Genomic DNA, 44872 nt, shown 5'->3' with positions numbered 1-44872 from the left:
TTATTGTTACGTCGACCACCGGGGTCTACGCAGTGTAGATCGTCGGCAGCGTCAGAGGAGTAGAAGAGGGGTGGTGGGAGTCATGGGGTCCTCTCTGACGGAAGCGGGTCTAGCGCGCGGCCGACGGCTCGGCGGAGCGCACGGTGATGCGCGGGTCGATGACGGCCTTGACCTCGCCGAGCGCGTGCATGTTCGCGATCCGCTCGGACGCCTCGGCGAGGCCGCACGGCTCCGAGAACAGCTCGTCCCAGGGGAAGCGGTCGGCGAAGGCCCGGAAGAACTCGATCGAGCGGAAGTAGTCGGAGACGTCGCCGTTGAGCGATCCGACGACCGTGAGCTCCTTGCCCATGATCGCCGAGATGGGGAACGGGTCGCCGACGGGGCCGGTGGATCCGACGACCGCGAACACCCCGCGCTGCGCGGCCATCGCGATGGCCTCGGGGCCGATGGAGGGGGCGCCCGCGAAGTCGAGGATCAGGTCGGCGCCCCGGCCGCCCGTGAGCTCCTGCACCCGAGCGATGGTCGCCTCCGACCCTCCGGCGATGTCGACCGTGTGGGTGGCGCCGAAGCGCTCGGCAAGGGTGAGGCGGGAAGCAGGGGCCCCGACGGTGATGACCTGGGCCGCGCCCGAGATGCTCGCGACCGCGGTCGCGAAGAGGCCGAGCGCACCGGAGCCCTGCACCACGACCCGGGATCCCGGCCGCACGCCGCCCGCGCGGTCGAACGCCCGCAGCACGGTCTTCGCCGCGCAGCCGGCGGCCGAGGCCCACGTGTCCTTGACTTCCTCGGGTAGGCGCAGCTTCTGCGCGCCCGGCGTGACGTAGGCGTACTCGGACAGACCGGCGGTCGCGTAGGGCGGCACGTCGGAGCGCTGCAGGAACCCGTAGCCGCGCTTCGAGCAGGCGACGGGCTGGCGCAGCACCGTGCAGCCGAAGCACTCGCCGCAGACGGATTCCGACCAGCCGATGCGGTCGCCGACCTCGATGGGCGCGCCGAGCGCGTCGACGGTGCCGTCGCCCACGGCGATCACCTCGCCGACCATCTCGTGGCCGAGCACCATCGGCAGCATGCCGGGGAAGGTCATGCGGCCCTCCCAGATCTCGATGTCGGTGCCGCAGAGCGTGGTGCAGGTGATGCGTACGAGGGCGGCGCCGGGTTCGACCGTCCCGGGCAGCGGGAGGTCCTGCAGCTCGAGGGGAGCGCCGTGCTCGACGAGCACGGCGGCGCGGGTGGAGGTGGGGATCGTCATCGAAGGCTCCGTTCCGGTGGGCTCGGCCGGCGTCGTTGCTCTGCTGCCGAGAATGTGGTTTTATTCTACATACGTTGACCAAAACGGGAAGCCCCTCGATCCGAACCGGGCCCCGCCCGTTCTCGAGGGAGAGCAATGACACGAATCGGTGCGAGCGCATCGGCGGAGCACGCCGAGCTGGTGCTGCAGGGCGGACCCGTGCTGGTCATGGACGCCGCGGGCAGCCGTGCGGACGCGGTCGCGGTCGCCCGAGGGCGGATCCTCGCCGTCGGCACCCGCGACGACGTCGCGCCCCTGATCGATGCGACCACCCGGGTGATCGAGCTCGACGGACGCGCAGTGCTGCCCGGCATCAACGACTCCCACCTGCACGCCACCTGGCTCGGGGCGCGCTGGCCGCACACCTTCTTCGGCGGTCACGCCGAAGGTGCGCAGATCGAGGGCGTCCTCACCGGCGATCGGGCGGCGCGCCGCGCCGCGATCCTGCGCGCCGGTGAACTGCTGTCGAGCTTCGGGATCACGAGCCTCACCGAACCGGGGATCGGTCCCGGCGAGGACGACGGCGAGACCGGCTGCTTCGCCGGCGAGGTGCTCGACGTCTACCGCGAACTCGCCGAGGCGGGGGAGCTGCGGCAGCGGGTGACCCTGCTCGGGCTCTACGGGATCCTCGACGGGCCCAGCCGGCTCGACGTCGTCACGGCCGGCATCGCCGAGCTCGTCGACGCGCAGGGCGGCAGCGATCCCGAGTGGCTGCGCATCGCCGGGATCAAGATCTTCGGCGACCTGATCCCGCTCTCGAAGCAGGCGTGGAGCTCGCGCCCCTACGGCGACGGCACGCACGGCGGCCTGCTCGTCGAGGGCGAAACGCTCGAAGCGCAGGCCGAGGCGCTGCGCGAGATGGTGCGTGCCGGGCACCGCGCCGGCCTCCAGGTCGGCGTGCACGCCACCGGCGACCGCACCATCGACGTCGTGCTCGACGCGGTCGAATCGGCCGCGGGCGAACCCGGCTCCGTGCATCCCCGCGAACTCGGGCACTACGTGATCCACGGCGACCTCGCGACCCCCGCGCAGATCGAGCGGATCGCGGAGCTCGGCATGTGGTTCAACTCGCAGCCTGGCATCGCGGTCACCACCGCCGACTGGATGGCCGGGGTGCTCGGTGCAGATGCGGCGCCCTGGCCCTACGCCGAAGCGCTCGCCGCCGGCGTGCTCGTGCTCTCCTCCGACGCCCCGATCCTCGCCCCCGACTGGCGCGAGACCGTCGCCGCCGCCGAGGCCTGGATCCTGCGCGGCGGCGCCCCGGACGACCCCGCCGCGGCGGCGGCACGGCTGCACCGCCTGCTGCGGGCGCACACCGCGGTGCCGGCCCGGCAGGACCGCGCGGACGGTTGGAAGGGGACCGTCGAGGCGGGCAAGGTCGCCGACCTCGTCGTGCTCGCGCAGGACCCGTTCGCGGTCGGCGCGGCCGGTCTGCCCGGCGTCGAGATCGACCTGACGGTGCTCGACGGGAACGTGGTCTTCGAGCGCGAGGTCTGAGCCGGGCTTTCGCTCGTGCTCGTTCGTTCTTGTTTGAGTGTGCTGCCCGTGCTCGTGTGAGGTCCGCCCCGCTCGAGCACGGTGCGGCCTACTCGCCGGCCCCGATGCCCCCGTCGTACTCGAGCGTTCAGGCTGAGATTCCGCGTCAGACTGAGTTTTCAGGTAGAGCACTCAGTCTGACGCGGAATCTCAGTTTCTGGCGGTTTGAACGGGGCACGGACGTGTCGCCCCGGACGCCGGAGGCGCAGCTCAGGTGAGCAGCTGCCCGCCGTCGACCGCGAGACTGACGCCGGTGATGTGCGCGGCGCCGGATCCGGCGAGGAACACGACGGCCGGGGCGATGTCGGCGACCTTCGCGAGGTCGCCGAGCGGGATCCGGCTCGCCCACGCCTGCCGTGCGGGGGATCCCTCGGGCATGCCTATCTCGAGCATGGGGGTGAGCACGGGCCCGGGGGCGACGGCGTTGACGCGGATCCCGTGCGCGGCGAGTTCGATCGCGGCCCAGCGGGTCACCGAGTCGACGGCGGCCTTGCTGGATTCGTAGGCACCCATGCCGGGCGTCGGCTGGCGTCCGCCGATCGACGAGATGTTGACGACGGCCCCGCCGCCGCCGGCCGTGATGCGGTGGTGCGCGAACGCCTGGGTGACGGCGAAGGTGCCGATCACGTTGACCTCGAGGATCGAGCGGTAGGCCTCGGGCGCGAGCTCCGTGACGGCGCCGTGCACCGAGAGGATCCCGGCGTTGTTCACGAGCACGTCGACGGCGGTGCCGGCGGCGGCGAGCGACGCGAACGCCGCGGCGACCGCGGCGGGGTCGGTGATGTCGAGCGTCAGGGGGTCGGCGCCGAGCGCGTCCGCGGCCGATGCGACGGCGTCGGGGTCGCGGTCGGCGAGGATCACGCGCTCGCCCTCGGCGAGGAAGGCACGGGCGATGCCCTGGCCGATCCCGCCGGCGCCGCCGGTGATGAGCACGGTTCGGGGTGTGGTCACGGTGACTCCTTCGTCGGTGCGGGCCGCGGGTCCGGCCCTTCGGGACTCCCGTATGGAGTCCGCGCGATCTTTATTATACGATTGTAGAAAATAAAGGGGAAGGGTCGCGCACGCGAAACTCCGGACCCGAGGCTGCGAGGAGGCGGTTGTGAAGTTCAGCGGTGAGGTTCCGATCCGACGGTTGGGCCCCGGTGGCCCCGAAGCGCCGGTGTTCGCGCTCGGCTCGTGGAACATCTGGGATCGGATGGAGGCCGCGGAGCGGCGGGCGTTGATCTCACGCGCAGTCGAGGTCGGCTCGGCCTTCTTCGATGTCGCCTACTACAACATGGGACCGCATGCCGAGGCTTCGCGCACCGATCTGCTGTTCGGTGGGGCGCTGCACGAGCTCGGCCTCGCCCGCTCCGACTATCGTCTGTGCGGCAAGCTCTGGCTCTGGGAGTACCCGGCGACCGGGTTCGCGGGGCAGATGGACGAATCGCTCGAGCGCATCGCGCGCGGCGGCGCCGAGGTCGGATCCTTCGACACCGTCGTGGTCGGCGACTTCATGAGCGACATCGACATCGCGCAGGTGGTGCGCGATGTGCAGGCCGAGATCGACCGGGGTAGCTTCGCGAGCTGGGGCGTGAACAACTGGCCGGCCGAGTCGCTGCAGCTCGCGCTCGACACCGCGGCCTCGGAGGGGCTCACTCCGCCCTCGTTCGCGCAGCTGAAGTACGGCATCGCCCGTCGCAGCATGGCCGAGGGGGAGTTCTACGGGCGCTGGTTCCGCGAGGGAACGCTCGCGCTGCAGGCATCCGACGCGTTCGAGGGCGGGATCCTGGTCGGCAAGCTGTCGCCGAATCGCAAGATCGGCGCCGATGTCGGCGGGATCCGCGCTCGGATCGTCGCGGCCTACCCGCGCGTCGCCGAGATCGCGCGATCGTTCGGTGCGACGCCAGCGCAGCTCGGCCTGGCGTTCTGTCTCGCGAACCCGGCGACCGCCAACGTGCTCTTCGGGGCTTCGAGCGTGCGGCAGTTCGACGACAATCTCGGCGCGATCTCGCTGCTCGACGCGATCGGTGCGGACGTGATCCGCGAGTCGGTCGCCGAGCTCTGGCTCGACCGCGAGGTGCGCGCCGACGGAGTGTGGGCGCCCGCCTGAGGCGACACGTCCGTCCGGCCGGGATGCGGAATCCGATTCCGCATCCCGGCCGGAATCGGCCGGGCCGGGTCTCAGCCCGCCAGGAACTCGATCGCGGCCGCGCGGAATTCGGCGCTGTCGAGCGCGCCGCGGTGGTCGCCGGGCACGCGGGCGAGCCGTCCGTCGGGCAGTGCCTGAAGCAGCACCTCGACACCCTGGCTCATCGGGTCCTGTTCGCCCGCGACGAGCAGTGTCGGCACCCGCGGTGCGTTCGCCTGCGGGTCGAAGGGCTCGGAGGCGAGGCCCGGGATGAGCGTGGCGAGCGACGCGGTGTCGGCTCCGGGGGCCGAGATCATGGCGGCCATCATGCCGACCAGCGGGTTCTCGGGTGCGACGCCCGCGAGCGCCCGACCGAGCTCGGCCGGGTCCACCGCCGCGAACGGCTCCATCGGGCTCACGCCGCCGAGCGCGAGGCGACGGATGCGGGGCGATGCCGCAGGCAGCTCCCAGGCGAGGCGCCCGCCGAGCGAGTATCCGATGACGTCGACCGGGCCTTCGGGCTCCGTCAGGGCGATGGCCTCCAGGATCGCGGCGATCACGGCCGAGGTTCGGGCCTCTTCGGGTCCGGCGATCGCCGGGCTCGATCCGTGCCCGGGCAGGTCGATCACGATCGACGAGCGGCCGGCTGCGGCGAGGGCTTCGGGCCACCCGGTCGCGACGAAGTCGGAGTCGCCGCTCGCGGCGAAGCCGTGCAACAGGGCGACCGGGGGGAGCGCCTGCGCGGATCCGGTGCCGGGCTCGGCGTGGAAGGAACGGGTGGCGAGGACCATGGGGGACCTTTCGGCGGTGAAGGGTGCGGATGGGTCGTGCGGCGCCCGGTCTCGGGCGCCCCCGGTGAGCTTGTTTTTCACCAAGGGTAGAAAAACAGGATACAAGCGCTGGACATCTTTTGTCTACGCTTGTAGAGTTTCGCGCAGGCCACCGGCCGGACACCGTCGTCCCCAACGATTCGGGGCGGCACGAACTGTGAAGGATGACACCCAATGACCGCCTCACCAGCACGCATCATCGACATCGCGATCGGCTTCATGGGCGCGAAGCAGCTGACCGCCGCCAGCCGGATCGGTCTGTTCGCGGCGCTCGCCGACGGCCCCAAGGATCTCGCCGCCCTCGCGACCGCGACCGGGCACGCCGAGCGCCAGGTCCGCACGCTCGCCGACGCCATGAACGGGCTCGGCCTGCTGAACCGCGTCTCGGGGGAGTACTCGCTCGTCGAGGACTCCGCGAAATACCTCGCCGGCACCGGCGAGATCGACCTCGGCCCCTTCCTCGCCTTCCTGAACGACATCAGCTACCAGCAGTGGCTCGGCTACGACCGCACGGTCGACACGGACGAGGCCGGCACGCTCGATCTCGACGAGGCCGGCTGGACCGACTTCCTCGCGGGCGTCATGACCTACAACGCGCTGCACGCCGAGCAGTTCGGCGAGGCGTTCGACTTCTCGGGCTTCCGCAGCGCCCTCGACTTCGGCGGCCTCGCGGCCGGATTCTCGTTCGCCGCGATGCAGCAGAACCCCGGGCTCACCACTCGCTACGTCTACGCACCGGGCTTCGCCGATTCGATCACCGACGCCGCGACCGAGGCCGGATTCCTCGACCGCATCTCGATCGAGGAGGCGCCGACCGAGACCGCGCAGCCGGGCGGCGAGCACGACCTCGTGCTGCTCACCCACGTGCTGCACCGCTTCGACGAGGCGCAGAACCGCGCGATCCTCGCCGCCTCGCGGGGGGCGGCGGCACCCGGCGCCACGCTCATGCTGCTCGACTTCTTCCTCGATGCCGACGAGACCCAGCGCCCGATCGACGCCCTGCACGCCGGCGAGTACTTCAACATCGACGGCACGGTCGTGTACCCCGTCGAGCAGGTCGAGGCCTGGCTCGCCGAGACCGGATGGAAGACGGATCGCCGCGTCGCACTGCCCGGCAGCCCGCGCGTGCTGGTCGCGACGGCGGTCTGAGCGTGGCGACGGTTCCCGGGCCCGGGCCCGCCTCCGCGATCACCGCGGTCCGGGGACCGATCCCTCCGGGCGACGTCGGTGTCGTGCTCGCCGCCGAGTCGCTCCTCCGCGCGCCGGCACTCGCGCGCGGTAACGCGGGGATCCCCGCGAGCGACGCGGAGTTCCGGCGAGCCCCGGTCACCATCGACGTGCTCGGCCGCCTGCTCATGGGCGCCGAGAACTTCGAGGATCGGACCATCGGGGAGCCCGAGGCGGCCGCCGCGCTGCTCCGATTCCGCTCGGCAGCCGTTCCCGCGGCGCCCGCGGGAACGGAACCGCGGTCGCCGGACGGCGATGCGATCCGTCTGCTCGTCTCGCTCGACGAGCGGGATTCGACCGGCACGGGCGACGCCCTCGCCCGGGTGAGCGCCGCGTCCGGTGTCGAGATCGTGCGCGGAACCGCGGGGCGGTTCACCGACGGCCGAGCGGACGGAGGGCGCACGGCACCCGATGATCCCGAGAGCGTGGGGCTCCGGATCATTGAAGAGCTGGGTGCACCCGTTCACCCTGCCGGAGTCGTCGGGGCGATCCCCGTCCGCGACGCGCACGCGGACGGCGGCGCCGACTGCATCGGTCGCGCCGACGGCACTGCCTGCGGGGGCCGTCGTGCAGCGGATCGGCGCTCCGCCCTGATCCGGGCGGCCGCCGATGCCGCCCGGCGATCCGGCGCGGCACTCGTGCTCGACCTGTCGGGCCCGGGAGCGCCCGGCGCTCCCGTGAGCACGAACCCCGAACCCGACGCGACTCCGGCCCTCGACCGTGCGCTCCACCGTGCGCTCGCCGCGGTCGACTCCGCCGGACTGCCCCGGCACCGGGTGCTGCTGACCGGCGTCGCGACGGCCGTCGCCGGCCGGATCGGCATCGACGGGGCCCGCTTCGACGCCCTGCTGGATCAGGGCACCGCGCTCTGCTTCGACGACCTGGGGCGGATCCCGAACGTGCGCACCGTCGTGTCGGATCACGACATCGCGCTCGCGATCCTGCACGCCGCCGAACAGGGGGCGCAGGAACGGATCCTGCTCAGCTGCGGGATCCGCAACCGGCACCGCCTCACCGCCTTCGGCGGGAACGGACTCGAGTTCACCGTCGAGCAGTTCCTGCCCTACCTCGGCATGCTCGGCGCCGACCCGGCCCTGCAGCACGCGGTCGGCGCCGCGAACGCCGCGAGGATCCTCGCCCGAACCGCCCCGGAGGAGACCCGATGATCCCGAACGCGCACGCGCACGCGAATGCCGCGGCGTCGATCCCGACCCTCGACGGGCTCGAGATCCCGAACCTCGAGGGCCTCGTGCAGACCGTGCTCGGGCCGGTGCGGCCCGAGGAGCTCGGCATGACGCTCATGCACGAGCACCTCTTCCTCGACATCCGCAGGCCCGCGCACAGCCCGAACCCGCGTCCGGGTGAGTGGGACGATGACGCGCAGGAGCCGCTCGGGCTGTCGAACCTCGCGGCGATACGCCGCGGCCGACCGAACACCGACAACGACGTTCTCGGCGACTTCGCGACCGCGCTCGACGAGGTCGGGGACTTCGTCACGCAGGGCGGCGGCACGATGGTGGAGGTCACGACCCCCGGGATCGGGCGGGACGCGCGAGCGCTCGCGCGGCTCAGCCGCGCATCCGGACTGCACCTCGTGATGGGCGGCGGCTGGTACCAGAAGGACCTGCACCCCGCGGGGTTCGCGGAGCTTCCGCAGGAGGCGCTGGTCGCCGCGATCGTGCGCGACATCGTCGTCGGGGCGGACGGCACCGGGATCCGTTCCGGGATCATCGGAGAGGTCGGGGCCGAGGGCGCGCCCGTCGATCCGCAGGAGATGCGCAGCGTGCGCGCCGCAGGCCGGGCCTCGGCGCTCACCGGCGCGCCGATCACCCTGCACATGGGCGGCTTCGGTGAGGAGCGGCTGCGCGTGCTCGACGCGCTCGAAGAGGAGGGCGCCGATCCGCGACGCGTGGTGTTCGGGCACGCCGGCACCATCGGCGACGACCTGGACTTCGCCCGCCGCCTGCTGGCGCGCGGGGTCTCGGTCGAGGCCGATTTCCTCGGGACCACCGGGAGCCCCTGGGGGACGCTGTTCCCCTTCACGGACCGCGGCATCGCCCGCGGTTTCGCGGAGCTCGTCGCCGACGGCTGGGGCGACCGGCTCGTGCTCGGCGGCGACGTCTGCCAGAGAGTGCAGCTGCGCCGCTACGGCGGGCACGGCTACGGCTACGTCGTCGAGCACTTCCTGCCGACGCTCGCGGAGTTCGGGGTCGGACCCGAGGCGCTCGATCGGATCATGATTGACAACCCGGCGAGGCTGCTCGCCTTCGCCGCGCCGCGCTCCGCGGGATAGGCGCGCGGTCGAGGGATCGCAGCGCGCGGCGGAGACGCCGCCCGTCAGTCCGCCCGGCGCAGCCGGGTGATGAAGTCGGTGACCTGCCGTTCGAGCACGTCCACATGCAGGTGGTCGGGGCTTACGACCCGGATCACGGTGGCGCCGATGTTCATCATGATGATCTCGTCGGCGAGCTGATCGTCGGGAGTCGACGTGCGGATATCGCCGTCCTCCCGCCCCTCGGCGAGATAGCGCAGGTATCCCGCCTTCCAGGTGTCGAGGTGCTCGTCGTAGCCGCCTCGCACTTCGGCGCTGAACGCGCAGCGCTCCCAGAACGAGAGCAGCACCCGGGCCGCGGTCGCGTCCTCCTGCTCGACGGGCAGGGTGTACCGCATGAACATCTCGAGGGCTTCGATGCCCCGTTTTCCTGCGACGTAGGCCGTGAGGCGGTCGCCCAGGCTGTTCAGCGAGCGCTCGTACGCGCCGGTGATGATCTGATCCTTGCCCGTGAAGTAGTGCTTCAACGCCCCGTTCGCGAATCCGGCGCGCGACGCGATCTCGCGCATGGTCGCCGCCTCGATCCCGCCCTCGACGATGAGCTGCCAGGTGACGTCGACGATCTCGTCGCGGCGCTGGTCGTGGTCGATGATCTTCGGCATGGGGGCCTTCCGGGCTCGGTTGCGTCACCCAGTGTAGACGGAAGCTGCCGCCGACCGGGGGATTCCCGCGGCGCGGAAAAGTCCCATCCTGCCCCGTCCCTGTGCCTCGTGACCGCTGCCCGCCGCGGCATAGCCTCGCTGCACGGCGGCCGACGGCCGACCGGAACCCGATGAGCGGCGCAGGCCGCCCCGAACGAAGGATCGACACCGTGGCACCGAGCCAGTACGAGCACCTCTTCGTCCGCGATCTCGTGGACTGCCGTGACGACATGACCAACGAGGCCGAGGCCGCGGGGCGCCCGCTCCCGGCGAACCTCAGCCGGCCGTGGGCGATCATGCGCGCCGAGGACGTCCCCGAGGCGAAGGCCTACATCACCATGAGCTGGGTGCACCCGACGCAGGAGGAGACCTTCTGGGTGCACGAGCACCAGCACGAGTACGACGAGGTGCTCGTGTTCACCGGATCCGACCCGGAGGATCCGCACGACCTCGGCGCCGAGGTGTACCTCGATATCGAGGGCGAGCGGCACCTCATCACGACCTCGGGATCGGTCTACATCCCCGCGGGTACCAAGCACTGCCCGCTCGGCTTCAACCGGGTCGACCGTCCCTTCCGCTTCCTCGCGGTCGCGGTGAGCGGTGACGGGCACTACCGGCCCGAATCCGAGCGCTGATCCGGCTTCGGGCCCGCAGTTGTCGTTCCCGGCAGAGGAGTTGTCCCGAGCCGTACAGACTGCCGGGCCCGCCTTGCCAGCGCGCCCAGCGCCCCCCGACCATGAGGGTGCGCACCCGTACCCGCCGCACCGAGCGGAGGCCGGGAGCGCGGTACTCGAAGGCGAGGGCCGCCGCGCAAGCCGGTCGCACCGCCGCAGGTCCCCGAAACCGGGGAGGGCGACTGCAGCGGGACCGACCACCCCACGCATACGCATCAGGAGGACTGGACTCATGACTTTCCGATTCCGCTCACGCGCAGGAGCCCGGGTCGCCGCAGTCGCGGCGGTCGCGCTCTCGCTCTCGCTCGTCGGTTGCGCACCCCCCTCCTCGGGCGGCGGCTCCGGCCAGACCTCGATCCGGGTCGGCATGGTCGGCAGCACCAGCGACGAGGTCAACCCCTACCAGCAGCAGGGCTCGGTCTCGAGCGACGCGCTGTTCAAGCAGGTCTATGAGGGCCTCACGGCCCGCGACCGCACGGGCAAGGTCGTCTACGTGCTCGCCGAGTCCATGGAGCCGAACGCGGCGAAGGACGTCTGGACCATCAAGCTCCGAAAGGGCGTGAAACTGCACAACGGCGAGACCTTCAACGCCGAGGATGCGGCCGAGAGCATCAAGGCGATGATCGACCCGAAGAAGGCCTGGGCGTACGCGACCAACCTCGACTTCGTCGACGCCGCCGGTATCGAGGTCGTCGACGAGACGACGCTCAAGCTGAAGCTCAAGAAGCCGTTCGGCCTGGTCCCCGAGATGTTCTCGATGGCGCGAGTCAACATGCGCAGCGTCCGCGGCGGTGCGACCGTCGACAAGCCCTCCGGCACCGGCCCGTGGACCATCGACTCGTTCACGCCGGGCCAGGAGGCGAAGCTCTCGAAGTTCACGGACTACTGGGGCGAGAAGCCGAAGCTCGACAGCCTCACCCTGTCGTTCTTCACCGAGCAGAACGCCGTCACCAACGCGATCCGCGGCGGTCAGATCGACGTCGCGCAGGGCATCCCGTTCCCCGAGGTGCCCGCGCTCAAGGGGGATCCGAACCTCGGTCTCGTGGTGAGCGACACGGCGAGCTACCCGCTCATCGCGATGAGCATGAAGGACAAGCCGTTCTCCGACGCGAAGGTGCGCGAGGCGATCCGGCTCTCGGTCGACCGCGAGCGGATCGTGAAGAACGCCTTCGGCGGCTACGCGACGGTGGCGAACGACTTCATCGGCAAGAACTCCTCGTGCGAGCCGCCGAAGGTGCCGCAGCGGACGCAGGACCTCGCGAAGGCGAAGCAGCTCGTCGCGGAAGCGGGCGTCGAGGGTGCCCAGGTGGAGCTCGTCACCGACGGCGCGTTCCCCGGCATGATGGAGATGGCGCAGCTCGTGGCCGATGACGCGGCGAAGGTCGGGATCAAGATCTCGGTGCGCAAGCTGGACGTGGCCACGTTCCTCGACCGCTGGCTCGATTGGCCGATGTTCATCAGCTACACGTCCAGCCCCTACGAGATCACGGCGAAGGGGCACTTCCTGCCCGGCGGGTCCGAGAACGGCACGCACATGGACGACCCCGAGTACAACACGCTCGCAGCCGAGCTGTACCAGACCGTCGACCCGGCCGCCCAGTGCACGATCATCCAGCAGCTGCAGACGATCGAGCACGAGCGGGGCGGATACCTGGTCCCGGTCTACGGTCAGAACATCACGGTGCACCGCGCCAACGTGAAGGGACTCGAGAAGGACCTGTACGGGCGCACCTCGTTCCTGCTGACGGGCGTGACGGTCGGCTAGCGCGACTCGTCGGGACCGGCGGAGGGGCGGGAGCGAGGGATCGCTCCCGCCCCTCCGCGTCTGCGCTCCCACAACACGCATCGACCGGGTCCGAGTCATCCTTTCCGCCCCCGGAAAGGATGACTCGGACCCGGTCGATTGGGCGGAGCCCGGTGCTCGGCGGCTACTCCGAGTGGTCCTGCGCGCGGTACCTGGGCGCGAGCGAGAGCGCGCTGAAGCGGAACGGGCGGTCGATGCGGGTGAAGCCGAGGGGGCAGTGCACCGTGCCGGCGGGGATGTAGACGGCCCCGGACGTCGTGATGACGTGCCGCTCGCCCTCGATCTCCATGGTCAGTTCGGCTCCGAGATCGCGCGGATCGTCGGGGTTGCCGCCCGTCCAGATCAGGATCTCGTCGTAGTCGTGCTGGTGCGGGTTGACCCACAGCTGCGGTTCGTCGGACGGATGGATCCAGATGTGCGTCATGTTGGCCTGAGCGCCGGGCACCAGGTCGCTGTTCATCAGCCACAGGCCTTCACCCAGGTTCGGCAGCGGGTACTCCAGCTGCTCCTGGTCGTCCATGACCATCTCGTCCATGCAGTTCGGCATGTCCTTGACGAACAGGTGATCGTACTTCGTCACGATGCGCCTCCTTCGGTGCGGTGAGTGTGCGGTATTCGGTGAATGGGAAAAGAGGGAACAGGGGGATGCGAGCGATCCGGCTGATCAGGGCCGTCGCGGAGCCCGACCGAACGCGGCGAGACCGACGGCGAGCATGAGCGCGGATCCGACGAGCATCGTGAGGCCGAGCACCGCGGCGGTGACGCCCGAGAGCGAGACCAACGGGGCAAGGATCGGGCCCAGGAACAGCGAGGACGTGCCGAGCAGCGCCGCGGCCGATCCCGCGCGATCGCCGTGCGCGGTCAGGCCGATCGCGCTCGCGTTCGGCATCGTGAACCCGGTCGACGCGAGGTAGAGGGCCAGCCCGGCGACGAACGGCGCGAACCCGAGGTCGAGCAGCGCGCTCGCCGCGGCGACGGCGCTGCCGAGGAACGCGAGCACCATGCCGACGAGGTAGAGCCGTTCCGGGCTGGTCGAGGCGAGCAGCACGCGGTTGGTCTGGGAACCGACGACGTTGCAGAGCGACCCTGCGGCGAACAGGATCCCGAACAGCGCCGGGGTGACGCCGAAGCCGTTCTGCAGCACGAAGCTGGACATCGAGAGGTAGGCGAAGAACGCGGCGCCGCTGACGGCGGAGATGACGAGCACGGCCCGGTAGACCGGGTGCGCGAGGAGCACGCGGGCGTCGGCCAGCAGCGCGAGCGGGCCGCTCGTCGTGCTGCGCAGCTCGCGCGGATGCGATTCGGGGAGCCAGCGGAGCGCCGATGCGAGCAGCAGGACGCCGATGCCGGCGAGTACCCAGAAGATCCCGCGCCAGTCGAGGAACCGGCTGAGCTGCCCGCCGAGGATCGGCGCGACGACGGGAGCCACGGCACCGACGAGCGCGAGCCAGGAGAGCATGCGGGCGAGCCGCGCGCCCGCGAAGATGTCGCGCGCGATCGCGAGCGTGACCACCATGCCGGCCGCGCCGCTCACCCCTTGGAGCGCGCGGAACAGCAGCAGCCAGCCGACGGAGGGCGCGACGGCGCAGGCCGCCGAGAACACCGCGAACGCGGCGACGCCGATGAGCAGCGGGAGCCGCCGTCCGAAGCGATCGCTCATGGGGCCGGCGATCAGCTGCCCGAGGCCCAGGCCGAGCATGCACACCGACATGGTGGTCTGGGCGAGCGCGTCGCCGATCCCGAGCGAGCGCGCGAGTTCGGGCAGCGCGGGCATGTAGAGGTCCATCGACAGCGGGCCGAAGGCCTCCAGCAGGCCCAGCAGCAGGATCAGTCCGGCGCTCGGCCGGATCGCGTCAGTCCGCACGCGAGTGCACGAGCCGGCCCTCGAACCAGGTCTCGACCACTCGCGTGTCGGCCAGTTCGAGCGGATCGCGCTCGAAGGGGTTGGCGTCGAGCACGGCGAGATCGGCCGAGAAGCCGGGCGCGATACGACCGATGGTGTCACCGAGCCCGATGGCCTCGGCGCCGCGGGACGTGCAGACGCGGAGCGCTTCGACGACGGTCAGCGCCTGCTCGGGCCACAGGGTGCCCGGCGTCCGGCGGAACGGGTCGGCGCGGGTCACGAGCCCGTGGATCCCGAACCACGGGTTCGGGGTGGGGCTGACGGGCCAGTCGGAGCCCATCGCGAGGCGGGCACCGAGATCGGTGAGGGTGCGGTTTGGCTGGATCCTCCCGGCGAGGGGCTGGGGGAGCACCTCGGAGAGCGCCTGGGGGATCACCCCGGGGAACCACACGAACGGCGACATGTCGGCGGTGACGTCGAGTTCGGCGAGGCGCGGCAGGTCGGCGTCGGAGAGGAACTGGCCGTGGGCGATGTGCACGCGGGTGCGCGTATCGCCGCGCTCGCGCAGCGCCTGCGTCGCGTCGAGCACCGCGCGGGCCGCGGCGTCGCCGGCGCAGTGCACCTTGAGCCCGAGGCCCTGCCCGGCGATGCTCGCCATCAGCTCGGCGAACTCCGCCTGCGGGATCAGCATGGCTCCGGTGAACTCGTGCCCGTGCTCCTCGTCGGGCAGGTAGGGCTCGAGGAACGCCGCCGTGCGGGCCGGCGGCACGCCGTCGAGGAACACCTTCACGAAGTCGGGGCGGTGGTGCGCGCTGCGGAACGGTTCGGCCAGGTCGACGAGCTCCTGTCCGATCGGGGTGAATCCGAAGATCTCGTCGTTGATGGTGATCGAGGTCACGACCCAGGCGTTCAAACGGCCCTCGGCGTCGAGCCCGTGGAGCGCGCGCAGCATGTCGAGCGAGGCGGCCGCGTCCTGGAACGCGGTGATGCCGAAACTGTTGAGGATCTCGACGCCGCGGGCGGACGCGGCCCGGTGCTGCGCCTCGGTGAAGCCGCCGGCCTCCGCCATCGCGTACTCGACCCGGAGGCCCGCACCCTCGAGCAGGACGCCGGTGGGGCGGCCCGTCGACGGGTCGCGCAGCACCCCGGGCTCGTCGGACGTCGAGCGGTCGCCGTCGAGGATCCCCGCCAGGCGCAGCGCCTCGGTCGAGGCCCAGCGGTTGTGCCGGCTGTCCTCGATCAGCACCACCGGGCGTCCGCCGGCCGCGGCATCGAGTCGGGCGAGCGACGCCGACGAGTTGAGCTCGCCCAGCAGGTTGGTTCCCCACGGGCCGCCCACGATCCATCCGCCCTCGGGAGTGATCGCGGCCTGCTCGGCGACGGCGGCCAGCACCTCGTCGAGGCTCGCCCCGATCGGCACGACGAGCTCGAACAGCTCCGCGCGGCCGGCGACGGCATGGTGGTTGTGCACGTCGACGAGCCCGGGCATCACGAACGCCCCGCCCAGATCGCGGTGCACCGTCGCCGGGCCGACGAGGTGGGAGAGATCGGTGCCGACGCCGATGACGGTCCCGTCGGCCACCGCGATCGACACCGGCGAGTCCAGCAGCTCCTCGCCGTCGAAGAGGGTGGCCTGCTCGAACAGGAGGTCAGCTTGCATGTCGGTCCTTTCGTGGAGGATTCTCACCGCGGAGCCCGAGATCCCGGTACTCGGTCGGCGTGCAGCCGACCTCCCGGCGGAAGAATCGTGAGAAGTAGGAGGCCTCGGTGAACCCGAGGCGGTGGGAGATCTGGGCGGCGCTCAGCGCGGTACCGCCGAGCAGCCGTTGCGCCTCGCGGGCCACGGCCGTGCGCAGGATCCGACCCGGCGTCGTCCCCGTGTCGGCGGCCACCTGCTCGGCCAGGTAGCCGGTGGTCACGCCGAGCGCGCGGGCGCAGCTCGACACGGTCTGGCTCGCGTCAGGGGCGCGCAGCACCTCCCGCAGGAATGCGCGGGTGAGGGGCGAGCGAGCGCTCGGAGCATCCACCTGCGGGACCGCCTCGGCGCACTCGTGCAGGAGCGCGGCGAGCAGGTGCCGGGCGCCGCCCGGCGATCCGGCCTCGCGCAGCGCGTCGACGAGTCGGCGCAGGCGGTCGGCCGCGGCCTCCGACGGGGCGAGCGGTGCGGCACCCAGCAGGAGCAGCTCGCGCATCCGATCGGGCAGGGCGCCGACGGAATCGAGCACGTCCTCCGAGAACATCACCGCGGTGCAGCGCAGCCCCGGGTCGGCGCACCACTCGTGGACCTGCCCCGGTGCGAGCAGGTGGACCTCGCCGGCGCGGATCGGCACGGGCGAGAAATCGATGCGGTGGATCCCGCTCCCGGCCTCGACGATCACCAGCTGGGTGAAGGCGTGGCGGTGCGGCGAGCGGAACGCGGCGCGGTCGTCGATGTCCTCGACGACGAGGAACGATCCGCAGGCGGAGCCCTCGCGCGGGGCGATGTCGTGCACCGGGAAGGTCGGCGTCGTCGCGGTCAGCATGCGTCCTCCATCGCTCCATCGGCCCGGCGTGCACCGGCTGTCCGTTTCAGTCTTGCCGCCCGTACGGCGGGTCGGTTTGTCATCCGGAGCATGCAGATTGACGGCGGGAGCAGAAATGGGTGCGGTGCGATTGTGCCGTCCGCCTCGGGTGCCCACGATGGAGACATTCAAGAGAAGTCTCGATCGGTCGAGATGCCCTGTGATGACGCAGGAACGGGGTTCCCGTCGTCATCGCTGCACGCGATGCGGAAGGAACCACCACCATGACCGAGATGATCGCGCTCTCGCGGGAGCGGGGCAGCGGAGCGGTGCGACGCCGACGGCGGCGCACGATGATGCGCTGGGGCGGCAAGCTCCTGCAGGGCGTCATCACGCTGCTGCTGGTCTCGCTGCTCATCTTCTTCGCCACGCAGGCGATGCCGGGCGACGTCGCCAAGGTGATCCTCGGCGTGAACGCGACCCCGGAGCGGCTCGCGACCCTGCGCAAGGAGCTGGGGCTCGACGCGCCGCTGCTGCAGCAGTACCTGACGTGGCTCGGCGGGATCCTGCGCGGAGACTGGGGCGTCTCGCTCACCAACGGCGCGCCCGTCGCCGACACGCTGTCGCTCCGGCTGCGCAACTCGCTGACGCTCGGTGCGCTGGCCCTCGTCATCATGCTGCCGATCTCGCTCGTGATCGGCGTCATCGCGGCGCAGCGCAAGGATCGGGTCTTCGACAAGCTGTTCATGGGCGGATCGATGGTGGTCAACGCGGTTCCGGAGTTCGTGCTCGGCACGGTGCTCATCGCGCTCTTCGGGACGACCGTGTTCCGGATCTTCCCGCCGGTCTCGCTGATTCCGCCCGCCGACATGCCGTGGTGGCATCCGCTCGCGCTCGTGCTCCCCGTGACGACGCTCGTCATCGGCGGCGTCGCCTACCTGTCGCGCCTCGTGCGCGTCTCGTTCATCGACGTGATGAACAGCGAGTTCATCCAGACGGCCCAGCTCAAGGGGCTGAGCACGCGTCGGATCCTCTACCGGCATGCGCTGCCGAACGCGCTGGCGCCGATCATCCCGGCGGCATCGCTCGTCGCGGCGTTCCTCATCGGCGGCACGGTTGTCGTGGAGTACCTGTTCTCGTACCCGGGCATCGGGCTCTCCCTCGTCGAGTCCGTCGGCAACCGCGATCTGCCGATGATCCAAGCGGTCGTGCTGATCATCGCCTCCGCGTACTTCGTCTTCAACTTCATCGCCGACCTGCTCTCGGACGCGGGCCGCGGGCGCCGGAAGGACTAGGTGGTACCCATGACCCAGCAGAACGACCTGAGCCCCGCGACCGAGTCGGCGCCCCGTCCGCGCTCCCGCGTGCTCGCACGGTTCCTCGCCTCGAACCAGGTGCGCTGGGGGATCGGCCTCGTGGTGCTCACGACGCTGCTCGCCTGCTTCGGCGGCCTGCTCGCCCCCTACTCGCCGACCGATCCCATCACGACGCCGTACGCGCCGCCGGGCGGCGGTCTGCTGCTCGGCTCCGACCAGCTCGGCCGCGACGTGCTGTCGCGGGTGCTCGCCGGCGGCGTCTCGCTGGCGTGGATGGCGCCGCTGAGCGCCGTGCTCAGCGTCGCGGTCGGCGCGGCGGTCGGGCTCACGGCCGCCTTCACCGGCGGGTGGACCGAGACGATCCTGATGCGGGCGATGGACGTGCTGCTCGCGTTCCCCGGGATCCTCATGGCGCTCATGTTTGTGTCCGTGTTCGGACCGTCGCCGTGGCTGCTCGTCACGCTCGTCGTGCTCGCGCTGATCCCCGGTGTGGCCCGTGTGATCCGCGGTGCGGCTCGCCCCATCTGCGACCGCGAATTCGTGCTCTGGGCCCGTTCGGTGGGGATCCCCGGCCGGCGCATGATCGTGCGCGAGGTGCTGCCGAACATCACCTCGCCGCTGCTCGTCGAGCTGGGCGTGCGTCTCATGTGGGCGGTCGGCATCCTCGCCTCGATCAGTTTCATCGGCTACGGGATCCAGCCGCCGACCCCCGACTGGGGGCTCATGGTGAGCGAGAACCGCACCGGTCTCGCCACGCAGCCGTGGGCCGTGCTCGCTCCGATCGTCATGATCGTGCTGTTCACGGTCGGCGGCAACCTCATCGCCGAGGGCGGCGCACGCGTCATCGCCCGCACGGAAGGGAAGTAACCATGACCGCAATCACGGTGACCGGTCTCACGGTCGGTCTGACGGGCACGGACACGACGATCATCGAGGACGTCTCGCTCGAGCTCGGATCGAGCGAGGTCATGGGGATCGTCGGGGAGTCCGGATCGGGCAAGAGCACGCTCGCGCTCGCGCTCCTCGGGTACGCGCGGGCCGGCGGCGAGATCCGCGCGGGATCCGTCGACATCGAGGGGACCGACCTGCTGAGCCTCGACGCCGCGGGGTTGCGCGCCGCGCGGCGCGGGCTGGTCAGCTACGTCGCGCAGGATCCCGCGACGGCGCTGAACCCGTCGATGCGGCTGCGCACGCAGCTCCTCGAAGCCATCGACGGTTCGCGCGACCGGGCGATGGATCGGATCCGCGAGGTGCTCGAGGCCGTCGGACTGCCGACGGACGACGCGTTCCTGAAGCGTCGCGCGAGCGAGCTGTCGGGCGGTCAGCAGCAGCGCATCGCGATCGCGATGGCGGTCGTCGCGCAGCCCCGGCTGATCGTCCTCGACGAGCCGACCACGGGCCTCGACGTCTCGACGCAGATGAAGGTGCTCGAGCTCGTCAAGCGGCTGTGCGCCGAATACCGCATCGCCGCGATCTACGTGACGCACGACCTCGCCGTCGTCGCCGAGGTGGCCGACCGCGTGACCGTGATGTACGGCGGCCAGGTCGTCGAGACCGGTTCGACCGCGTCGGTGCTGCAGGCGCCGGCCCACCCCTACACCCGAGCGCTGCTGCAGGCGCTGCCGTCGACGCAGGACCGCCACATGCTCGTGCCGATCCCCGGGCGCGCGCCGAGCATCGGCGACCGCCCGACGGGCTGCGTCTTCGCCGCGCGCTGCGCGTTCGCGACCGACGCGTGCCGCTCGGCGGTGCCGCCGCTGGAACCCGTGGGCGACGGCCTCGTGCGCTGCATCCGGCACGTCGAGATCGGGCAGCGCCCGCCGGCGACCGTCTCGGTCGCGCCCGTCGGCGACTTCGAGGATCGCCCCGACTCGGTGCTCCGCGTCTCGGACCTCCGTGCCTCCTACGGGCACGTCGACGTGCTGCACGGCATCGACCTCGACGTGCGCGCGGGCGAGTGCCTGGCGATCGTGGGCGAGTCGGGATCGGGCAAGAGCACGCTCTCGCGCTGCCTCATCGGCCTGCACACCGAGTGGGAGGGGGAGCTGCTGCTCGACGGCGAATCGCTCGCGCGTTCGGCGGCCAAGCGCACCTCCGCCGCCCGGCGTCGGATGCAGTACATCTTCCAGAACCCGTACGGCTCGCTGAACCCGCGGCTCGACGTCGGCACGAGCCTGGCCGCGCCGCTGCGGCACTTCGAACGCCCGAGCGGGTCCGAGGTGCGCCGGCGGGTCGCGGAGGCCCTGGAACGGGTCGAGATCCCCGCGCGCATGGCCGAGCTGTACCCGTCGGAGCTGTCGGGCGGGCAGCGGCAGCGCGTCGCCATCGCCCGCGCGCTGCTCGCCGACCCGAGCGTGCTCATCTGCGACGAGGTGACGTCGGCGCTCGACGTGTCGGTGCAGGCCTCGGTCGTCGAGCTGCTGCGCGGACTGCTGCAGGACGGCTTGAGCATGATCTTCGTGACGCACAACCTGGCCGTGGTGCGGTCGATCGCCGACTCCGTCGCGGTGCTGAACCGGGGCGAGATCGTCGAGCAGGGGCGCGTCGACCGCGTACTCGATCACCCGAAGGATCTCTACACGCAGGGGCTGCTCGCCGACACGCTCGACCTGTCGGCGGCGTAGACATCGAAACACCACCGTCCGTCCGAGACGCCCCGAAGCTTCGGGGCGTCTCGGACGGACGGTGGTGTTTCGCGAGCTGCGTTCCCCGCTCGATCAGCCGGCGAGCTCTCCGAGCCCGAACAGCCCCCGAAGCTGGTCGTGCGGCAGCCCGTAGCGCACGGTCCCGCCCTTGCCGACCATCGTGTCGGACGCGAGCATCGCGTTGACGATCGCCTCCTCGGTGGCCTCGATGGTCGCGTAGAAGAGCGGGTCGATGCGATCGTTCGCCACCGCCGAGACGGAGTACTCGACCGGTGCGCCGGGGTCGAAGCCCGCCGGGATCCCGGTGTTGCCGGTCGAGAAGCAGAACGCGAGGTCACCGCTGCCGTTCTCGCCCGCGCCGCCCACGCGCGCGATGCCGAGCGCCGAGCGCTGCGCGAGGCGGGCGCACTGGTGGGGCAGCAGCGGCGCATCGGTCGCGACGATCACGATGATCGATCCGCTGCCCTCGGGCAGCGCGCTGCCGGCGGTCGAGCTGCCGTCGGCGTCGCCCGGCAGCTCGATCGACGGACCGACCAGCTTCCCGTCGACGGTCAGGCGCTCGCGGCGGCCGTGGTTCGCCTGCACGAGCACGCCGACCGTGTAGCCGCCGTCGGCCTCTGCGACCACGCGCGACGCCGTGCCGATCCCGCCCTTGAAACCGTGGGCGATCATTCCGGTGCCGCCGCCCACGCTGCCCTCGGGCACGTGGCCGTCGTGCGCGGACTCGATCGCTTCGCGCACGTGCTCGGGGCGCACGTGGAAGCCGTTCAGATCGTTGAGCGCTCCGTCCCACGTCTCGCCGACGACGGGCAGCGACCAGTAGTCCTCGCCCGCGGGGCGGGTGGTGCCCTCGTGCGCGACGAGGGCGTCCCGCACGACGCCGACGCTGTGCGTGTTCGTGAGCCCGATGTAGCTCGTCAGGGTGCCCGATTCGCGGACCCACTCGAGCCCGGTCATCTCGCCGTTGCCGTTGAGCCGGTGCGGTGCGGCGTAGAGCGGCTGCTTCCAGGGGGCGTCGTTCGGAATGATGACGGTGACGCCCGTGCGCACGGGGCCCTGGCCGGGCAGGTGCTCGCCGTCGCCCGAGATGAGGGTGGTGTGGCCGACCCGGACGCCCGCGACGTCGGTGATCGCGTTGCGCGGGCCGCTCGGCAGCGCCCCCATGGTGAGCCCCAGGTCGCGGGCCTTGCGCCCCGAGGGCGTTCCGGCGAAGCCTGCGGAAGCGGGGGCCGAGCCCGTCGCGGCGCTCACGCGGCGTCCTCCGCGGCACCGCGGGCGGCGCGCTCGACGAGCACGGTATCGGTGATCTGCTCGAAGCCGACGATGCGCTCGCCGTCGAGGCGCCAGACGTGCACTGCGCGCGCGTCGAGCGGGCGGCCCGTGCGGCGGTGCGTGCCGACGTAGCGCCCGACGGCGATGACGGTGCCGGCATCGCCGACGAGTTCGTCGACGCGCATGCCGAAGCCGTCCCACTCGGCGTTCAGCACGGCGAGCACGCGATCTCGGATCTCGTCGGGCCCGGTGTAGGTGCCTGCGAGGGGAAAGCCCGCGGCTTCGGTCCAGCGGATGTCGGGCGCGAAGTCGGCGAGCATGCCGGTGAGGTCGCCACGGGCGCCGGCGGCGTAGTGCGCGGCGACGATGTCTCGATGGGTCACTGACGCATCCTTTCGAACGGAGGTGTGCTCCGAGTCTCGGGCAGCCGGGGACGGGACTCAAGGGCCTCGGCGATCCCTACCGAGGCGCGCAACTGTTCTACCGGCAGAGTCAATCGGCGGGCACGGATCCGGCGCTAGCCTCGACTTCGACACGGGATCGAGCGGGAAGGACACGCGCATGACGAGCATCAGCAGGATCGGGGCGGCGGAGGCGGCGCAGGCGATCGAGGCGATGAACCGGCGCGACCGCGCGCTCGATCCGCAGCTGCCCGAGCGCGGTTCCGGGACGGCGGGCGAGCTGCTCGCGGCGGAGCACGACGGAGCGATCCGCGCGCTCGGGCGATCGACGGTCGAGATCCTGTCGCTCGACGACGCGGGCGCGATCTGGGGCGCGGCACGCAGGTCGCAGCTGGAGCTGCGCTGGGACGGCGATGCGGAGGCCGTCGATCGGCTGCTGGCCGCCTGGATCGCCGAGGCGGGGCCGGCGCTCGCGGGCGTCGAGCCCTGGGATTCGTCGCTGTCGCTGCGTGCGCCGAGCCGCGACTCGGAGCTGGCGCGGCCGCTGCTGTCGCACGGCTTCGCGGTGGTGGGGGTCGAGGGGATCCGCATCGGAGCGCGCGGAGCCGATGCGGACGCCGCGCTCGGGCGCCTGCGCGCGGCCGGGGTATCGGTGCGACCGGCGGAGCCCGCGGATCTCGACCTGCTGGCCGAGCTCGACACCGAACTGCTGACGCACGACGCGCAGCACGGGGGCGTGACCCCGAGGCCCGGCGCGACCGCGATCCTGCGCGACGGGATCGCGGAGCGCCTGGCCGCCGACCCGGAGTGGACGTGGATCCTGGAGCAGGACGGCGCGGCCGCGGGCTACCTGAGCATCGAGACCGGCAAGGAGCGGCACCGGGAGCGGCTGGCACCGGGCGGCAGCATCGCGTTCATCCAGGCGATGTACCTGCGGCCCAGCGTGCGCGGCGGCGGGCTGGGCGAGGCCGTGGTGGAGTTCGGGCACGGGCGTCTCGAGGCGGCCGGGTTCGATCGGATCCTGCTCGACTACGCGGCCCTCAACCCGCGGTCGGGCCCGTTCTGGTGCCGCATGGGGTACCGGCCGCTGTGGAACACCTGGCAGCGTCGTCCGGCAGCGCTCGCCGGCGCCTGATCCTCTCCACTTTGTGCAGGAGTCTTGACCCGGCGGGCAGAGGGGCGCGCGGAGCGTTGCCCGCGGCGCCGGCGGTTCCGTAGCGTCGAAGCAGGGCATCGGCGTGGATGCCCGTGAAGGGAGACACCATGGCGAATCAGTACGAGCACCTCTTCGTGCGCGACATGCCGATCATCGTCGGCGAGATGGACAACGAGGGCGAGGCGGCGGGCCTCGAACAGCCGAAGAACCTGGGCGACGGCTTCTGGCTGATGCACAGCAAGCTGGTGCCCGAGAGCCAGATCAACATGACCCACATCTGGGTGCACGAGGTGTCCGAGCCGGTGCACTGGGTGAACCCGCACACGCACGACTACGACGAGATCCTGATCTGGACGGGGTCGAACCCCGACGATCCGCGGGATCTGGGTGCCGAGATCACGATGGAGATCGACGGCGAGAAGCACACGATCACCACCTCGGGATCCGTCTACATCCCGGCCGGAACCGTGCACTGCCCGCTCGATTTCGTGCGGGTCGACCGCCCGTTCCGCTTCAGCGCGCTGTCGCTCGCACCGAAGTACACGAGCAACAAGGACGCCGCGCAGGCCGCGTAGCGCGCGCATTTTCACAGGGGCCCGGGATCGTCGATACCGGGCCCCTTCGCGTCCCCGGTCGGCGACCGGCCGACCGCACGGGCGCGGAGATCTGCGGATCTTCGGACGGTCCTGCCACTGGCGCTCCGAAATGGGGCGGATCTCCGAAACTCTGCACCCGCACCGGGCGTCTCATGCCACCCGACGGGACCGCCAGCGCACGAAGAGGGGCCGCACTCCGGATCGGAGTGCGGCCCCTGCCGGTCGGTTCGGGATCAGCGCGTCGTGAACACCTTGCTCGCGATACGCCAGACACCGTCCACCCGCACCAGGCCGAACTGGTTGCGGAAGTCCGAGCCGAGGTACGCCCGCTCGTCGAGCACCGCCGTCGCGATATCGCCGGTCACCTCGATGCCGTGGATCTCGGCGCGGTACGCGGGATCCGCCGGGGGAGCGGTCGCGACGACCTGCTCCGCGAAGTCCACCGCCGTCATCACGGTGAAGTCCTCACCGAGGTAGCCCCACATGCGGCCGTCCTCGGTGAACGCCTGCTTCACCAGCTCCGCGTCGTTCGCGCTCACGCCCGCGACGTAGCGCTCGACGGCTGCCCTGACCTGATCTTCCATAGCAATCCCCTCGGGGTTCGGAGCGGCGCACGGCCGCTCGGTGTGCGGCCTAGGCCTGGTCGATCTGCTCGAGCAGACCGGCGTTCTCGTCGGAGTCGTACAGCGGGCTCAGCGAGAGCGCGCTGAAGGTGAACGGGCGTGTGACCTTGGTGAAGCCGAGCGGGCAGTGGCGCGTGCCCGCCGGGATGTAGACGGACCCCGAAGTGGTGACGGTGTGGCGCTCGCCCTCGATATCGAAGTACAGCTCCGCGCCGAGCTCCTTCGGATGTTCGGGATCGGTGCCCGTCCAGATGAGGATCTCGTCGTAGTCGTGCTCGTGCTCGTTGACCCAGTGCTGCGGCTCGTCCGTCTCGAAGATCCAGCAGTGGCTCATGTGGATCTTGCTCTGCGGCACCTCGTTCGACCGCATCAGCCCGAGCGCCTCGCCCACGTTCGTGGGGGTGGGCAGGCCCGCGGCGTCGCCCTCGTTCTTGAAATCGGCCGCGATGTTCGGCATGTTCGTGACGAACAGGTCGTCGTGGATGTTCGACATGGTTCCTCCGGAATGGGTCTCGTATGCCGGCGCGTCGGCGGACCTGTCCCGGGTGCTCCGACGCCCCGTGCGTTCCACGCTACGGGGCAGCGATCCCGTATGCGATGGACCCGAAACGGTCAGTCTGGGACTTTTCCCGGCGGAGCCGCACCCGGTCAGCGCTGGGCTCGCACCTCGCGGGGCGTCGAGCCGAAGTGCGCGCGGAACACCCGGCTGAAGTGGGCCGCGTCGATGAATCCCCAGCGGGCGGCGATGGTCGATACGGGTCGGTCGGTCAGCGCCGGATTCGTCAGGTCGCGGCGGCAGCGCTCGAGCCGCTGGGAGCGGATGTACGCCGAAACCGTGGTGCCCTGGCCGCGGAACAGTCCGTGCAGGTGCCGCGTCGAGATGTGGTGCGCGAGCGCGATCTGGCCCGGATTCAGTTCGGGGGAGCCCAGGTGTTCGTCGATGTACTCGCGGATCTTGCGGAGCAGTACGTGGTGCGGATCCTGCTCGAGGCGTTCGGCGCCGAGCGCCATCGTGAGCAGCGTCTCGAGCAGGCCGACCGAGGTGCGGGCGATGCTGATGTTCGCCTCGCGGAACGAGGTCTGCAGCGCCTGGGGCACATGCAGCAGGAACTGCGAGGCGAGCGCCCCGGTGCGCGATCCGTCGGGCAGGCGGGTAGCGGTGAGCTCGCCGACGAGTTCCTGCGGCAGGTTCAGCATGTCCTTCGGGACGCAGATCACGAAGTTCTTCGACTCGTCGTCGAAGCTCAGCGAGAACGGCCTGGCCGTGTCGTAGATGGTGATATCGCCCTCGCGGAGCACGAGCTCGCGCCCGTCCTGCACCAGGATCCCGGAGCCTCCGAGCATGATGCCGACCATGTAGCGGTCGCCGCCCTGCGAGATGAGCTTCGGCGTGCGCTCCACCTCGTGCGCGGTCGCGACGAGTTCGGTGAACGCGAGCCGATCGACCTCGGAGGTGCGCATGCGGCCGCGGAAGGAGCCGCGCTTGCGGCTGCGGATCGCGAGCGGCACGAACGCGGAGGAGGAGGCTTCGCTGAACGAGCTGAAATCGAGCAGCGGCATGCTCTGGGAGGCGTCCAGGGAAGTCGGAACAGGAGGAGTCATCGTCATCGGTTTCTCTTCGTGCGGGGGCGCCAGATGCTGTGGAGGCGGCGCCCTGCCCCCAATCGTAGGTGCAATGCCGCGGGCTCCGGCGCCCGCCGTATTGCGTTCGGGTAACACGAGGGGCTCCGGCCGATGGCGGTGCATCGGGCGGAGCCCCTCGTGAGGTTCAGCCGCTGACGACCTGCGGCTCGGCGACGGCCTTGAGGCCCTCGACGCCGAACTCGCGGCCGTAGCCGGACTGCTTCGCCCCGCCGAACGGGATCTGCGGGTGCAGGCCGCCGTGCGAGTTGATCCACACGGTACCGGCCTGCAGCCGGGCCGCGATCCGCTTCGCCTCATCGCGGTCGTTCGACCACACCGAGGCACCGAGGCCGACCTCGAGCTCGTTCGCGAGGCGCACGGCCTCGTCGAGCTCGGAGTAGCGGATGATGGGCAGCGCCGGGCCGAACTGCTCCTCCAGCACGAGGTCGTTGTGCGGGTCGATGTCGGCGACCAGGGTGGTCGGATAGAAGTACCCGACGGCGTCCCGGTCGGGCTCGCCGCCCAGCACGACGCGGGCGCCCGAGGCCTTCGCGGCCTCGACCAGGCGATCGACGACGTCGAACTGGGCGCGATTCTGCAGCGGTCCGAGCACGTTCTGCTCGTCGACGCCGACGCCCATGGGCACCGCGGCGGCGACCTTCGCCAGCTCCTCGACGACGGCGTCGTAGACCGAGTCGTGGACGTAGAGGCGCTTGAGCGCCGCGCAGGTTTGGCCGGTGTTGATGAACGCGCCCCAGAACAGGTCCTCGGCGATGGCCTTCGGATCGACGTCGGGGAGCACGATGCCCGCGTCGTTGCCGCCCAGCTCGAGGGTGAGGCGGGTCACGTTGCCGGCGGAGGCCTCGATGATGCGCTTGCCCACCGGGGTCGAGCCGGTGAACATGATCTTGCCGATCTTCGGGCTGCGGGTCAGCGCGTCGCCGACCGTGCTGCCGGGGCCGGGCACGATGTTGAGCACGCCGGCCGGCAGCACCTGGTTCATGACGGCCACGAGCGCGAGCACCGAGAGGGTCGTCGTCTCGGCGGGCTTGATGACCACGGTGTTGCCCATGCGCAGCGACGGCGCGATCTGCCAGATCGAGATCATCATGGGCCAGTTCCACGGCGAGATCGCGCCGACGACACCGATCGGGCGGTAGTGCAGCTCGGCGTAGTTCTCGCCGTCGTCGACGATCACCTCGACGGGGAGCGGGGTGTCTGCGGCGGAGCGGGTCCAGACGGCGCAGGCGCCGACCTCGAAGCGGGCGTTCGGACCGTTGAGCGGCTTGCCCTGCTCGCGCGAGAGCAGCTCGGCGAGCGGCTCGGCCGCGGCCTCGATGGCGTCGGCCGCGCGGTTCAGATAGGCGCTCCGCTCGGCGTCGCTGAGCGCCGCCCACGCGGGCTGCGCGGCCTCCGCCGTGTCGATGGCCGCTTCGAGCGCGGCGACGTCCTGCACGGGCGCATCGCCGATGCGCTCGCCGGTCGCCGGGTCGAGCACCTCGCGGGTCTCGCCGCCCTGAGCCGTGACCGCTGCGAGCAGGCTGCTGTAGGTCTCCATTGATCCTCCGCTTCGGGATGATTGTCCAGTCCCGTTCAGCGTACGTGCCGGACGAGCCGGTCCTGTTGTCCGAGACCGCGACGAGATTGTCTGTACGGGAACGGCTGCCGGTTCCCGAAGACCCGGCGCTGCTACCCTCGGGCCTCATGAGCGGAGCAGCGGCGGTCGGTCCCGAAGCGGTCAGCTACGACGGGCTGCCGGCGGCCTCGGGCGGTGCGCACGGGATGCGCATCCTGCGCGTCGATCGGGCGATGGCGTCGGTCGACGGCTTCGTCGGGGCCTGCCTCGAACCCGCGGAGGCCCCGAGATGGACCTTGCAGGTCCTCGGACGCCCGACCGCCTCGGGCGAAGCGTACGAGCGGGCGCTGCGCGAGGCGCTCGGCGGGCCCGCACGGAGCCAGCCTGCGCAGCGCGTCTGGCGGGTGCCCGCCGAGCGCGTCGCCGACGCGGCGGTGCTGCTCGACCCGAAGTCGCCGGCCGGTCTGCGGGTTTCGCTCGTGCAGACCCTGCACGGTCGGCTCACGAGCCCTGCGACGGGTCGCCCGGAGCCCGATCTGGACCCGGCCCGGTTCGGCGAGGATCCGATCGACGGATACGGTCGGCGGCTCGGCGTCTCGGGAGTGCGCGCGTCGTTCGGCGCCACGGGGTCGAAGCTCTCGCTCTGGCTCACCCTGCCGGCCGACGAGCGGTTGGTGCCCGCGGCGAGGCACCTGCAGGAGCACCTGCCGTTCCGGCTCTCGGCGAAGCAGTGGCGCCGATGGGTGCCGCTGCGGTCGGGCGCGGGGTACCGCTCGACCCGGATCTCCGACCCGCTGGCCTGAGCCGGGTTCGGCCGTGTTCCGCGGCGGTCGGCTCAGGGCGCGGCGAGGCCGTCCAGCAGGCGCGAGTAGGCCGCGAACACCCGCTCGGGATCGGCGACGCCCGCGGCGACGCCGATCGCGGCTTCGCGCATCGACCCGACGAGCAGCACGGCGACCGCACCCGCGTCGACGGCCGGGTCGACCTCGCCCGCGGACTGCGCCTGCTCGAGGGCCTCGCGGATCATCGCGGCGCTCGCCGCGGACCCGATGCCGCGCTCGGCTCCGTCCGTGATGAGCGCCGGGCCCGAGACGTTGTAGAAGCGACCGAGTCGGGGATCGCCTGCGAGGTCGAACATCGCCCGGGCGTGCGCTGCGAGGCGCCCGCGCCAGTCGGCGGCCTGCGAGACCGCCTCCTGCGTGCGGGCGACGAGGTCGGTGCCGAGGCGCGCGTAGGCGGCGCGCAGCAGTTCGTCGCGGCCGCCCGAGAAGTGGGCGTAGATCGTGCCGCGTGAGATCCCGGACTCCTGCGATACCCGATCGATCGTGAGCGCGTCGACGCCATCGTCGGCGATGACCGCGAGCACGGCGTCGACGAGTTCGACGCGGGTTCGCTGCTGTCGTCGCTCGCGCAGGGTGAGGGGCGCGGAGCGCGTCGGGGCCTCGGTCGTCATTCCCGCAGTCTACGGCCGGAACGCCCTATTGTGAACTCGTCATCTAGTTTCTATACTCATCGTATAATTTTCACGTCCGGCGCCGTCGCCGGGCTCGGAGGAGGGAATCACATGGTCGTCGTCGACCCCGCAGCAGCGGCCGAACTCGCCCGCGAGGCGCTCCCGAGCTACGGCTTCGCCCCCGACGCCGAGCTGCGTCTGCTCAAGCACCGCGAGAACGTCGTCTTCGCGACGACGCAGGGCGACCGCGACTACGTCGTGCGCGTGCACCGCAGCGGCTACCGCAGCGATGCCGAGCTCAACTGCGAGCTCGACTTCGTCGACGCGCTCCGCAGCGAGGGCGTCGCGGTGCCGACCTTCCTCAAGACGGCCGACGGGCGGGCATTCTGCATCGTCGGCGCCGAGCACCCGGCCGGCGTGCACCAGGTCGATGTGCAGGATCTGCTCGTGAACACCGGCAACTTCGGCGACGAGCGCACGGCCGTCGACGGCACCGCCGACCTGCCCGCCGCCGACTTCTTCGCGCTCGGGCGCCTCGCGGCAGAGCTGCACGCCGCCACCGAGCGCTCGGGCTACCAGCCGTCGGTGCCCCGTGGCGACTGGGACCTCGACGGGCTCGTCGGGGCCGAGCCGGCCTGGGGCGATCCGCTGCGCATGGCCGAGCTCGTCGGCGAGGACCGCGCAGCCGTCGAGACCGCGATCGCCCGGATCCGCGCCGATCTCGAGCGCTACGGCCGTCCGGAGGATCGGTTCGGCCCGATCCACGCCGATCTCACTCCCGAGAACGTGCTGCGCACGCCCGGGGGGCTCGTGCTCATCGACTTCGACGACTTCGCGGCGGGCTGGCACCTGTTCGACCTCGCCACCGCGATCTACTTCTTCACCCCGCACCCGCGGGGCGCCGAGTACCGCGAGGCGCTGTTCGCCGGATACGAGTCGGTGCGTCCGCTCCGACCCGCCGACCACGAGGTGTTCCCGGCGATCCTGTTGGCGCGCGGCCTCACCTACCTGGGCTGGGCCGCGGACCGCCGCGGCGAGTCCACCGCCGAGTGGCATGCGACCACCGTGCTCCCGCACGTGGTCCGCCTGTCCCGCGACCTCGTCGCCTGACCGCCGACCGCCCGACTCCGCCCAGCATCCCCGACCCTGGAGACCAGCGCATGACCAGCAACGCCGACCTCATTGCCCGCCGCAACCGCACGATCGGCCCGTACTCGCCCCTGTTCTACGCCGAGCCGCTGCAGTTCGTCTCGGCGAAGGGCGTGTGGTTCACCGAGGCGAACGGCGATCGCTACCTCGACGGCTACAACAACGTGCCGCACGTGGGCCACGCCAACGACCGGGTCGTGCGGGCGCTCGCCGAGCAGGCCGCGACGCTCAACGTGCACACCCGCTACCTCAACGAGCGCGTCGTCGACTACTCGGAGCGCCTGCTCTCGACGTTCCGGCCCGGGCTCGATCGAGTGTTCTACGGCAACTCCGGTTCGGAGGCCAACGAGCTCGCCCTGCGGATCGCCCGGCAGCTGACCGGGAACACCGGCGTCATCGTATCGGACTACAGCTATCACGGCACCACGATCACGCTCGCCCAGATGACCACTGGCCTCACGACCCGCGAGCCGCTCGGCGCGCACGTGCGCACGCTGCGGATCCCCGATCTCGACTCCGACCCGCGCCCCGAGGCCCAGGTGCTCGCCGAGACCCTCGCGTCGCTCGACGCCTCGATCGCGTCGCTGCAGGAGGCCGGTTTCGGTGTGTCCGCCTCGCTGTTCGACCCGCTGTTCTCGACCGAGGGCATGCCGCGCGTTCCCGCGGGGCTCGTCGCCGGCATCGTCGACCGGGTGCGCGCGGCCGGCGGCATGGTGATCGCCGACGAGGTGCAGAGCGGCTTCGGTCGCACGGGCTCGCACATGTGGGGCCACGACTACGCGGGCATGGATCCCGATCTCGTGACGATGGGCAAACCCATGGGCAACGGGCATCCGATGTCGGCCGTGGTGACGAGCGAGGACGTGCTCGACCGCTTCGGCTCGCGCAACGAATTCTTCAACACCTTCGCGGGCAACCCGGTCTCGGCAGCCGTCGGCGAGGCCGTGCTGCTCGAGATGGAGGCCGAGGGGTTGATGGGTCGTGCGCAGGATCTCGGTGCCCGGGCGCTCACCCGCTTCGGTGAGCTCGCCGAACGGCACGGCGATTTCGTGCGCGCCGCGAAGGGAACCGGTCTGTTCCTCGGCCTCGACTTCGCGGTCGACGGCATCCCGGCCCCGCACCTGGCGAAGCAGGTCGTCGAGGCGATGAAGGCGCGCAAGGTGCTCATCTCGCGCATCGGCCGGAACGAGAGCGTGCTCAAGGTGCGTCCGCCGCTCGCGTTCGGCGCGGCGGAACTGCCGATCCTGCTCGACGCCCTCGAAGCGTCGCTCGCCGAGGTCCGGGTCTGACCCGATCCCGGCCATTCCGAGAAATCCGAAGTGTTATCCTCGCCGGAGAGGTGATTCGCATGCAGCTCACAACGGTGTCGGCTCAGACCGGCTCGACTCCCCACGTCGACCGGGCCGACGACCTCCCCGCATTCCGTTCCATGATCTCGACGTCCTTCGTGCCGCTCGAGGTCAGCGCCGAACGCTCCGAGGGCTTCTCGGCGCGCATCAGCTCGGCCGATGCCGACGGGGTCGCGTTCACCGAGGTCGCGGCCGCGCCGCACCTCGTCGAGCGGACCCAGGCGACGATCGACAACGGGGGCAGCGGCCACTACAAGATGAGCCTGTTGCTCTCGGGATCGAGCATCCTGATCCAGGACGGCAAGGAACTCGTCATGCACCCGGGCGACCTGTCGATCTACGACACCTCGCGGCCCTATTCGCTGATGTTCACCGAGACGTTCCGCAATCTCATCGTCATGTTCCCCAAGAACCGGCTCGAGCTTCCCGGATCCTTCGCGCAGCAGCTCACCGCCGAGTCCCTCGGGGCGCAGCACCCCGCGCTCTCATCGGTCCTCGCCGCGTTCCTCACGCAGTTCCCGGCGCAGCTCACCGAGCTCGGCCCGCGCGTGCAGGCGAAGCTCGCGCACACGAGCCTCGACCTCATCAGCACGCTGCTGTCGACGATCCTCGACGCGGATCCCGTGCAGCGCGATCCGCACCAGGTGCTGATGCAGAAGATCACCGACTACATCGACGCGAACCTCGGGTCCTCCGAGCTGTCACCCGGCAGCATCGCGGCGGCGCACTACATCTCGACCCGGCATCTGCACACGCTGTTCCGGCCGATGGGCGTCACCGTGTCGACCTGGATCCGCGAGCGCCGGCTCGAGCGCTGCCGCATGGACCTGCTCGATCCGCTGCTCGCCGAGCGGCCGGTGTCCGCGCTCGCGTCGCGCTGGGGCTTCGTCGACGCCGCGCACTTCAGCCGCGTGTTCAAGGCCGCCTACGGCGTCTCGCCGACGGAGGCCCGGCGGGCCTGATCCCGTCGCTCAGCCCATGGCGCCGGTCAGCGCCATGGTGGTCAGCGTGGTCGCGGTCACGAGCAGCGAGAGGATCGCCCCGAGCCCGAGCGGCTTGAGGCCCGCACGCCGGATCGCGCCCAGATCGGTCGAGAGGCCGATCCCGGCGAGGGCGGTCGCGACGAGGAACACGCTCGTGCTCGTCAGCGCCTGCGTCGCGGCGGGCGGGATCAGGCCGACCGACACCGCCAGGGTGACGATCAGGAAGCCGACGAGGAACCAGGGCACCAGCCCCACGATGCGGCGGAGTCCGAGGCGCTCGCCGTCGCCCGAGCGTCGCGCCTCCATGCCGGCGAGCCCGACGCTGATCGGGATGATCATGAGGGTGCGCACGAGCTTCACGACGACCGCGAAGCCGAGCGCCTCGGCGCTGAACACGCTCGCGGCGGCCACGACCGAGCTCGTGTCGTTGACCGCGGTGCCCGCGAGCAGGCCGAAGGTGTGCGGATCGAGGTCCAGCAGGTGGCCGATCATCGGGAACACCGCCACGGCGACGATGTTGAACAGGAACACGGTCGAGATGGCGTAGGAGATCTCGGCGCTCCTCGCCTTGATCACGGGGGAGACGGCGGCGATCGCCGAGGCCCCGCAGATGCCGGTGCCGACGCCGATGAGCGTGCGGATCCGGCGCTCGATCCCCATCGCGCGTCCGATCAGCCAGGCGGCGAGCAGGCAGACGACGAGCGAGGAGATCATGACGGGGAAGGATTCCGCCCCGACCCGGAGCACCGCGCCGATGGACAGTTGCGCACCGAGCAGCACGACCGCGCACTGCAGCAGGAACTTGCCGGAGTAGCCGATCCCGGGCGCGAGCCGGGCGCCCGGTCGGCGGACGGCCGAGACGATCACGCCGATGATGATCGCCGGCAGCGCGGAACCGAGCACCGGCACGAAGGAGCCGATGACGGTCGCGACGACGGCGATCGCTGCGCAGATCAGCGCGCCGGGCAGGACGTCGCGTCCGCGGAGGACGAGTCTCGAGGGGAGCGTGCGCACGGGGGTCAGTTGCATGCTCTCCAGCATGGCGTTGCGGTGCGGCTCCCGGGAACGATGCGCGCGTTGTCGAGGCACAAGCGAGACTTGTAGCATGGCGCTATGAACATTCCCGAGCTCGCCGAACTCGAGCTGCTCGACGCCGTCGCACGCACGGGCAGCCTCTCGGCCGCGGCACGCGAGCTCGGAGTCAGCCAGCAGGCCGTGTCCTCCCGGCTGCGCGGCACGGAACGCCGGCTCGGGCTCTCGCTCGTCGCCCGATCCGCTGCCGGCGCCGTGCCGACCGAGGCCGGGAGCGCGGTGCTCGCCGGCGCCCGCGAAGTGCTCGGCGCCGCGCGCCGCCTGGCCGAGACCGTCGATGGGCTGCGCGGGACCGCCGGAAGCGCGCTCGCCGTCGCCGCGAGCCAGACCATCGCGGCGCATCTGCTCCCCGGGTGGGTGCTGGAGATGCGCCGGGCCCAGGCCGATCGCGGTCGGGCACCCGCCGAGACCGAGCTCCGCACCGGCAACAGCGCCGAGGTGATCCGACTGGTGCGCGAGGGGCGCGCCGACCTCGGCTTCATCGAATCGCCGCTCGCCCCGAGCGGGCTCGCCGTTCGAGCGGTGCGCACCGACCGCATGGTGGTCGTCGTCGCGTCCGACCATCCGTGGGCGCAGCGCCGGGGCGGGGTCGGGCTCGCGGAACTCGCCGACACGGCGCTCGTCGCGCGCGAGGTCGGAAGCGGCACGCGCGAGGCGTTCGAGACCGAAGTCCGGCGGCGACTCGAGCGCGAACCCGCGGCGCCCGCGGTCGTGCTCTCGACCGAGGCGGCGGTGCGCTCCGCCGTGGCGGGCGGGCTCGGACCAGCCGTGCTCAGTGATCTGACGGTCGCCGACGACCTGCGGCTCGGTCGGGTGCGCGCGGTCGAGATGCTCGGCGAGCCGATCACCCGGCCCCTGGCCGCGGTCTGGCGGGGAAGCGAGCGCGACCTGTTCGGCGCGGCGCGCGACCTCGTCGCCGCGGCGGCCACGGTGGCATCGTAGTCGCAGGCCGTGGGCGGGCGCCGAGACCGGGAAGGATGGAGAGACGCCCGGCGCCCGGTCTCTGATGCCCGGGTAGGGGAGGAGGCGCACCCGCGCACGGGCACACCTCCTCCTGTATCTCGGGCAGGACTACCGGATCAGCAGCTGGGTTGGCTGTTCAGCACCCGATCGGTGATCACGCCCGTGCCGCCGAGCACATACCCGCGCTGCGGCTTGATCGTGTTCGTGATCGCGTCCTTCACCGGCTTGGGTACGCAGTTCTTCTGCGTCAGCATGATCGGAGCAGCCTGCGCGCCCGCGACCGCGGATCCCGCGAGGGCGTCGGGGAAGTCGACACCGGTGGCGAGGTACACGAGCCCGCCCTTGGTGTGCCATTCCTTCGCGATCGCGGCCGACGTCTCGTATCGGGTGCCGCCCGCGAACCGCTCCACGGTCTTCCCACCGCCACGCATCGAGGACTCCACGCCGGTGGACACGACTCCGGTGCCGCCGGCGATGTAGAGGTTCTTCGTGCCGTATTTGGCGAGCGCAGCCCTCGACGTGCTGTTCAGGGCCGACAGCTTCCCGTCGACGAGGATCACCGGCACCCCGGTCGCGCCCGCGGCGGACCCCGCGGAGAGGGCGTCGGGGTAGTCACGGCCGGTCGCGACGAACGCACGCTCCGAGCCGCTCTTCCAGCCCGTCTCGGCGATCTTCAGAGAGGTGGCGTACCGGTCGGATCCGGCCATGCGGACGATCTTCACACCCATCCGCTTGATCTCGGCCTCGACCGACGCGGAGATTGCTCCGGTGCCGCCGGCGATGTACACCGTCTTCGCTTCCAGGCGCGTGATCTCAGCCTTGGTCTCGCCCACGAGGGCGGTGGGCGGGGTGAGGAGCACGGGGGCGCTCATCTTCGCCGCGAACGGGGCTGCCGAGAGGGCGTCGGGGGCGAGGTCGGAGCGGGCGATGATCACACTCGAAGCGCCGCGCGGGTAGGAGTCCTTCGACGTCACGACTGCGGTCTGATACCGGTTCGCGCCTCCCAGACGCTTCCACTTCGGCTGATCCGACCCGTTCGCGCCGGCGTTGCTCGAGGAGTTCGCGGACGCGGACGCGATCGCGGCGGCCTTCGACGCGGCATTCGCGTTCATGGTGGCACGCTGCGACGCGGATGCGTTCGCACTCGAGGAGTTGTCGGCCTGCGCTGCTGCACGTGCCGCGGCCTCTGCCGCGCTGTTGGAGGCGGAGGTCAGGTTCGCGGTCGTGTTGCTGGACGCGGTCGGGGTGGCGGCGGCCTTCGCGGCGGCTTCCGCGGAGATGTCCGCTGCGGCAGACGCTTCCGAGGTGGCGTCAGAGTATGCGGCGGCCTTCGCTGCGGCCTGGGCGGAGGCGTTGGAGTTGTCGTCGGCCTTCGCGGTCGCCGCAGCGGACGCAGCAGCGTTCGCGTTCGCCCGATCGTTCGAGTTCGCCGACGCGCCCGGATCGGCCTGAGCCGAACCGTTCTGCTCGTCGTCGAAGTGCGCGGGAACGGTGAAGTCGATCTCGACCTTGCCGCCATGCTCATCCGTCACCGTGAGCGAGGTCTCACCCTCGGGCATCACGGGCAGCTCGATCGACCAGTCACCGTTCTCGTCCGCGACGGTCTCGCCCAGCTTCCCGTCGGGGCCCGTCACGGTGACCTTCGCGCCCGGCTCGGTCGTGCCCGACACGACCGGGGTCTCCGACTCGACCGTCGAACCCGGGGCGGGGCCCGTCACGACGAGGGCATCCTTCGCGGTCACCTGGATCGCGCCCGTCGCCTGGGAGGCCTTCCCACCCGGGGCGGTCTGATGCGCGGTCACCACGTTCGAACCCTTACCCAGGTCCACGCTCGGGGTGATCGACCACGTGCCGTCAGTACCGACGGAGCCGATCCCGATGGTCTTCCCGAGCACATCCTTCAGCTCGACGTTCGAGCCCGGATGCCCGGTCCCCGTCACGGCAGGGCGCTTCGACTCGCTCGACTCCGGTCCGGTCAGGACGATCGGGGCGATCGCGTTCACCGCGAACGACACATCATCGCTCTGACCGCTATCGTCCGTAGCGGCGATCTCGTGCGTCCCATTCGGCAGCTTCGGCAGCTCCACCGACCACTTGCCGTCCTCGCCCGCGGTCGTCTCGGCGAGAACCTCGCCGTCCTTGCCCGTGACAGTGACCTTCGCGCCCGGCTCGGCCGTGCCCGTCACCTTCGGGGTATCAGTATCGACCGTCGCACCCTCCTTGGGCCCCGTGAGCACGAGATCCGCGATCGCAGGCGCAACATCCACGTCGAACGCGTGATCGACTTCCTGGCCGTGCTCGTCTGTCACGGTGATCTCGACTCGGCCGTTGGGCTGCGCGGGCAGCGTCACCGACCACTCGCCCGTGCCGTTCGCCGTCGTGGACCCGATCACTTTGCCGTCGGTGTCGGTGATCGTGATGTCGGCCTTCGGCTCGGAAACACCCGTTACGACGGGCTTGTCGGTATCCACCGTGGTTCCGGCCTTCGGGCCGGTCACGGTGAGCTCGTCGATGACTTTGACCGTGATCGTCGCAGCCGCCTCGGAGGTGTCGCCGCCGCCCTTGGAGATCTGCACCGCCGTCAGCGCATTCGGGCCCTTCGCAAGATCCACGCTCGGGATCAGCGACCAGGTGCCGTCCTCGGCGACCGTAGCCGAACCGACGGACTTCCCGTCCTTGTCCGTGATCTCGATCGTGGCACCGGGTTGGCCGGTTCCCGTGAGGGTGGGACGTTTCGAATCGACCGTCGCGGCAGGGAATACGACCGGAGCGAACCTGATCGTGAACGAGTGCGTCGCGGACGACGGCTGGCCCGAAACGTTCTGCTCCGCCACGATGGTGTGCGGTCCTTCGGCCAGGTATTTCTCGGGGGTGAGCGACCATTCACCGTTCGCGCCGACCGTGGTCGTGCCGAGGACCGTGTCTCCTTCTCTGACCGTGATGGTCGCGTTCGGCTGACCGGTGCCGGTGATCCGGGGCCTCAGCACCGGCACCACATCGGTCGGACGAGAGATGGCAACCGGGACGAAAGCTCGCAGCTCTGATAGAACGACTCGATCCTGGTATGCAGGGCCACCTACTTCGGCTACCGTCGCCAGTACGACGTAGCCGCCCTTGGTCTCCAGATTTCGGCTTGGCTCGTTTACCGACTGCAAGTGCCCATTGAAATCGATGGTAAACAGCTGAGTGCGATCTTTTGCGTCGCAAGTCAGCAGCTTAGGGGTGGATAGATAGCCAACGTCTTGGAAGCTGGCCACGGAGCCGTCGGACCCGACGCATTTGTCTCCGACTCGGATCGGCCCCGTGGATCCTATTGCCGGAAAGGAAGCGAGGACCGCCTTCTTTAGGGCGCTCTCTTTTGCGCCAAACTCGAATTCCAACCCGTAGTCGTTCTTATCGAAGATGGCAAAGTACTTACCATCGGAGTTCGGGTTGTTCATAACCCAGGGCCCCACCAGCCGCCCGTCGTCCTCGACCGCACGCGCCGGCGTCGTCGCCGCATCAACCGCAGTCACACCGCTCGCTACGAGCGCGCCTGCTACGCCGAACGCGGCAAGCCTGCCGAACTTTACTCTCACACTCACGCTTCTCCTCTTGTCGGGGTAACGCCGGGAAGGTCGCAGCCTCCCAGCTTTGTGAACCCTAACAGGTAAAATGTCAGTCGCGTGCGAGGGTGAAGTGAGTCTCGCGTAGCCCGCCGCCGTTCCTGATCGCCGAGAACATCGCGCCAGCCCGCCGCGGGCCTAGGCGACGCGGGCGCCGCGCGGCAGCTTGGCCGCCGGGGTACGCAGGCGACGGTGCCCGGCCCACAGCAGGCCGGCCGCGAGCACCAGCTGCACCGTCGCGCCGATCCACCACACCGGTGCGCCGGCCTCGGACGATGCCGATGCCGACGGCTCGCTCCGGGGCGCCGGGCAGTCGCTCCAGTCCTGCGGCTTGGCGCGGTCGTCCTGCATGCCGCGGACGAGCGTCGAGATCCCCGAGAACAGGTCGTCTGAAGCGTGGGCGCTGCCGGCGCGCGGCGCGACCATGTCGGCGACGACGACGTAGGGGTTCGGGGTGAGCACCCACCAGATGCCCGAGGTCGGCGAGACGGGGACGGTGGTCGCCTCGGTCACGCACTCGACCGGCACCGCGTCAGTGCACTCGGCGATGGCGGCCTCGTCGTCCGTGCCGGCCGAGCACGCGTCGACGGCGTTCCAGTAGCTCGGCGAGAACGTCTGGTAGCTGATGTCGACGTAGCGCGTGCTGACCCCGACCGACAGGGCGAACGCGATCAGGGTGCCGATCGACAGCAGCGCGACCAGCAGATAGGCGGTGACGATCGCGAAGACCTGCGAGGAGATCATCGCCGAGAGCGCGACGCCGAACACCGTGAACACCCCGATCTGCAGGGCCAGCGCGAGCACCGCCACGAGGAGCTGCAGGGGATCGGTGCGCGAGAGCAGCAGGCTGATCACTACGAACGGGGCGGCGACCACCAGGAACGCGAAACCGGTGATCCATGCCGCGAGGGCCTTGCCGAGCAGGAGGGGCCAGGTGCCGATGAGCGTGACCTGGGTGGTCGCGAGGGTGCCGCCCGAGCGCTCGGCGCTGATCGAACCGGCGGAGATCGCCGGCGCCACCAGCGTTCCGAACAGCAGCACGAAGTAGACGATGACCGAGAACAGCGGGTACGAGTCGAAGCCCTGCCCGTACGCGCCGCTCATGGCCGAGAGCCAGAGCCACATCGCGCCCGTGACGACGCCGATCAGGCAGAACCACACGATCGCGAGGACGAGCAGCGTGCGCGAGCGCAGGCGCTGCCTGAGCTCGAGCGCGGCGATGTGCCACATGCCTCGCCAGAAGCCCGGCGGGCGGATCTCGAACGCGGGCGGGATCGCGGGCACGGTCGCGGTCATCGGGCGGCCTCCGGGTCGGCGGCGATCTCGGTACCCGGGTGCGAGAGCCGCACGAAGGCCTGCTCGAGCGTGCTCGACGCGGGAGCGAACTCGACCACCGGGACGCCGGCCGAGACGAGCGCCGAGAGCGCGGCCGTGGCGGCCCGCTCGTCCGCGACGTCGATCAGGTGCACGGTTCCGCTGAGCGACGCCCGGCTCGTAGCCGGGATCCCCAGTCGGGCGAGCTCGGTCTCGAGCGCGCGCCCGTCCAGCGAACGCACGCGCCACCGGCTGCCGCGCTGCAACGCCGCGTCGACGGCCTCCGGGGCGGTCGTCAGCCCCTTGCGGAGGAACACCACCCCGGTCGAGATCTCGTCGAGCTCGTCGAGCACGTGGCTGGTGACGAGGATCGCGACCCCCTCGGCGGCGAGTTCCGTGAGCATGCGGCGCTGCGTCAGCCGGGCCTCCGGGTCGAGTCCGGACGCGGGCTCGTCGAGCAGGAGCACGCGCGGTCGGTGCACGAGCGCCCGCGCCAGGCTGAGCCGCTGCTTCTGGCCCCGGGACAGGGTGTTGCTGCGCTGCCCCGCGAGCTCGGCGAGCTCGGTCTGAGCGAGCAGCTCGTCGGTACGGACGGCCGCTGCCGAGCCGCGGAGCCCGTACATGCCGCACACGGCCAGCAGCGTCTCACGCGCCGTCAGCGTCGGCCAGACGCCGAGTGCGTCCGGCATCCAGCCGAGCGCGGTCCGGGCCGACAGCGGGTCCTCGATCGCGTCGCGGCCGGCGATCCGCACGGTGCCGCGGTCGGGGCGCAGCAGCGTCGCGAGCATCAGCATGAGGGTGGTCTTGCCGCTGCCGTTCGGGCCGACCAGCGCGGTGATCTCGCCGGGTGAGACGGAGAGCGTGGCATTGTGCACGACCGGGATCTCGCCGAAGCTGCGCGAGAGCCCGACGGCTTCGATCGCGGGTTCCATGCGCCGGAGTCTAGCTGAGCGAACCGGTGGAAAACCGGCGTGCGGATCGACGTTCCCCGCGCGTCACCAGGATCGCGTAGAATAGCATGATGCGCGAAAACGAGAGCCCCGTCACGAGCGAGGCCGAGAACGAACAACCCGCCACCCCCGCAGCAGAACCGGAACAGCGGGTGACGTTCGCCGACCTCGGTCTTGCCGATGACGTACTCCGTGCGATCACCGACGTCGGGTACGAAACCCCCTCGGCCATCCAGGCCGCCACCATCCCCGTGCTGCTCGAGGGTCGCGACGTCGTCGGTCTGGCTCAGACCGGCACCGGCAAAACCGCGGCGTTCGCGCTGCCCGTCCTGTCCCGTATCGAGCCGGGCCAGGGTGTTCCCCAGGCCCTCGTGCTCGCTCCCACCCGCGAGCTCGCCCTGCAGGTCTGCGAGGCGTTCGAGAGCTACGCCGCCCACCTGCCCGAGGTGCACCTGCTGCCCGTCTACGGCGGCCAGTCCTACACCCAGCAGCTCTCGGCGCTGCGTCGCGGCGTCGACATCGTCGTGGGCACCCCCGGCCGCATCATGGACCACATGAAGCGCGGTTCGCTCGATCTCTCCCAGATCAAGTACCTCGTGCTCGACGAGGCCGACGAGATGCTCAAGATGGGCTTCGCTGAGGACGTCGAGACGATCCTCGCCGACACCCCCGACGAGAAGCAGGTCGCACTGTTCTCGGCGACCATGCCCGCCCAGATCCGCCGCATCTCGCAGCAGTACCTGAGCGATCCCGAAGAGATCAAGATCGCGGGCAAGACCCAGACGAGCTCGAACATCACGCAGCGCTACGTGGTCTGCTCGTACCAGCAGAAGCTCGACGCCCTGACCCGCATCCTCGAGGTCGAAGAGTTCGACGGCCTCATCGTCTTCACCCGCACCCGCGGCGACTCCGAGCAGGTCGCCGAGAAGCTGCGCGCCCGCGGCTATTCGGCCGCCGCCATCAACGGCGACATCCAGCAGGCGCAGCGCGAGCGCACCGTGCAGGCGCTGAAAGACGGCAAGCTCGACGTGCTCGTCGCGACCGACGTCGCCGCCCGCGGCCTCGACGTCGAGCGGATCAGCCACGTCATCAATTACGACCTGCCGATCGATACCGAGTCCTACGTGCACCGCATCGGCCGCACCGGCCGTGCCGGCCGCTCGGGCGACGCGATCAGCTTCGTCACCCCGCGCGAGCGCCGCCTGCTCAAGGCGATCGAGAAGACCACGAAGCAGCCGCTCACGCAGATGCAGCTGCCGCAGGTCGACGAGGTCAACGCGACCCGTCTCTCGCGCTTCGACGACGCGATCACCTCCGCGCTCGGCGAGACCAAGCGCATCGACGCGTTCCGCGACATCATCGCCCACTACGTGCGTCACCACGACGTGCCCGAGACTGACGTCGCCGCCGCCCTCGCGGTCGTGGCGCAGGGCGACACGCCCCTGCTGCTCACCGAGGCCGACGACCGTCAGTTCGAGCGCGACCGCCGCACCGCGAAGACGTTCCTCGAGGATCGCCCGGAGCGCGAGCGTCCCGGCCGCGACCGCGAGGACCGCGGCCCGCGCCAGACGCGCGACGACCTGCAGCAGTACCGCATCGAGGTGGGCCGCCGCCAGCGCGTGCAGCCCGGCCAGATCGTGGGCGCGCTCGCGAACGAGGGCAACCTGACCCGCGACGACTTCGGCCGCATCAAGGTGTTCGACGACTTCTCGCTGGTCGAGCTGCCGAAGGATCTCTCCCGGGAGACCCTGGACGCGCTGAGCCAGACCCGCATCGGCGGAACTCCGATCAACATCGCGGTCGACAACGGCCCGCAGCGCGGCGGTGATCGCGGTGGTCGCTCGTACGGTGATCGGGATCGCGGCGGCGATCGCGGCGGTCGTTCGTACGGTGATCGGGATCGCGGCGGTGATCGCGGTGGCCGCTCGTACGGTGATCGGGATCGCGGCGGCGACCGTGGCGGTCGCTCGTACGGTGACCGGGACCGTGGCGGCGACCGTGGCGGTCGCTCGTACGGTGACCGGGATCGCGGCGGCGACCGTGGTGGCCGCTCGTACGGTGATCGCGACCGCGGCGGTGACCGCGGTGGACGCTCGTGGGATCGCGGCGACCGTCGCGACTCGGGCGACAACCGCTCCGACGGCAAGCGCAAGCCCCGCTGGTAGCGGGCTGCCTCCGAGCGAGGCATGCTGAAGCACGAAGCGCCGCGTCTCTGTGGGGACGCGGCGCTTCGCCGTTCTTCGGGTGACGCGCGAGGCCGCTCAGGCGACGCCGTTGACCCGCTGGATCTCGACCTGGTATGGGGCGACGATGCTCGAAGAGATCCGGCAGTCGAGCAGGATCGTGCCGGTGCCTCCGGCAGCGTTCCACTCGGCGAGGGCGTCGAGATCGGCGAGCGTTTCGACGCGCACGCCCCTCGCGCCGAGCGCTGAGGCGAGGCCCGCGAAGTTCGCGTCGGGGATCCGCATGGGGGACTGGTCGAGGCCCATGCGTCCGTAGAGGTGCACCTCGGCGCCGTACGCGGCGTCGTTCCACACGACGATCACGCAGCGGGGCGCGGTGCGGATCGCGGTCTCGAGGTCGGCGAGCGCCATGAGGCCGCCGCCGTCGCCCGTCGACAGCACCACCGTCGAATCGGGGGCCGCCGCCGCGACGCCCGCGACCGTCGAGAAGCCGAGGCCGATGGTCTGATAGGCGGTGCCGACCATCACCATGCGTTCCGGCGACGCGACCGGCCAGAACATGTTCGTCCAGCCGATGAAGTGCCCGCCGTCGGTGGTGACCCGACGATCCGCGGGGAGCAGCTCGCCGATGCGCGCCGCGACGGCCCGGGGGTCGAGCCGGCCGTCGGCGCAGATCCCGTCGGGGTGCTCGTCGGCGCCGGTATCGCGGGCTCGCAGGGCGCCGCCGGGTTCCAGGCCGGCCACGCGCTCGCGCCAATCGCCGGCGGTCGGACGCACCGCTCGCACGGCCGGCAGCAGCTGCCCGAGCACGGAGCGGGCGTCGCCGTGCAGCCGCACATGCGCGATCTCGCGGTTGGTCTTCGGCGGTGCGACCTCGTCGACGTCGACGCGCACCACGGTGGTGCCGGCACCGAACAGGTCGCCGAAGCGCATCGTGAACTGGTTGAGGCTCGCACCGACCACGAGCACCGCGTCGGCGGTCTCGACCAGCTCCATCGCGGCCTCCTGGCCGAAGCCGCCGGTCACGCCGAGGTCGAAGCGCTGCTCGGGGAAGATGCCGCGGCCGAGGGCCGTCGAAGCGGTGATGGCGCCGAGCGCGTCGGCGAGCTCGCCGAGCTCGGCGCGGGCACCCGCGATCCAGGCGCCGCGACCCGCGATGATCAGGGGCCGCTCCGCAGCCGCGAGCGCGGCGACGGCCCGCTCGAACAGCTCGGGATCGAGGGGGGCAGCGGGTTCGGGCGCTGGAGCGGCGGGCTCCGATGCGGCCGGGGCCGTATCGATCGAGGTTGCGGGGGCGGTCGTGAGGTCGTAGGGGATCGCGAGCACCACGGGGCGACGGGTGCGCAGCGCGGAGTCGGCCGCGCGGTCGACGAGCGCGTCGATCCCCTCGGGGGAGACGGTCAGGGTGCGTACGCCGACGGCGGCGGCGAGCAGCTCCTGATCGACGTCCCAGGGACGCGGGCCGCCGGTGGGCGCATCGCCGACGACGACGAGCATCGGGATCCGGGCCTGCGCGGATTCGGCGAGGGCGGTGAGCGTGTTGGTGAACCCGGCTCCGTAGGTGGTGCTGGCGATCGCGAGGCCGCCGCCGACGCGGTGGTAGGCATCGGCGGAGGCGACGGTCGCGGCTTCGTGCCGCACCGTCGTGATGGGCAGGGAGGCCGCGCGCAGGCCCTCCATGAGGTGCGCGTTCCCGTTGCCCATCAGGGCGAAGGCGTGCGTGGCGCGCCGAGCGAGCGCGGCGGCGAGGACGCCGGTGACGGTGGGCGCGGCGGGCTGCGCGGAGTCCGATCGGCCGTGGTCGGTGCCGGCCGAGGGGGCGACAGGGTAGGCAGGG

General features: G+C 71.0%; 38 protein-coding genes (1 of these 38 only partly in view). 18 read left to right on the top strand and 20 right to left on the bottom strand.

What is annotated here, in order from left to right:
- Positions 1–109: 109 nt before the first annotated feature.
- Positions 110–1249: a zinc-binding dehydrogenase gene (locus BMH31_RS05925; RefSeq protein ID WP_199068428.1), complete on the bottom strand. Its 1140-nt coding sequence runs from the start codon at positions 1247–1249 to the stop codon at positions 110–112.
- Between the two features lie 135 nt (positions 1250–1384).
- Between BMH31_RS05925 and BMH31_RS05920 the strand changes: the two genes are divergently transcribed.
- Positions 1385–2785, top strand: a complete 1401-nt coding sequence (locus BMH31_RS05920; protein ID WP_099723643.1) for an amidohydrolase family protein — start codon at positions 1385–1387, stop codon at positions 2783–2785.
- Positions 2786–3034: 249 nt separating this feature from the next.
- Here the strand turns inward: BMH31_RS05920 and BMH31_RS05915 are convergent, their stop codons facing one another.
- Positions 3035–3775, bottom strand: coding sequence for a glucose 1-dehydrogenase (locus tag BMH31_RS05915; protein ID WP_099723644.1), 741 nt, complete (start codon positions 3773–3775; stop codon positions 3035–3037).
- Between the two features lie 148 nt (positions 3776–3923).
- Here BMH31_RS05915 and BMH31_RS05910 point away from each other — a divergent pair, with 148 nt between their 5' ends.
- Entirely contained in the window at positions 3924–4916 is a 993-nt protein-coding gene (locus BMH31_RS05910; RefSeq protein WP_099723645.1) for an aldo/keto reductase, read from the top strand.
- A gap of 71 nt (positions 4917–4987) precedes the next feature.
- Here the strand turns inward: BMH31_RS05910 and BMH31_RS05905 are convergent, their stop codons facing one another.
- Positions 4988–5725 (bottom strand): alpha/beta fold hydrolase, encoded by a 738-nt coding sequence (locus tag BMH31_RS05905; RefSeq protein ID WP_099723646.1) that lies wholly within the window; start codon positions 5723–5725, stop codon positions 4988–4990.
- Between the two features lie 213 nt (positions 5726–5938).
- Here BMH31_RS05905 and BMH31_RS05900 point away from each other — a divergent pair, with 213 nt between their 5' ends.
- From BMH31_RS05900 to BMH31_RS05890, 3 genes are read left to right on the top strand one after another with little or no spacing between them, the layout of a single operon-like run.
- Positions 5939–6913: a methyltransferase dimerization domain-containing protein gene (locus tag BMH31_RS05900; RefSeq protein WP_099723647.1), complete on the top strand. Its 975-nt coding sequence runs from the start codon at positions 5939–5941 to the stop codon at positions 6911–6913.
- Between the two features lie 2 nt (positions 6914–6915).
- Positions 6916–8157, top strand: coding sequence for a hypothetical protein (locus BMH31_RS05895; RefSeq protein WP_143469793.1), 1242 nt, complete (start codon positions 6916–6918; stop codon positions 8155–8157).
- Positions 8154–9284, top strand: coding sequence for an aryldialkylphosphatase (locus tag BMH31_RS05890; protein ID WP_099723649.1), 1131 nt, complete (start codon positions 8154–8156; stop codon positions 9282–9284). The genes BMH31_RS05895 and BMH31_RS05890 overlap by 4 nt, the downstream gene beginning before the upstream one ends.
- Positions 9285–9328: 44 nt before the next feature.
- Here the strand turns inward: BMH31_RS05890 and BMH31_RS05885 are convergent, their stop codons facing one another.
- Positions 9329–9925: a TetR/AcrR family transcriptional regulator gene (locus BMH31_RS05885; protein ID WP_099723650.1), complete on the bottom strand. Its 597-nt coding sequence runs from the start codon at positions 9923–9925 to the stop codon at positions 9329–9331.
- Positions 9926–10134: 209 nt separating this feature from the next.
- Between BMH31_RS05885 and BMH31_RS05880 the strand changes: the two genes are divergently transcribed.
- Both BMH31_RS05880 and BMH31_RS05875 read left to right on the top strand, forming a co-directional pair.
- A complete protein-coding gene (locus tag BMH31_RS05880; protein ID WP_241898163.1) occupies positions 10135–10599 on the top strand; it encodes a cupin domain-containing protein in 465 nt (154 codons plus the stop codon).
- 271 nt (positions 10600–10870) lie between these two features.
- On the top strand, positions 10871–12403 hold the full coding sequence (locus tag BMH31_RS05875) for an ABC transporter substrate-binding protein (RefSeq protein WP_099723652.1): 1533 nt from the start codon (positions 10871–10873) through the stop codon (positions 12401–12403).
- A gap of 163 nt (positions 12404–12566) precedes the next feature.
- Here BMH31_RS05875 and BMH31_RS05870 read toward each other — a convergent pair whose 3' ends face one another.
- The 4 genes from BMH31_RS05870 to BMH31_RS05855 all read right to left on the bottom strand — a co-directional run bounded on the left by BMH31_RS05870 (position 12567) and on the right by BMH31_RS05855 (position 16807).
- Entirely contained in the window at positions 12567–13022 is a 456-nt protein-coding gene (locus tag BMH31_RS05870; RefSeq protein WP_241898162.1) for a hypothetical protein, read from the bottom strand.
- Between the two features lie 84 nt (positions 13023–13106).
- Positions 13107–14306, bottom strand: a complete 1200-nt coding sequence (locus tag BMH31_RS05865) for a multidrug effflux MFS transporter (protein ID WP_241898161.1) — start codon at positions 14304–14306, stop codon at positions 13107–13109.
- Entirely contained in the window at positions 14296–15945 is a 1650-nt protein-coding gene (locus BMH31_RS05860) for an amidohydrolase (protein ID WP_099723654.1), read from the bottom strand. The genes BMH31_RS05865 and BMH31_RS05860 overlap by 11 nt, the downstream gene beginning before the upstream one ends.
- A complete protein-coding gene (locus BMH31_RS05855; RefSeq protein WP_099723655.1) occupies positions 15935–16807 on the bottom strand; it encodes an AraC family transcriptional regulator in 873 nt (290 codons plus the stop codon). Before BMH31_RS05855 ends, BMH31_RS05860 begins: the two co-directional genes overlap by 11 nt.
- Before the next feature lie 263 nt (positions 16808–17070).
- On the opposite strand from BMH31_RS05855, the gene BMH31_RS05850 reads away from it, so the two are divergent.
- From BMH31_RS05850 to BMH31_RS05840, 3 genes are read left to right on the top strand one after another with little or no spacing between them, the layout of a single operon-like run.
- Complete coding sequence (locus tag BMH31_RS05850) at positions 17071–18081, top strand: ABC transporter permease (RefSeq protein WP_241898160.1); 1011 nt, start codon at positions 17071–17073, stop codon at positions 18079–18081.
- Positions 18082–18090: 9 nt separating this feature from the next.
- Positions 18091–18969 carry an ABC transporter permease gene (locus tag BMH31_RS05845; protein WP_099723656.1) on the top strand — a complete coding sequence of 293 codons (879 nt, stop codon included), beginning with the start codon at positions 18091–18093 and terminating at the stop codon, positions 18967–18969.
- Between the two features lie 2 nt (positions 18970–18971).
- Positions 18972–20726 carry an ABC transporter ATP-binding protein gene (locus tag BMH31_RS05840; protein ID WP_099723657.1) on the top strand — a complete coding sequence of 585 codons (1755 nt, stop codon included), beginning with the start codon at positions 18972–18974 and terminating at the stop codon, positions 20724–20726.
- A 93-nt stretch (positions 20727–20819) separates the two neighbouring features.
- On the opposite strand, the gene BMH31_RS05835 is transcribed toward BMH31_RS05840, so the two are convergent.
- Together BMH31_RS05835 and BMH31_RS05830 are read right to left on the bottom strand one after the other, a co-directional pair.
- Complete coding sequence (locus tag BMH31_RS05835; RefSeq protein WP_199068425.1) at positions 20820–21998, bottom strand: P1 family peptidase; 1179 nt, start codon at positions 21996–21998, stop codon at positions 20820–20822.
- Complete coding sequence (locus tag BMH31_RS05830; RefSeq protein WP_099723808.1) at positions 21995–22402, bottom strand: nuclear transport factor 2 family protein; 408 nt, start codon at positions 22400–22402, stop codon at positions 21995–21997. Before BMH31_RS05830 ends, BMH31_RS05835 begins: the two co-directional genes overlap by 4 nt.
- 178 nt (positions 22403–22580) lie before the next feature.
- On the opposite strand from BMH31_RS05830, the gene BMH31_RS05825 reads away from it, so the two are divergent.
- A complete protein-coding gene (locus BMH31_RS05825) occupies positions 22581–23555 on the top strand; it encodes a GNAT family N-acetyltransferase (RefSeq protein WP_143470123.1) in 975 nt (324 codons plus the stop codon).
- A 128-nt stretch (positions 23556–23683) separates the two neighbouring features.
- Positions 23684–24151 (top strand): hypothetical protein, encoded by a 468-nt coding sequence (locus BMH31_RS05820; protein ID WP_099723809.1) that lies wholly within the window; start codon positions 23684–23686, stop codon positions 24149–24151.
- A 254-nt stretch (positions 24152–24405) separates the two neighbouring features.
- Here the strand turns inward: BMH31_RS05820 and BMH31_RS05815 are convergent, their stop codons facing one another.
- The 4 genes from BMH31_RS05815 to BMH31_RS05800 all read right to left on the bottom strand — a co-directional run bounded on the left by BMH31_RS05815 (position 24406) and on the right by BMH31_RS05800 (position 27976).
- Entirely contained in the window at positions 24406–24756 is a 351-nt protein-coding gene (locus BMH31_RS05815) for a nuclear transport factor 2 family protein (protein WP_099723659.1), read from the bottom strand.
- 49 nt (positions 24757–24805) lie between these two features.
- Entirely contained in the window at positions 24806–25288 is a 483-nt protein-coding gene (locus tag BMH31_RS05810; protein WP_099723660.1) for a hypothetical protein, read from the bottom strand.
- Positions 25289–25443: 155 nt separating this feature from the next.
- Positions 25444–26355 carry a helix-turn-helix domain-containing protein gene (locus BMH31_RS05805; RefSeq protein ID WP_158234952.1) on the bottom strand — a complete coding sequence of 304 codons (912 nt, stop codon included), beginning with the start codon at positions 26353–26355 and terminating at the stop codon, positions 25444–25446.
- 208 nt (positions 26356–26563) lie between these two features.
- On the bottom strand, positions 26564–27976 hold the full coding sequence (locus BMH31_RS05800; protein ID WP_099723662.1) for an aldehyde dehydrogenase family protein: 1413 nt from the start codon (positions 27974–27976) through the stop codon (positions 26564–26566).
- Between the two features lie 146 nt (positions 27977–28122).
- On the opposite strand from BMH31_RS05800, the gene BMH31_RS05795 reads away from it, so the two are divergent.
- On the top strand, positions 28123–28797 hold the full coding sequence (locus BMH31_RS05795; protein WP_099723663.1) for a hypothetical protein: 675 nt from the start codon (positions 28123–28125) through the stop codon (positions 28795–28797).
- Positions 28798–28829: 32 nt separating this feature from the next.
- On the opposite strand, the gene BMH31_RS05790 is transcribed toward BMH31_RS05795, so the two are convergent.
- The gene (locus tag BMH31_RS05790; protein ID WP_099723664.1) at positions 28830–29447 is read right to left on the bottom strand and encodes a TetR/AcrR family transcriptional regulator; all 618 of its coding nucleotides are present in this window, start codon (positions 29445–29447) and stop codon (positions 28830–28832) included.
- 111 nt (positions 29448–29558) lie between these two features.
- Here BMH31_RS05790 and BMH31_RS05785 point away from each other — a divergent pair, with 111 nt between their 5' ends.
- From BMH31_RS05785 to BMH31_RS05775, 3 genes are read left to right on the top strand one after another with little or no spacing between them, the layout of a single operon-like run.
- On the top strand, positions 29559–30557 hold the full coding sequence (locus tag BMH31_RS05785; RefSeq protein ID WP_099723665.1) for a phosphotransferase: 999 nt from the start codon (positions 29559–29561) through the stop codon (positions 30555–30557).
- 50 nt (positions 30558–30607) lie between these two features.
- Positions 30608–31885, top strand: coding sequence for an aminotransferase class III-fold pyridoxal phosphate-dependent enzyme (locus tag BMH31_RS05780; RefSeq protein ID WP_099723666.1), 1278 nt, complete (start codon positions 30608–30610; stop codon positions 31883–31885).
- A gap of 59 nt (positions 31886–31944) precedes the next feature.
- Positions 31945–32907: a helix-turn-helix domain-containing protein gene (locus BMH31_RS05775; RefSeq protein ID WP_099723667.1), complete on the top strand. Its 963-nt coding sequence runs from the start codon at positions 31945–31947 to the stop codon at positions 32905–32907.
- 9 nt (positions 32908–32916) lie between these two features.
- Here BMH31_RS05775 and BMH31_RS05770 read toward each other — a convergent pair whose 3' ends face one another.
- A complete protein-coding gene (locus tag BMH31_RS05770) occupies positions 32917–33957 on the bottom strand; it encodes a putative sulfate exporter family transporter (RefSeq protein ID WP_099723810.1) in 1041 nt (346 codons plus the stop codon).
- Between the two features lie 84 nt (positions 33958–34041).
- On the opposite strand from BMH31_RS05770, the gene BMH31_RS05765 reads away from it, so the two are divergent.
- On the top strand, positions 34042–34962 hold the full coding sequence (locus tag BMH31_RS05765; RefSeq protein WP_099723668.1) for a LysR family transcriptional regulator: 921 nt from the start codon (positions 34042–34044) through the stop codon (positions 34960–34962).
- 137 nt (positions 34963–35099) lie between these two features.
- On the opposite strand, the gene BMH31_RS05760 is transcribed toward BMH31_RS05765, so the two are convergent.
- From BMH31_RS05760 to BMH31_RS05750, 3 genes are all read right to left on the bottom strand, one after another.
- Positions 35100–37970 carry an Ig-like domain-containing protein gene (locus tag BMH31_RS05760; RefSeq protein ID WP_158234953.1) on the bottom strand — a complete coding sequence of 957 codons (2871 nt, stop codon included), beginning with the start codon at positions 37968–37970 and terminating at the stop codon, positions 35100–35102.
- Positions 37971–38726: 756 nt separating this feature from the next.
- Positions 38727–39884, bottom strand: a complete 1158-nt coding sequence (locus BMH31_RS05755; RefSeq protein WP_099723670.1) for an ABC transporter permease — start codon at positions 39882–39884, stop codon at positions 38727–38729.
- On the bottom strand, positions 39881–40834 hold the full coding sequence (locus BMH31_RS05750; protein WP_099723671.1) for an ABC transporter ATP-binding protein: 954 nt from the start codon (positions 40832–40834) through the stop codon (positions 39881–39883). The genes BMH31_RS05755 and BMH31_RS05750 overlap by 4 nt, the downstream gene beginning before the upstream one ends.
- Positions 40835–40920: 86 nt before the next feature.
- Between BMH31_RS05750 and BMH31_RS05745 the strand changes: the two genes are divergently transcribed.
- Positions 40921–43017 carry a DEAD/DEAH box helicase gene (locus tag BMH31_RS05745; protein ID WP_099723672.1) on the top strand — a complete coding sequence of 699 codons (2097 nt, stop codon included), beginning with the start codon at positions 40921–40923 and terminating at the stop codon, positions 43015–43017.
- Between the two features lie 96 nt (positions 43018–43113).
- Here BMH31_RS05745 and BMH31_RS05740 read toward each other — a convergent pair whose 3' ends face one another.
- A protein-coding gene (locus tag BMH31_RS05740) for a thiamine pyrophosphate-binding protein (RefSeq protein WP_099723673.1) crosses the window boundary here: on the bottom strand, positions 43114–44872 show its 3' portion. Its footprint extends 14 nt past the window's final position; 1759 of the gene's 1773 nt are visible here — the last part of the coding sequence; its start codon lies beyond the right edge, outside the window — the gene reads right to left on this strand; its stop codon occupies positions 43114–43116.

The sequence above is a fragment of the Leucobacter sp. OLIS6 genome (assembly GCF_002752355.1).
In the GTDB taxonomy this organism is placed as follows: domain Bacteria; phylum Actinomycetota; class Actinomycetes; order Actinomycetales; family Microbacteriaceae; genus Leucobacter.
This window is presented reverse-complemented; position numbering and strand designations above follow the sequence as displayed.

What these genes read in the sequence shown, in the direction of transcription:
- BMH31_RS05925 (WP_199068428.1), bottom strand. Translation starts at nt 1,249, where the DNA reads ATGACGATCCCCACCTCCACCCGCGCCGCCGTGCTCGTCGAGCACGGC.
- BMH31_RS05920 (WP_099723643.1), top strand. Translation starts at nt 1,385, where the DNA reads ATGACACGAATCGGTGCGAGCGCATCGGCGGAGCACGCCGAGCTGGTG.
- BMH31_RS05905 (WP_099723646.1), bottom strand. Translation starts at nt 5,725, where the DNA reads ATGGTCCTCGCCACCCGTTCCTTCCACGCCGAGCCCGGCACCGGATCC.
- BMH31_RS05900 (WP_099723647.1), top strand. Translation starts at nt 5,939, where the DNA reads ATGACCGCCTCACCAGCACGCATCATCGACATCGCGATCGGCTTCATG.
- BMH31_RS05890 (WP_099723649.1), top strand. Translation starts at nt 8,154, where the DNA reads ATGATCCCGAACGCGCACGCGCACGCGAATGCCGCGGCGTCGATCCCG.
- BMH31_RS05885 (WP_099723650.1), bottom strand. Translation starts at nt 9,925, where the DNA reads ATGCCGAAGATCATCGACCACGACCAGCGCCGCGACGAGATCGTCGAC.
- BMH31_RS05875 (WP_099723652.1), top strand. Translation starts at nt 10,871, where the DNA reads ATGACTTTCCGATTCCGCTCACGCGCAGGAGCCCGGGTCGCCGCAGTC.
- BMH31_RS05860 (WP_099723654.1), bottom strand. Translation starts at nt 15,945, where the DNA reads ATGCAAGCTGACCTCCTGTTCGAGCAGGCCACCCTCTTCGACGGCGAG.
- BMH31_RS05855 (WP_099723655.1), bottom strand. Translation starts at nt 16,807, where the DNA reads ATGCTGACCGCGACGACGCCGACCTTCCCGGTGCACGACATCGCCCCG.
- BMH31_RS05850 (WP_241898160.1), top strand. Translation starts at nt 17,071, where the DNA reads ATGACCGAGATGATCGCGCTCTCGCGGGAGCGGGGCAGCGGAGCGGTG.
- BMH31_RS05845 (WP_099723656.1), top strand. Translation starts at nt 18,091, where the DNA reads ATGACCCAGCAGAACGACCTGAGCCCCGCGACCGAGTCGGCGCCCCGT.
- BMH31_RS05840 (WP_099723657.1), top strand. Translation starts at nt 18,972, where the DNA reads ATGACCGCAATCACGGTGACCGGTCTCACGGTCGGTCTGACGGGCACG.
- BMH31_RS05825 (WP_143470123.1), top strand. Translation starts at nt 22,581, where the DNA reads ATGACGAGCATCAGCAGGATCGGGGCGGCGGAGGCGGCGCAGGCGATC.
- BMH31_RS05820 (WP_099723809.1), top strand. Translation starts at nt 23,684, where the DNA reads ATGGCGAATCAGTACGAGCACCTCTTCGTGCGCGACATGCCGATCATC.
- BMH31_RS05815 (WP_099723659.1), bottom strand. Translation starts at nt 24,756, where the DNA reads ATGGAAGATCAGGTCAGGGCAGCCGTCGAGCGCTACGTCGCGGGCGTG.
- BMH31_RS05810 (WP_099723660.1), bottom strand. Translation starts at nt 25,288, where the DNA reads ATGTCGAACATCCACGACGACCTGTTCGTCACGAACATGCCGAACATC.
- BMH31_RS05805 (WP_158234952.1), bottom strand. Translation starts at nt 26,355, where the DNA reads ATGCCGCTGCTCGATTTCAGCTCGTTCAGCGAAGCCTCCTCCTCCGCG.
- BMH31_RS05800 (WP_099723662.1), bottom strand. Translation starts at nt 27,976, where the DNA reads ATGGAGACCTACAGCAGCCTGCTCGCAGCGGTCACGGCTCAGGGCGGC.
- BMH31_RS05795 (WP_099723663.1), top strand. Translation starts at nt 28,123, where the DNA reads ATGAGCGGAGCAGCGGCGGTCGGTCCCGAAGCGGTCAGCTACGACGGG.
- BMH31_RS05790 (WP_099723664.1), bottom strand. Translation starts at nt 29,447, where the DNA reads ATGACGACCGAGGCCCCGACGCGCTCCGCGCCCCTCACCCTGCGCGAG.
- BMH31_RS05785 (WP_099723665.1), top strand. Translation starts at nt 29,559, where the DNA reads ATGGTCGTCGTCGACCCCGCAGCAGCGGCCGAACTCGCCCGCGAGGCG.
- BMH31_RS05780 (WP_099723666.1), top strand. Translation starts at nt 30,608, where the DNA reads ATGACCAGCAACGCCGACCTCATTGCCCGCCGCAACCGCACGATCGGC.
- BMH31_RS05775 (WP_099723667.1), top strand. Translation starts at nt 31,945, where the DNA reads ATGCAGCTCACAACGGTGTCGGCTCAGACCGGCTCGACTCCCCACGTC.
- BMH31_RS05770 (WP_099723810.1), bottom strand. Translation starts at nt 33,957, where the DNA reads ATGCAACTGACCCCCGTGCGCACGCTCCCCTCGAGACTCGTCCTCCGC.
- BMH31_RS05765 (WP_099723668.1), top strand. Translation starts at nt 34,042, where the DNA reads ATGAACATTCCCGAGCTCGCCGAACTCGAGCTGCTCGACGCCGTCGCA.
- BMH31_RS05755 (WP_099723670.1), bottom strand. Translation starts at nt 39,884, where the DNA reads ATGACCGCGACCGTGCCCGCGATCCCGCCCGCGTTCGAGATCCGCCCG.
- BMH31_RS05750 (WP_099723671.1), bottom strand. Translation starts at nt 40,834, where the DNA reads ATGGAACCCGCGATCGAAGCCGTCGGGCTCTCGCGCAGCTTCGGCGAG.
- BMH31_RS05745 (WP_099723672.1), top strand. Translation starts at nt 40,921, where the DNA reads ATGATGCGCGAAAACGAGAGCCCCGTCACGAGCGAGGCCGAGAACGAA.